The sequence below is a fragment of the Pseudomonas sp. rhizo25 genome, from assembly GCF_031931935.1.
Lineage (GTDB): Bacteria > Pseudomonadota > Gammaproteobacteria > Pseudomonadales > Pseudomonadaceae > Aquipseudomonas > Aquipseudomonas synxantha.
In genome coordinates this window covers 1-57,671 of the sequence record NZ_JAUJXA010000010.1, presented here as the reverse complement: position 1 = coordinate 57,671, position 57,671 = coordinate 1, and the positions used below count along the sequence as shown (strand labels likewise).

The window sequence follows — 57,671 nt, the reverse complement described above, 5'->3', positions numbered from 1 at the left end:
TTCGGCACCATCTCGCCCTGGTCGAGCAAGGCCAGCGACATCGCCCGCAACTGCGGCCTGGATAAAATCCAGCGCCTGGAGCGTGGGATCGCCTTTTACGTCGCTGGCCAGTTCAGCGATGCCGAAGCCGAGCTGATCGCCAGCAGCCTGCACGACCGCATGACCCAGATCATCGTCAGCCAGTTGGAACAGGCTGCCGGGCTGTTCAGCCACGCTGAGCCCAAGCCGCTGACCGCGATTGACGTGCTCGGCGGTGGCCGCGCCGCCCTCGAGAAGGCCAACACCGAATTGGGCCTGGCCCTGGCCGAAGACGAGATCGACTACCTGGTCAACGCCTTCACCGGCTTGAAGCGCAACCCCCACGACATCGAACTGATGATGTTTGCCCAGGCCAACTCCGAGCACTGCCGTCACAAGATCTTCAACGCCAGTTGGGACATCGACGGCGAGAGCCAGGAAAAAAGCCTGTTCGGCATGATCAAGAACACCTACGTGATGCACAGCGAAGGCGTTCTGTCGGCTTATAAAGACAACGCCTCGGTCATCGTCGGCTCCGTCGCCGGCCGCTTCTTCCCGGACCCGGAAACCCGCCAGTACGGCGCGGTGCAGGAGCCGGTGCACATCCTGATGAAGGTTGAAACCCACAACCACCCGACCGCGATTGCCCCGTTCCCGGGCGCAGCCACCGGGTCTGGCGGCGAAATCCGTGACGAAGGCGCCACCGGCCGTGGCGCCAAGCCCAAGGCGGGCCTCACCGGTTTTACCGTGTCCAACCTGCAGATTCCGGGCTTCGAACAGCCGTGGGAAGTGCCGTACGGCAAGCCTGAGCGCATCGTCACCGCGCTGGACATCATGATCGAAGGCCCCCTGGGCGGCGCCGCGTTCAACAACGAATTCGGGCGTCCGGCGCTCACCGGTTACTTCCGTACCTTCGAACAGTCCATCACCACCCCCCGTGGTGATGAAGTGCGCGGCTATCACAAGCCGATCATGTTGGCCGGCGGGATGGGCAACATCCGCGAAGAACACGTCAAGAAAGGCGAGATTCTGGTTGGTTCCAAGCTGATCGTACTCGGCGGTCCAGCGATGTTGATCGGCCTGGGCGGCGGCGCAGCTTCCTCCATGGCCACCGGCACCAGCTCGGCCGACCTGGACTTCGCTTCCGTACAGCGCGAAAACCCTGAGATGGAACGCCGCTGCCAGGAAGTCATCGACCGTTGCTGGCAATTGGGCGACAAGAACCCGATCAGCTTCATCCACGACGTCGGCGCCGGCGGTTTGTCCAACGCCTTCCCGGAACTGGTCAACGATGGCGACCGCGGTGGCCGCTTCGAACTGCGCAACATTCCAAATGACGAGCCGGGCATGGCCCCGCACGAAATCTGGAGTAACGAATCCCAGGAACGCTACGTGCTGGCCGTCGGCCCCGAAGACTTCGCACGCTTCCAGGCCATCTGCGAACGCGAGCGTTGCCCGTTTGCCGTGGTCGGCGAAGCCACTGCCGAGCCGCAGCTGACGGTTACCGATAGCCACTTCGGCAACAGCCCGGTAGACATGCCGCTGGAAGTGCTGCTGGGCAAGGCACCGCGCATGCACCGTTCGGCCGTGCGCGAAACCGAGCTGGGCGATGATTTCGACCCAAGCACGCTGGAGCTGGCCGACAGCATTGAGCGCGTGCTGCACCACCCGGCCGTGGCGAGCAAAAGCTTTTTGATAACCATCGGCGACCGCACCATCACCGGCCTGGTGGCCCGTGACCAAATGGTTGGCCCATGGCAGGTGCCGGTGGCCGACGTTGCCGTCACCGCCACCAGCTTCGACGTTTACACCGGTGAAGCCATGGCCATGGGCGAGCGCACGCCGCTGGCCCTGCTGGACGCTCCGGCGTCGGGCCGCATGGCCATTGGCGAAACCCTGACCAACATCGCTGCCTCGCGTATTGGCAAGCTGTCCGACATCAAGCTGTCGGCCAACTGGATGTCCGCTGCCGGCCACCCCGGTGAAGATGCGCGCCTGTACGATACGGTCAAAGCCGTCGGCATGGAGCTGTGCCCGGAACTGGGTATCACCATTCCGGTGGGCAAGGACTCCATGTCCATGGCCACCCGTTGGAACGAAGATGGCACCGACAAGAGCGTGACCTCGCCGCTGTCGCTGATCGTTACCGGCTTTGCGCCGGTCACCGACATCCGCCAGACCCTGACCCCGCAACTGCGCATGGACAAGGGCACCACCGACCTGATCCTGATCGACCTGGGCCGTGGCCAGAACCGCATGGGCGCTTCGATCCTGGCGCAGACCCATGGCAAGTTGGGCAAACAGGCACCGGACGTCGATGACGCCGAAGACCTGAAAGCCTTCTTCGCCGTGATCCAGGGCCTCAACGCCGACGGTCACCTGCTGGCTTACCACGACCGCTCCGACGGTGGTTTGCTGACCAGCGTTGTCGAGATGGCCTTCGCTGGCCACTGCGGCCTGAACATCGTGCTCGACAGCGTTGCCGAGGATGCCGCCGAGATCAATGGCATCCTGTTCAACGAAGAGTTGGGCGCCGTGATCCAGGTTCGCCAGGACGCGACTCCGGACGTACTCGCACAATTCAGCGCCGCCGGCCTGGACGACTGCGTGGCCGTCATCGGCCAGCCGATCAACAACGGTGAAGTCAACATCTCCTTCAATGGCGATACGGTGTTTGCCGGCCAGCGCCGCCTGCTGCAACGCCAGTGGGCCGAAACCAGCTACCAGATCCAGCGCCTGCGCGACAACGTCGAGTGCGCCGAGCAGGAGTTTGACGCGATCCTGGAAGAAGACAACCCGGGCCTGAGCACCATGCTCAGCTTCGACGTCAACCAGGACATCGCCGCGCCGTACATCAAGAAGGGCATCCGCCCACAGGTCGCCGTGCTGCGTGAGCAGGGCGTCAACGGTCAGGTGGAAATGGCCGCGGCGTTCGATCGCGCCGGTTTCAATGCGATTGACGTGCACATGAGCGACATCCTCGCCGGTCGCGTTGATCTCAACGAGTTCAAAGGCCTGGTGGCCTGCGGTGGTTTCTCCTACGGCGACGTGCTGGGTGCCGGTGAAGGCTGGGCCAAGTCGGCGCTGTTCAACAGCCGCGCTCGCGACGCGTTCCAGGGCTTCTTCGAACGCAACGACAGCTTCACCCTGGGTGTGTGCAACGGTTGCCAGATGATGTCCAACCTCAGCGAACTGATCCCGGGCAGCGAGTTCTGGCCGCACTTTGTGCGCAACCGTTCCGAGCAGTTCGAAGCCCGCGTCGCCATGGTGCAGGTGCAGGAGTCCAACTCGATCTTCCTGCAAGGCATGGCCGGTTCGCGTATGCCAATCGCCATCGCCCACGGTGAAGGCCATGCCGAATTCGCCAGCGAAGAAGCGCTGCTTGAAGCCGATCTGTCCGGCACCGTGGCCCTGCGTTTTGTCGACAACCACGGCAAGGTCACCGAAACCTACCCAGCCAACCCGAACGGCTCGCCACGCGGCATTACCGGCCTCACCAGCCGCGACGGTCGCGTCACCATCATGATGCCGCACCCGGAGCGTGTATTCCGCGCCGTGCAGAACTCGTGGCGCCCGGAAGAGTGGAACGAAGACGGCGCCTGGATGCGCATGTTCCGCAACGCTCGCGTGTGGGTGAACTAAGGCCGTGTACAAGCTCGCCTTCTTCGTGCCCGACAGCCATGTAGAGACGGTGAAAACCGCCGTCTTCGCAGCCGGCGGTGGGCGCATCGGCGACTACGACAGCTGCGCCTGGCAAGTGCTGGGCCAGGGCCAATTCCGCGCGTTGGACGGCAGCCAGCCGTTTATCGGGCAGGTGGGGCAGGTTGAAGTGGTTGAGGAATGGAAGGTTGAGCTGGTGGTGGCGGATGAGTTGATTGTGGCTGTTGTAGCTGCTCTCAAACTTAGCCACCCGTATGAGACTCCAGCGTATGAGGTGTGGCAGTTGGTGGATTTTTGATCGGCTGGCTGCATAAACAAGAAACCCGCTGGGCCAGTTTGGTCAGCGGGTTTTTTGTTGGCTGTAAGTGCCAATCGCAGGCAAGCCAGCTCCCACATTTGACCCCGTTGTCAGACCGTACATCAATCCCATGTGGGAGCTGGCTTGCCTGCGATGGCGTCGGTGCAAGCGCCTCAGAACTTTCCGACAAGCCTTTCAGGTTGTCCGTCGGAACTCGCACAACTAACCTTCTCGAGTCGCTGCCAATTCAGTGACCGGGACTGCAAGCCTGAAAAATCACTAGGAGCCTATTCCATATGGAGTTTAATGATGATCAGCGACAACTTGCTAACTGGTTCAATCTCATCTCAAGCCGAGTCCCGCCAAGCTGGTGATTTACCGTCCGACCAGATCTTCACCGTAATACCCAGTCTGAACAGCGAAACCCTGCTCGCCAATGCTTCCCAAGACCTGGCATCCGTACAGGCACTGGCGGGTAATCTGGCTTTTGATGTCGATGGCCCCCAGCGTGATGTCGTGCTGGGCATTCATCGGATGGTAGAGGGCATTCAGTTGATGGTGGATCGGGTGCTGGATTTAGTTGAGGTGCCTGAGCAGAAGTAATCAGGCGCCTGTAAGGGCCAATCGGGAGCAAGCCCCCTCCCACATTTTGAATGGCGAATACATTTCAAATGTGGGAGGGGGCTTGCTCCCGATGAGGCCAGAACAGTCACTACCTCTCTAAACCCTGGCGCCGACCTCACGGCCACTGACCAACCGCTCCAACGCCTCACCCAAGCCAGAGGCCTTGTCACCAACCAACAAGTGCCAAACACCGCTCTCAAGCTGACTCACACCCTGGCAACCGAGCACAGTGAGCTGAGCTTCAGACAATCCCGAATCATCCCCCAACTCCACCCGCAACCGGGTCATCGCCACCGCTTCCAGCTGGCGCACATTCCCTCGGCCCCCCAGCGCATTCAGCCATTTTTCTGCCTCGTGTACATTCACAGCCGCCGGCTTATCCACAGGCGCAACCGCTACAGACGCTGCTGCAACAAACCCCGGCATCGCCAAGCGAATTTCATCGGCAATGCTATCGGCCATCGGCCCAACCACCACCTGCAAACTGCCACCGTTGCCCGGTCGAACGACAGCCATGGCGCCCAGCGCTTTCAACTCTGCATCCACCGCCTTGTTGCGATCCACCATGTCCAAGCGCAGACGCGTGGTGCAAGCACCAACACTGAGCAGATTCTGCGCACCACCCAGCGCCTGGATATATGCCGTGGCGCGCTGGTTGTCGCTCATGGCCTCGGCCTGCACCACCTGGATATCTTCCCGGCCCGGTGTCTTGAGGTTGAAGCGGCGGATGCAGTAGCTGAATACCGTGTAGTAGATCACCGAGTAGGCAAGGCCCACCGGTACCACCAGCCAGCCATTGGTGGACTTGCCCCAACCCAGCACCATGTCGATAAACCCACCGGAGAAGGTAAACCCGAGGTGGATATTCAACATATTGGTGACTGCCATCGACAGGCCCGTCAGCACGGCGTGGATCAGGTACAGGAACGGTGCCAGGAACATGAAGGCAAATTCAATCGGTTCAGTCACCCCGGTCAAAAACGAAGTCAGCGCCATGGACAGGAAAATCCCGCCCATCACTTTACGGCGCTCCGGCAACGCATTGCGATACATCGCCAGGCATGCAGCGGGCAGGCCGAAGAGCATCACCGGGAACATGCCGGTCATGAACTGGCCGCCTTTCGGGTCGCCGGCAAAGTAGCGGGTCAGGTCGCCGGTCACCACCGCGCCGGTTGCCGGGTCGGTAAACGTGCCGAACACGAACCACGCCATATTGTTGAGGATGTGATGCAAACCGGTGACGATCAGCAGGCGGTTGAATACGCCGAATACGAACGCACCCAGACTGCCGCTTTCCATCAGCAACACGCCAAAGCTGTTGATGCCGTGCTGGATCGGCGGCCAGATCAGGCCGAAGATCACGCCCAGGCCCACCGCCGAAAAACCGGTGACAATCGGCACAAAGCGTCGCCCGCCAAAGAACGCCAGGTACTCCGGCAGCTTGATGTCCTTGAAGCGGTTATACAGCCCGCCCGCCATCAGACCACTGGCGATACCGGCGAGCATGCCCATGTTGATGGTGGTATCCATCACCTTGAGGGTCGAGATCATCACCAGGTAGCCAATCGCCCCGGCCAGGCCGGCCGTGCCGTTGTTGTCACGGGCAAAGCCCACGGCGATGCCGATGGCGAAGATCAGCGCCAGGTTGGCGAAGATCGCCTGCCCGGCATCGTGCATCACCGCGATGTTGAGCAAGTCGGTGTCGCCCAGGCGCAGCAAGAGCCCGGCGATTGGCAGGATCGCAATCGGCAGCATCAGTGCGCGGCCCAGGCGTTGCAGGCCTTCGATAAAGTGTTGGTACATGGCGTGTCTCCCTATTCTTGTTGTTTTCAGCTCAGCGGCCAGTGGTGTTGACAGGCTTGGCGAACGGCCTTGGCACTGCTCAGGTCGAGCAGCTCAAGGCTCAGTTGCCGGCATTGCGCCGCGTCCAGGTGGCGGACGCGGTCCTTGATTTCGCCGATCTGCGGCGGGCTTACCGACAGCTCACTGACCCCCAGGCCGACCAGTACTGGCGTGGCCAGTGGGTCAGACGCCAAGGCACCGCACACGCCGACCCAACGCCCGTGTTTCGCCGCACCGGTGCAGGTTTGGGCGATCAGCCGCAGCAGCGCCGGGTGCAGGGCATCGACCCGGGCGGCGAGGCCTGCGTGGTCGCGGTCCATGGCCAAGGTGTATTGGGACAGGTCATTGGTGCCGATGGATAAAAAGTCCGCGTGTTCGGCCAACTGCTCGGCCATCAGCGCGGCGGCGGGTACTTCGATCATCACGCCCAGCTCGGGGCGCTGCGTCAGCTCCAGCTCCACGCACAGTTCATCCAGGCGCTGGCGAATCTGCAGCAATTCATCCACCTCACTGACCATCGGCAGCAGGATGCGGCAACGCGCCAGCGGCGAAACTTGCAGCAGGGCGCGCAGTTGCTGGTCGAGCAGTTCCGGGCGCACCTGAGCCATGCGAATACCGCGCAGGCCCAGTACCGGGTTGGCCTCGACAGGCAGCGGCAGGTAGTCGAGCTGCTTGTCGCCACCCACATCGATGGTGCGGATGATCACCGACTTGTCGCCCATGGCATCCAGCACGGCTTGATAGGCCTGGCGTTGCTCCTGTTCATCCGGCGCAGTGCGGCGGTCGACGAAGAGGAATTCAGTGCGCAGCAGGCCGACGCCGTCGGCGCCGTTGTCAAACGCCATTTGGGCTTCGGCGCTGGAGGCGACATTCGCCGCGACTTCAACCGTCACGCCGTCGGTGGTGAGTGCCGGTTGCCGGGCTTGGGTCTGTTGCTGTTGGCGCCGCTGTTTCTGCGTTTCGCGAGTCTGGTGAACTTCGGCATGACGCGCTTCGCTGGGGGCCAGTTCCAGGCGGCCGTTGGAGGCATCGAGTACCACCCGTTGGCCTTGAGGCACATCGAGCACTTCACTGCCCAGGGCGACGAGACACGGCAGGCCTTTGCCCCGGGCCAAAATCGCCACATGGGAGGTCGCACCGCCTTCGGCCATGCAGATGCCTGCCGCCTGTTGCGCGCTCAGTTGCAGTAAGTCCGAGGGCGTCAGCTCATGGGCGCTGACGATCGCCCCCGCCGGCAATTCGAAATGCCAGGCTTCACCCAGCAACGCCCGCAGCACCCGTTGTTGCAGGTCACGCAGGTCATTGGCGCGCTCGGCAAACAGTGGTTTGCCCAACGCCAGCAGCACGGCGCATTGGGCCTGGATCGCATCACGCCAGGCATGGGTGGCGGCGCTGCCTTGTTCGATGGCAGCGGTGGCTGCGTCGAGTAATGCCGGGTCTTCCAGCAGGGCGAGGTGGGCGGCAAAGATCTCTTCTTCTTCGACGTTCTTGCGTTGGCGCGCCTGGTCCAGCGTATTGCGGATTTCGCCGCGCACTTGCTCAAGGGCGGCATCCAGGCGTTGCAGTTGTTCGTCGACGCTATGATTGCCGCTGTCTTGCGGCAGTTCGATGCCCGTCAGGCGGTACAATGGCCCACATACCAGGCCCGGTGCCGCGCATACGCCTTGCAGCACATTGGCTTCGGTATTCGCCCGGCGTGGTGTGGCAATGACCGGCGCGTGATGCTCCTCTTGGATCGTCACGGACAGCGCGGCGACCAATGCCTGTAACGCCGCCTCGCAATCCTTGCCACGACAGGTCACCCGTACCTCGTCACCTTCGCCAATACCCAGCCCCATCAGGCCGATCAGGCTGTCGCAAGCCGCGGTCTTATCACCGAAGTGCAGCTGCGATTGACTGCTGAAGCCCTGGGCAGTCTTGCGGATCAGCGCGGCAGGGCGCGCATGCAAGCCGCCACGATGGATGATGCGTACCGTGGCGCTCACTTGCGCGACCGAGTTATCCACAGCGGTTTGAACCGGTGCGGATGTGCGCAGGGCAATCCGCATCAGTGATTCACCGAGCTTCACGGTCTTGCTCGCGATGGGTTGCAGCTCGAAGCGGTCACTGTTGGTCAGGATGATCAGGCTCACCAGGCTTTTGCACTGGCGCGCTATGCGGTCCAGGTCAAACTGCACCAACGGCTGGCCCTCGCTCACCCGTGCGCCATCCTTCACCAGCAAGGCAAAGCCTTCGCCATTGAGCTCCACGGTGTCGATGCCCACGTGCATCAGCACTTCGGCACCGTTGTCGGCGCGGATGGTCAATGCATGACCGGTGCGGGCGACATGGATGATTACGCCGTCACAGGGCGCATGCAGGCAATCGTTCAACGGGTCGATGGCAATCCCGTCGCCCATGGCGCCGCTGGCGAACACTTCGTCGGGGACGCTGTTCAGGGCCAGCAACGGCCCACTCAAGGGGGCGCTTAAGGTCAATGGATTATTGTTGTTGGGCATGGGCACGGTACTCATCAGGAAAACGCCGCTTTAGTGCGTGCGGGTGACTTTGCTCAGGTGACGCGGCTGGTCCGGGTCCATGCCCCGGGCGACCGCCAGGCCGGCGGCCATCACGTAGAAACTCTGGATCGCCAGGATCGGGTCCAGGCTCGGGTGTTCGGCGCGGCTCAGGGTCAGGTCACGTTCGGCGATATCGTCCGGCGCGGCCAGCAACACGCGGGCGCCGCGTTGGCGCATATCGGCGGCCAGGCTCAACAGGCCGGGCTGCTCGGCGCCGCGTGGGGCGAACACCAGTAGCGGGTAGTTTTCGTCGATCAAGGCCATCGGCCCGTGGCGTACCTCGGCGCTGCTGAAGGCTTCGGCCTGGATCGCCGAGGTTTCCTTGAGCTTGAGCGCAGCTTCCTGGGCGATTGCAAACCCGGCGCCGCGGCCGATTACCATCAATTGCTGGCAGTCGCGCAGGGCCTCGATGGCTTGGGTCCAATCCTGCTTGGCGGCTTCACGCAAACCTTCGGGCAGCGCCTGGCAGGCTTGGAGCAACTCGGTTTCCTGGTTCCAGTGGCCGATCAATTGCGCGCTGGCGCTGAGGGTGGCGATAAAGCTCTTGGTCGCGGCCACGCTTTGTTCCGGGCCGGCGCACAGTGGCACGTGGAATTCACAGGCGGCTTCCAGCGGCGAGTCTTCGGCGTTCACCAGCGAGATGCTCAGGGCGCCCCGCTTGCGCAACAGGCGCAGGCTGTTGACCAGGTCCGGGCTCTGCCCCGACTGGGAGAAACCAAACGCCACCTGGCCGCTGACTTTCATCGGCGCCTGCAGCAGGGTCACCACCGACATCGGCAACGACGCCACCGGGATGCCCACATGCTGCATGGCCAGGTAGGCGAAGTAGCTGGCGGCGTGGTCGGAGCTGCCGCGGGCAATGGTCATCGCCACTTGCGGCGGCTGGCGACGCAGGCGACCGGCCACTTCTTCCAGCAGCGGGTTCAGGCGTTGCAGTTGTGCCGTGACGGCGTCGCAGGAGGCCAGGGCCTCTTCAAGCATTTTTGAAGTCAATGGTGTCTCCTTCGACCATTACGTCGGTGAGTGTCAGGGAACGGTCCAGGCGCACGCAGTCGGCAAAGCTACCGGGTTGCAGGCGGCCGCGTTCTTCCAGGCCCAGGTAGTCCGCAGGAAATTGCGACAGGCGCTGTGAGGCTTCACTGATGGGCAGGCCGATTTTCACCAGGTTGCGCAGCGCCTGGTCCATGGTCAGGGTGCTGCCGGCCAGGGTGCCGTCGGCCAGGCGTACGCCACCCAGGCATTTGGTCACGGTGTGGCTGCCCAGCTTGTATTCGCCGTCGGGCATACCGGCGGCGGCGGTGGAGTCAGTGACGCAGTACAGGCACGGGATCGAACGCAAGGCCACGCGCATGGCGCCGGGGTGTACGTGGAGCAGGTCCGGGATCAGCTCGGCGTATTGGGCGTGGGCCAGCGCGGCGCCGACGATGCCCGGCTCGCGGTGGTGCAGCGGGCTCATGGCGTTGTACAAATGGGTGAAGCTGGTGGCGCCGGCGGCGAGGGCGGCGACGCCTTCTTCATAGCTGCCCAGGGTGTGGCCGATCTGCATGCGCACGCCGCGTTGGCTGAGGGCGCGGATCAGGCCGTCATGGCCGGCAATTTCCGGGGCGATGGTGATTACCCGGATCGGCGCCAGGCGCAAATAGGCTTCGACTTCGGCCATCAACGCGGTGTGGGCGAAGTTGGGTTGGGCGCCGAGTTTGCCCGGGTTGATATAGGGGCCTTCCAGGTGCACACCGAGCACCCGCGCACTGCCGGCAGGACGTTGTTCGCAGAAGTTGCCGAGTTCACTGAGGACCTGGGAGATTTCATCCACCGGAGCAGTCATGGTGGTGGCCAGCAGCGAGGTGGTACCAAAGCGCACGTGGGTGCGGGTAATGGTCTCAAAGGCTTGCGCACCTTCCATGATGTCGGCGCCGCCACCGCCGTGCACGTGCAGGTCGATAAAGCCTGGCAGCAGGTAAGGCAGGTCGTTGTCAGCCGGGTCGCAAGGCGTGCCTTCGATGGCAACCACCTTGCCGTGCTCGTGCACCAGGCGGCCGCGAATCCAGCCACTGGGCGTGAGGATATTGTCTTCTGGCATGGGCAGTTCTCTAAGTTCGCAATTCAGCGGAATAGTCATGGCGACGCAGCTCTGCGACAAAGTCGTAGTAGTCGTTGCGGCAGTAGGTGTCGGTGATTTCAATCGGCGTGTTGTCGGCGGTGTAGCCCACTCGGGTCATCAGCAGCATGGCGGTGCCGGGGGCGATGCCCACCAGCTTGGCGAATTCGTCCGAGGCGTTGATCGCCTGGATATGTTGCAGGGCGCGCACGATGGGCTTGCCGATGCCTTCCAGGTATTCGTACAGCGAATTGCCGATGGCTTGCGGGTGCGGCAACACCGAGGCGGGCATGGCGGTCATTTCAATCGCCATCACCGTGTCATCGGCTTTACGCAAACGCTTGAGGCGCGCCACTTTGTCGGTGGGCGACAGGCACAGGCGGATCAGCTCTTCGTGGGTCGGCGGGGTGATGTCGCGCTCCAGCCACTGCGACGTGGGAACAAAGCCCTTGAGCCGCAGCATTTCGCTGAACCCCGACAAGCGCGATAAAGGTTGTTCCAGGCGCGGTGTGATGAAGGTGCCAGAGCCTTGGCTGCGTCGGATCAAACCCTGGGCAAACAGCACTTCCAAGGCTTTGCGGGCGGTGACCCGCGAGATGCTCAACTGCTCGCTGAGGGCGCGTTCCGACGGCAGAGCCTGCTCGGATTTCCACTGGCCGGCATGGATCGCCGCTTCAAGGTTGCGGGCCAGTTGCAGGTACAGCGGCGTGGATTGCTTGTCGTCGGGGCGCAGCGTCAGGATGGGGTTCATCTGTGAAGTTTCCGATGCGGTTATTGGAGTGTTGTCGCCCGGTAATGGCCGGAAATTAATACCACTTAAATACCATGTCAATGCTACCAAAACGGTGCAAGCCCCGGTTTCAGGGCTCTTTAATGGGGCTTGGTATCAAGTGGTATTAGAGAGGTCTTTGTGTCGCGCACAAGTGCACTGTCCCGCGCGGTGAACTGGTATTCACCGGCAGGCGCTGCTGGAGGCAGGAATTATTTTCGAATTAATTTACGAACGGTACGAGATTACGGCCGGATCTCGATCAGGGTGCCGTCCTTGACCAGGTTCCAGACTTCACGCATATCCACATTACGCATGCCGATGCAGCCGTCGGTCCAGTCCAGGGTGTGGAACCACTGCTCCGGGTAGTCTTCTGTGTCGGGGGTGCCGTGAATCATGATCATGCTGCCCGGTTTCACCCCTTCGCGGCGGGCGCGGGCGGCGTCGCTGATGTTCGGGTAGGAGATGTGCATGGCCAGGTTGAAGCGATCGCTGGTCTTGCGCCAGTCGATCCAGTAGAGACCTTCGGGCGTGCGGCGGTCGCCTTCGATCAGCTTGTGGCCCTTGGGGTTCTTGCCCAGGGAGATGCGATAGGTCTTGAGGGGCTTGCCGTCGTTGATCAGTTGCAACTGGTGGGCGGACTTGAGCACCAGGACTTTCTCGACGGTTTTACCGCCGAGGGTCTCCACCGTGGAAGCGGGGGACAGCGTGGCGAACGACAGGCAGATAAGAACAAACAACCAACGCATTGAAACGGTATCCCTGATAAAGATGCTGCCTGGAAGGTTATTTGGCTGGGCGTGCCATCGGTGGCACCGACTCGCTGCGCACCGGGAACAGCTGCTGCCGGCGGTCAGCGAAAAAGCATTCTAAGGTACGCCCGACCGTGCGGAAAGCCAGCTCGGACCACGGGATATCGGCTTCATCGAACAGCTTCACCTCAAGGCTTTCGGGGCCTGCGGCAAAGTCCAGGTCGATCAGCTCGGCGCGGTAGAAAATGTGCACCTGGCTGATGTGCGGCACATCGATCAGGGTATAGATGCTCAGGTTACGCACCCGGGCACAGGCTTCTTCCAGGGTTTCACGCATGGCCGCCTGTTCCACGGTCTCGCCGTTTTCCATAAAGCCTGCGGGCAGGGTCCAGTAACCCAGGCGCGGCTCGATGGCACGGCGGCACAGCAGCACTTGATCGCCCCACACGGGCACGGTGCCGGCGACGATATTGGGGTTCTGATAGTGAATGGTCGAGCAGTGATCACACACAAAACGCAGGCGTGCGTCGCCTTCGGGAATACGTTGGGTAACCGGTTTACCGCACTGGCTGCAGAAATTCATGCTGGGGTTCCTGGAGAATGGGCACATCTTGGCTTGGTGCCGGGCGTTCCTGCAAGTTGTCGTTTCGCGACATGCACCGGGTTTTGGGCTTGGGCGCCCGCACGCTTTGGTGCATGATGCAAGGTAGCCAACAGACCGAGATGACTCATGCTGGACGAGCTACTTCGCCGGGTAAGCAATCACACCCCTCACACCTTGGAAACTGACGGGCGTTTCCCCGAGGCCGCGGTACTGGTGCCGATTACCCGCAGTGACGAACCTGAGCTGATCCTGACCCTGCGCGCCAGCGGCCTGTCGACCCATGGTGGCGAAGTGGCCTTTCCTGGCGGGCGCCGCGACCCTGACGACCCGGACCTGATCTTCACCGCCTTGCGCGAGGCCGAAGAAGAAATCGGCCTGCCACCCGGGTTGGTGGAGGTGATCGGGCCATTGAGCCCATTGATTTCCCTGCATGGCATTCGCGTAACGCCCTACGTGGGCGTCATTCCCGATTACGTCGAATACCTGGCCAATGACGCCGAAATCGCCGCCGTCTTCAGCGTACCCCTGGAGTTTTTCCGACAGGACCCACGCGAACATACCCACCGCATCGATTACCAGGGCCGCAGTTGGTATGTGCCCAGCTACCGGTTCGGCGAATACAAGATCTGGGGCCTGACGGCGATCATGATTGTCGAGCTGATCAACCTGCTCTATGACGACGCCAAGATCAGCCTGCACCAGCCGCCCAAGAGCTTCATCAATATCTAAGCCATCGCTTGAATGGCAAGCCGTGAGGAAAAACCATGAAATACCGCCTGGGCGACGCCCGTGTCGAGACCCATCCCAACAGTTGGGTAGCACCGAATGCCACGCTGGTAGGCAAGGTCAAGCTGGAGGAGGGCGCCAACGTCTGGTTCAACGCGGTGTTGCGCGGTGATAACGAGCTGATCCTGATCGGCAAGAACAGCAACGTGCAGGATGGCAGCGTGATGCACACCGACATGGGCTACCCGCTGACCCTCGGCACTGGCGTGACCATCGGTCATAACGCCATGCTGCACGGCTGCAGCGTCGACGACTACAGCTTGATCGGCATCAACGCGGTGATCCTCAACGGCGCCAAGATCGGCAAACATTGCATCATCGGCGCCAATTCGCTGATCGGCGAAGGTAAGGAAATTCCCGACGGTTCGCTGGTGATGGGCTCGCCGGGCAAGGTGGTACGTGAGCTGACCGAGGCGCAGAAACGCATGCTCGAAGCCAGTGCCGCGCACTATGTGCATAACTCGCAGCGCTATGCCCGAGACTTGGTTGAGCAGGAAGAATGAGTGCGGTTGAACGGCCTGTAGCTTCGCCATGCGTGAGTATCTGCGCGTTGGATGAGGACGATATCTGTACCGGTTGCCAGCGTAGCGTGGACGAGATTACGCGTTGGAGCCGCATGGATAATGCCGAGCGGCGGGTGGTGTTGGGGTTGTGTCATGAGCGGGCGGTGGCCAGTGGGATGGTGTGGATGACGCCCAAAAGCTCGGGTGCCTGATCGATTGCTATCGGGAGCAAGCCCCCTCCCACACTTGAATGTGTTCACAGATCAAAATGTGGGAGGGGCGGTGCGACGGTTCGACTTGCCCCCGATGAGGCCCTCCCAGACGACATATGTCTAATTGTGAAGTACCCTGTGTCCCTTGTTCACAGGTCATTCATCCATGTTTTTCCTGATCGCCTACATCAGCAGCGTCGTGCTGATCAACTTCGCCTTCTCCACCGCCCCGCACCTGGATGTCATCTGGTCCGCCTGGGGGGGCCTGGTATTTATCCTGCGCGACATGGTGCAAACCCGCTTCGGCCACGGCGCGATCATCGCCATGCTGGCGGCGCTGGTGCTGTCGTATATCACTTCCGACCCGTCCATCGCCCTGGCCAGCGCTACGGCGTTCGCGGTGTCCGAGTGCATCGACTGGTTGGTGTTCAGCATCACCAAACGTCCGCTGCATGATCGCCTGTGGATAAGTTCGGCACTGAGCATCCCCCTCGATACCTTTATCTTTTTCGGCCTGATCGGTGCGCTGACGCCGGCGGTGGCGGGCACGGCGCTGGTGTCGAAGTTCGCCGGGGTCACGGTGGTGTGGTTGATCATGGCTTGGCGCCTGCGCAAGCGTGCCGTCGCCACCTGAGGCCAATTCTTGCAGTTCATGTAAAATGCCGGCCTTTCTCCCCATGATCCGCTCCCCTGAGGACCTGAGATGACCCGAATCGGAACTCCATTGTCGCCAACCGCGACCCGCGTTTTGTTGTGTGGCTGCGGTGAGCTGGGCAAGGAAGTGGTAATCGAACTGCAACGCCTGGGCGTTGAAGTGATTGCCGTGGATCGCTACGCCAACGCGCCGGCCATGCAGGTGGCGCACCGTAGCCACGTGATCAACATGCTCGACGGTGCGGCGCTGCGTGCGGTGATCGAGGCGGAGAAGCCGCACTTCATCGTGCCGGAAATCGAAGCCATTGCCACCGCCACTCTGGTGGAATTGGAGGCTGAAGGCTTCACGGTTATCCCGACCGCCCGCGCCACGTCGTTGACCATGAACCGTGAGGGCATCCGTCGCCTGGCCGCCGAAGAACTGGACCTGCCGACCTCACCGTACCACTTCGCCGACACCTTCGAAGACTACAGCAAGGCCGTCCGGGACCTGGGCTTCCCCTGCGTGGTCAAGCCGGTGATGAGTTCGTCGGGCAAGGGTCAGAGCCTGCTGCGCAGCACCGATGATGTGCAGAAAGCCTGGGATTACGCCCAGGAAGGCGGGCGTGCCGGTAAAGGCCGGGTAATCATCGAGGGCTTTATCGATTTCGACTACGAAATCACCCTGCTGACCGTGCGCCACATTGGCGGCACCACCTTCTGCGCGCCGGTTGGCCACCGTCAGGAGAAGGGCGACTATCAGGAATCCTGGCAGCCTCAGGCCATGAGCCCGATTGCCTTGGCCGAATCCGAGCGCGTTGCCAAGGCAGTGACCGAAGCCCTGGGTGGCCGTGGCCTGTTTGGTGTGGAGTTGTTCATCAAGGGCGATCAGGTGTGGTTCAGCGAAGTGTCGCCGCGCCCACATGACACCGGTTTGGTCACACTGATTTCTCAGGACCTGTCGCAGTTCGCGCTGCACGCTCGCGCCATCCTGGGCTTGCCGATCCCGTTGATCCGTCAGTTCGGGCCTTCGGCATCGGCGGTGATCTTGGTAGAGGGGCAGTCGACCCAGACGGCGTTTGCCAACCTCGGCGCTGCATTGAGCGAGCCGGACACGGCGTTGCGTCTGTTTGGCAAGCCAGAGGTCAACGGCCAGCGCCGCATGGGTGTGGCACTGGCGCGGGATGAGTCGATTGAAGCGGCTCGTGCCAAGGCGACCCGGGCTTCCCAGGCAGTGGTGGTAGAGCTCTAAAACGGCCCCTGTAGGAGCGAGCTTGCTCGCGAAGGTATTTCAGGCACATTGCGGTGTCGGATGTACCTTTTTCGCGAGCAAGCTCGCTCCTACAGTTTTTGGCTTTCAGGCGACCTTGTTCAAATCATTATCCCGCGTCTCTTTCAGGCACAGCACCGCAATCAAACTCAGCAACGCTGCCGCCGACACATACCCACCGACATAACTGAGCCCACCCATCGCCACCAGCTTGGTCGCGAAGAACGGTGCTGCTGACGCCCCGACAATCCCACCCAGGTTATACGCCGCCGAAGCACCGGTATAACGCACACGCGTCGGGAACAACTCCGGCAGCAGGGCACCCATCGGTGCGAAGGTCACACCCATCAGAAACAGCTCCAAAGCCAGGAACAGCGCCACGGCCCAGGTCGAGCCGTGGGTCAGCAGTGGCTCCATGGTAAAGCCCGAGAGAATCGCCAGGATCGCGCCAACGATCAGTACCGGCTTGCGCCCATAACGATCACTGGCCAGCGCTGCCAGCGGCGTCGCCAAGCCCATGAACAGCACGGCAAAGCACAGTAAGCCGAGGAACGTCTCGCGGCTGTAGCCCAGTGTGGAAACGCCATAGCTCAGGGAAAACGCCGTGGTGATGTAGAACAGCGCGTAGCACACCACCATCGACGCAGCGCCCAGCAGCACCGGCAGCCAATGTTGGCTGAACAGTTCCACCAGTGGCACCTTCACCGGTGCTTCTTTAGCGACGGCGTTGGCGAATACTGGGGTTTCATGCAGCTTCAGGCGTGCATACAGGCCCACCATCACCAGTGCAGCGCTGAGGATGAACGGAATGCGCCAACCCCAGCTGCGGAACTGCTCGTCATCCAGGCTCATGGCCAAGATCAGGAACAAGCCGTTGGCCGCCAGAAAGCCAATCGATGGGCCCAGTTGCGGGAACATGCCGAACCAGGCGCGCTTGCCCTTGGGCGCGTTCTCGGTCGCCAGCAATGCCGCGCCGCCCCATTCCCCGCCAAGGCCCAGGCCCTGGCCGAAGCGCAATACGCACAAGAGGATCGGTGCCCAGGCGCCGATGCTGTCATAGCCGGGCAGCAAGCCGATCAAGGTGGTGCACACGCCCATCAGCAGCAGCGAGGCCACCAGTGTGGATTTACGCCCGATACGGTCGCCGAAGTGGCCGAACAACGCCGAGCCCAGCGGGCGGGCGATAAAAGCGATGCCGAAGGTCAGGAACGAGGCCAGCATCTGCGCCGTACCGGAGCTCTGGGGAAAGAACACCGGGCCGATCACCAGTGCGGCAGCCGTGGCGTAGATATAGAAATCGTAGAACTCGATGGCGGTGCCGACGATGCTCGCCGTGGCGACACGGGCGGTCGAATTGGTAGGGGCGGCGGTCGCGGCCTCTTGGTAGGTGGTGCTCATGGCAGTATCCCTGAAGGTCATTGCGCGTTTGGACGCGGATTATTATTGGTCGAACACCCATGGATCAGGGTTGTGCGCGGGGCGGCTCGGGATGGGAGCAAACACCGGTCGGACATGATGAAGCGGTGCCTGGACACGCTGAGTGCGGGTAGCACGCGGTCGGGCGGGGCTTGGGTAAGCCGGATGGATTATAGGAAGGGGGTTGGAATTACAACAAGTGGTTGGAGTACCACAAATCAAAATGTGGGAGGGGGCTTGTCAGGGATTATGCGGCTACAGGCACATGGCTGGTATGCCAGATCAGCACCTTGCTCACCCGGTTGTCCTCGGTTTCGAGGATTTCCAGGCGATAGCGGCCGATTTTCAGGCACACCGCGCAATCCGGAATGGTTTCCAGGGCTTCGGTCACCAGGCCGTTGAGGGTCTTGGGGCCATCGCTGGGCAGGTGCCAGCCCAGGCTCTTGTTCAGTTCGCGGATCGAGGCGGCGCCGTCGATGATGTAGCGGCCATCGGGCTGGGCTTCGATATGTGGGTTATCCACAGCCTGGTCGCTTTCGAATTCGCCGACGATCTCTTCAAGAATGTCTTCCAGGGTAACGATGCCCAGCACTTCGCCGTATTCGTCCACCACCATGCCCAGGCGCCGCTGCTGCTTGTGGAAGTTCAGCAGTTGCAGTTGCAATGGCGTGCTTTCCGGGACGAAGTAAGGTTCGTGGCAGGCAGCGAGCAGCGCCTCTTTGGTCAGGCTGGCATCGGGCAGCAGGTGCTGGACCTGGCGTGTGTTGAGCACCGCTTCGACCTGGTTGATATCGCTGTGGAACACTGGCAGGCGAGTGCGTTGGGAGCTGCGCAGTTGCTCGATGATTTCCTCGATCGAGTCATCCAGGTTGATACCGTCCACTTCGCTGCGCGGTACCAGGATGTCGTTGACGGTGATGTTATCCAGGGCGTGGATACCAGGCATGCCGGGCATGCGGTCTTCGTCGGCTTCGGGCTGCGGTTCGTTGTCGTGGTGGGGCTGCGGCTCGTCGCTGTGTTTCACCACGCCGGCCTTGCGGGCAAACGGGCGCAGCAGCAACAGGCTGATGCCATTGAGCAGCCAGGCCAGGGGGTAAAGGATTTTCAGCGGTACACCCAGCAGGGTGTTACCAAAACCCAGCACCGCTTGCGGATGGCGGGTGGCCAGGGCGCGGGGCAGGTAGTCGGCGAGTATCAGCAGCAGGGCGCAGGATATCAGCCAACCCAGCCATGGGCCGTTCTGCGCCCAGGCATAGATTGCCAGCAGCGTGCAAAGGATCACCACCGCGGCACGGCACAGGCTGTTGCACAGAATCAGGCTATGGCGCGGGAAGCTCAGGCGTGCGGCAGCCTTGTCGCCCTGACGGGTGCCGGGGCGCAGGGCCAACAGATGCTGTTGTGCTGCTTCGATGGCGGTAAACAGCGCCGCCCATAAAACCAGCAGGGCAATTACGGCGAGCATCGGCCCTAAGGGCAAGTTGTCCATGATCGCCGCTCGTCAGATATGCAGGATGTATTCGCGAACCAGCTTGCTGCCGAAATAGGCCAGCATCAGCAGGCAGAACCCGGCCAGGGTCCAGCGGATTGCCTTGTGGCCGCGCCAGCCGAGGCGGTTGCGGCCCCACAGCAATACGCTGAACACCACCCAGGCCAGGCACGCCAGCAAGGTCTTGTGCACCAGGTGCTGGGCGAACAGGTTCTCGACGAACAGCCAGCCGGAGATCAGCGACAGCGACAGCAGGGTCCAGCCGGCCCACAGGAACCCGAACAGCAGGCTTTCCATGGTTTGCAGCGGCGGGAAGTTCTTGATCAGCCCGGACGGGTGCTTGTGCTTGAGCTGGTGGTCCTGCAGCAGCAGGAGCAGGGCCTGGAATACCGCGATGGTGAACATGCCGTAGGCGAGGATCGACAACAGGATATGGGCAAGGATGCCCGGTTCCTCGTCAATCACCTGCACGGTGCCAGTGGGCGCGAATTGCGCCAGCAGCACTGTCAGCATGCCCAAGGGGAATAGCAGCACCAGCAGGTTCTCGACTGGAATGCGGTAGCAGGCCAGCAGCGTCAGCGCGATCACGGCCGCGGCGATCAGGCTGGCGGCGCTGAAAAAGTCCAGGCCCAGGCCCACCGGGGTCATCAGGTGGGTGAACAGGCTGGCGGCATGGGCCAGCAGGGCCAGCACGCCAAGGCCGACGAGCAGACGTTTGTCCGCTTTGGTGCCTTGGGCCAGACGAGTGCCCTGATAGAGGGTCGCAGCGGCATACAAGATGGCGGCGGCGAGGCTGGGTAGCAAACTGGGTGACAAGGGGAGCATAAATCCTGGTAGGCAAGCCCGAAAGGCGTTGAGTTTGGCACACACCTGCGCTGCAAGAAAGACTCCCGGGCCAGACAGCGGGTGTGCATGGGCGCAGTCTTCGCTATAATCCGCGACCTGCCCACGCCGCAGGCTCGGTGAGCGCTGTTTTTAATAGCGATTGACCACAGCCTGGGCCGCCATTACCTCGGTCTACCTGCATTTCGATGAGTAGGGCCTGAAAGGATCGCGCATGTTTGAAAACTTGACTGACCGTCTCTCGCAGACGCTGCGCCACGTTACCGGCAAGGCCAAGCTGACCGAGGACAATATTAAAGACACCCTGCGTGAAGTGCGCATGGCGTTGCTGGAAGCCGACGTGGCCTTGCCGGTGGTGAAGGACTTCGTCAACTCGGTCAAAGAGCGCGCGGTCGGCACCGAAGTGTCCCGCAGCCTGACCCCGGGCCAGGCCTTCGTGAAGGTCGTCCAGGCCGAACTCGAAAGCCTGATGGGCGCGGCCAACGAAGATTTGAACCTCAGTGCCGTGCCACCGGCCGTCGTGCTGATGGCGGGTTTGCAGGGCGCAGGTAAAACCACCACCGCCGGCAAACTGGCGCGCTTCCTTAAAGAGCGCAAGAAGAAATCCGTGATGGTGGTGTCGGCCGACGTGTACCGTCCGGCGGCCATCAAGCAGTTGGAAATGCTCGCAGGTGAAGTGGGCGTGACCTTCTTCCCGTCCGACCTGAGCCAGAAGCCGGTCGACATCGCCAACGCGGCGATTAAAGAAGCCAAGCTCAAGTTCATCGACGTGGTCATCGTCGATACCGCCGGTCGCCTGCACATCGACGAAGAGATGATGGGCGAGATCAAGGCGCTGCATGCCGCGATCAACCCGGTCGAGACGCTGTTCGTGGTCGATGCCATGACCGGCCAGGATGCGGCCAACACCGCCAAGGCCTTTGGTGACGCACTGCCGCTGACCGGCGTGATCCTCACCAAGGTCGACGGCGACGCCCGTGGCGGTGCTGCGCTCTCGGTGCGTGCCATCACCGGCAAACCGATCAAGTTCATCGGTATGGGCGAGAAGAGCGACGCGCTCGAGCCGTTCCACCCCGAGCGTATCGCCTCGCGCATCCTCGGCATGGGTGACGTGCTCAGCCTGATCGAGCAGGCCGAAGCCACGCTGGACAAGGACAAGGCCGACAAGCTGGCCAAGAAGCTGAAGAAGGGCAAGGGCTTCGATCTCGAAGACTTCCGTGACCAGCTGCAACAGATGAAGAATATGGGCGGCCTCGGCGGCCTGATGGACAAGCTGCCGAACATCGGTGGTGTAAACCTGGCGCAGATGGGCAATGCCCAAGGCGCGGCAGAGAAGCAGTTCAAGCAGATGGAAGCCATCATCAACTCCATGACCCCGGCCGAGCGCCGCGACCCTGAGCTGATCAGTGGTTCGCGCAAGCGTCGGATCGCCATGGGCTCCGGCACCCAGGTGCAGGACATCGGTCGCTTGATCAAGCAGCACAAGCAGATGCAGAAGATGATGAAGAAATTCTCCGCCAAAGGCGGTATGGCCAAGATGATGCGCGGCATGGGCGGTATGTTGCCCGGCGGCGGCATGCCGAAAATGTAAAAGTTTCGAGCGGGAGTTCACTCCTGCTCCGACCCACAGGGATGTGGGATCTCCAGCAAACCCGCCGTTGGCGGGGGCTGACTCGCCGTTTTAACCGACGGCTCTATAGCAGATCTGAGTGGCACGCTGACTAGGCGCCAGAAAAAGACATTTGCAAAAGTCCGGATATTCCTTAGAATATGCGGCCTTTCGGGCACCTATGCCCGCTGTGCATTTAGATTTGCAGCACCGACTACAGGAACGATGTTCACATGCTAACAATCCGTCTTGCCCTTGGCGGCTCCAAAAAGCGCCCGTTTTACCACTTGACCGTAACCGACAGCCGCAACCCGCGCGACGGTTCGCACAAGGAACAGGTTGGTTTCTTCAACCCTGTTGCTCGTGGTCAAGAAGTTCGTCTGTCCGTGAACCAAGAGCGCGTAGCCTACTGGCTGAGCGTTGGTGCACAGCCATCCGAGCGCGTTGCAAAACTGTTGAAGGACTCGGCTAAGGCCGCAGCCTGAGCAATATGAACGCGACGCCAGCTGTTGCTGATGATTTGATCGTTATCGGCAAGATTTACTCTGTTCATGGCGTTCGCGGCGAAGTGAAGGTGTATTCCTTTACTGATCCGACTGAAAACCTGTTGCAGTACAAGACTTGGACGCTCAAGCGCGAGGGTAGTGTGAAGCAGGTTGAGCTGGTCAGTGGACGCGGGAGCGATAAGTTCCTGGTCGCGAAGCTCAAGGGTCTTGATGATCGTGAAGAAGCTCGTCTTCTGGCCGGTTATGAGATCTGCGTGCCGCGCAACCTGTTCCCTGAATTGACCGACGGCGAGTACTACTGGTACCAGCTCGAAGGTCTGAAGGTTATCGATCAACTCGGGCAATTGCTGGGGAAAATCGACCATCTTCTGGAAACCGGCGCCAATGATGTAATGGTGGTCAAGCCTTGCGCTGGCAGCCTGGATGATCGCGAACGCCTGTTGCCCTATACCGAGCAATGCGTGTTGGCCGTCGACCTGGCAGCGGGCGAGATGAAGGTGGAATGGGACGCGGACTTCTAAGCGTGGCTAATTTGCGCATTGAAGTGATCAGTTTGTTTCCCGAGATGTTTTCCGCCATCAGCGAGTACGGCATCACCAGTCGGGCGGTGAAACAGGGGCTGTTGCAGCTTACCTGTTGGAACCCGCGAGACTACACGACGGATCGACATCACACTGTGGATGACCGCCCATTTGGCGGTGGCCCGGGCATGGTGATGAAGATCAAGCCCCTGGAAGATGCGTTGGTTCAGGCCAAGGCAGCCGCCGGGGAGAAGGCGAAGGTGATTTACCTGTCCCCTCAAGGCCGTCAGCTGAAACAGGCGGCGGTACGCGAACTGGCGAATGAGGAAAGTTTGATCCTGATTGCCGGTCGCTATGAAGGCATTGACGAGCGTTTTATTGAAGCTCATGTCGATGAAGAGTGGTCGATTGGGGACTATGTATTGTCTGGCGGCGAGCTGCCGGCAATGGTCCTGATAGATGCGGTTACACGACTGCTGCCTGGAGCTTTAGGGCATGTGGACTCTGCGGAGGAAGATTCCTTCACGGATGGTTTGCTGGATTGCCCGCACTACACCCGACCGGAGGTGTATGCGGATCAGCGTGTTCCCGACGTATTGCTAAGTGGCAATCACGCACACATCCGGCGTTGGCGTTTACAGCAGTCCCTTGGTCGGACCTATGAACGACGCGCCGATCTTCTGGAAAGCCGCTCGCTTTCTGGAGAAGAGAAGAAGCTGCTCGAGGAATACATCCTCGCGCGGGACGATAGTTAACAACGTATCGATGGTAGGTCCATTGACTTACCTTAGGAGCACAGCATGACTAACAAAATCATCCTTGCACTCGAAGCAGAGCAGATGACCAAAGAGATCCCTACCTTTGCCCCGGGCGACACCATTGTCGTTCAGGTGAAAGTGAAGGAAGGCGACCGTTCGCGTCTGCAAGCGTTCGAAGGCGTGGTAATCGCCAAGCGTAACCGTGGTGTGAACAGTGCTTTCACTGTTCGTAAAATCTCCAACGGTGTTGGCGTAGAGCGTACTTTCCAGACCTACAGCCCGCAAATCGACAGCATGGCCGTTAAGCGTCGCGGTGACGTACGTAAAGCCAAGCTGTACTACCTGCGTGACCTGTCCGGTAAAGCAGCTCGCATCAAGGAAAAACTGGCTTAAGTCCAGCTTCCCGATGCAGAAAAAAGCAGCCTACGGGCTGCTTTTTTGTGCCTGAAATTTGTCTATCTGCCGGTATTTGTCCATGACCACCCGCCTCGAAGAAATCCAGCGCCGCACCGACCTGTCCGTTACCCACGTGACCAAGGCCGTGTTCCCGCCGACTACCAACCACCACAACACCCTGTTCGGCGGCACCGCCTTGGCATGGATGGACGAAGTGTCGTTCATCGCCGCCACGCGCTTCTGTCGCTTGCCGTTGGTGACGGTCTCCACCGACCGTATCGACTTCAATCACGCAATCCCGGCCGGCTCCATTGTTGAGCTGATCGGCCGAGTGATCAAAGTCGGCAACACCAGCCTCAAGGTTGAAGTGGAAGTGTTTGTCGAGAGCATGAGCGCTGATGGCCGTGAAAAGGCGATCCAGGGCGTGTTCAGCTTTGTCGCGATTGACGCGGACAAACGCCCTGTACCGGTACTGCCTGGGTTTGCCGACTGATTACGCAGTGGTGCTGTTTTGCGGTTGAATCACCGCCAGCAGCGTCCAGCCGGCCACGGGCTTCAGGCTGCTCTCGGGCGTGACCACATGTACCCAGCCGCTGGTGTCCCGGGCAAACAGCAAGGTGGCGCGCTCCCCGTGCAACGCCTGGTACTGCTCCCAGCCAAAGCCATCGGTGAGGTTGGTGCTATATAGCTCGGCACCCTGGCCCAGCAGGCTTGCCAATTTGGTATAGCTCAGGGGTTGGCTGCCCAACAGGTGGCCGCGGTGTTCGTGGCTGGCCTTGTGTTTGTCGGTGCGACGGTTCTCCTGGCTGCTGGCCAGGGCGAACAATCGCTGGCCGAAATCATGTCGAAAACGCATGGTCGCCAAGGCGTTCAACTCGCCGGACGGGGAGAGCGCAAGCAAATGCCCCAGGCCGACCAGGTCCAGATGCGACTCGGCATGTTGGGAGGCAGGGTTACCGAAGTAAGTCGGCAGGCCCTCCATGCGACTGGCGCGGATGTTTTCCCAGCTTGAATCTGTCAGCAACACCCGGCTGCCCAATTGCTGCAATGCCTTGCCGAGTGCCCGCGCCGGGCCGTTTGCGCCGACGATCAGGAAACCGCTGGGCGCTGGCTCGGCGACTTTGAGCAAGCGCGCCAAGGGGCGCGCCGTGGCACTTTGCAGCACCACGGTGCCGATAATCACCGCGAAGGTAAGCGGCACCAGCAATAACGCGCCTTCATGACCCGCCTCATCCAGGCGGATCGCAAAGATCGCCGACACCGCCGCCGCCACAATGCCCCGTGGCGCGATCCAGGCCAGCAGTGCACGCTCGCGCCAGTTCAGTCCGGAGCCGAAGGTCGAGAGCGCCACGTTCAGCGGGCGGGCAATAAACTGGATGATCACCAGCAGAATCAGCACGAATGGACCCAGGGCGATCAAGGCATTCAGGTCCAGGCGCGCCGCCAACAGGATGAACAGCCCGGAAATCAGCAGCACACTGAGGTTTTCTTTGAAGTGCAGGATGTGTCTTACATCCACACCCTTCATGTTCGCCATCCACATGCCCATCAGCGTGACCGCCAGCAGGCCGGACTCATGCATCACCTGGTTGGCGGCAATGAAGATGCCCAGCACACCCGCCAGCGTCGCCAAGTTATGCAGGTATTCCGGCAACCACTGGCGGCGCATGATCTGCCCCAGTACCCAGCCGCCGGCGATCCCGAACAGGCTACCGCAGAGGATGACGCCGCCAAAGGTCAGCAGGCTATGGCTCAAGCCGTCGCCCGAAGCCCGGGCAATGATGAAGCTGTAGACCACTACCGCCAGCAGCGCGCCGATCGGGTCGATGACGATGCCTTCCCAGCGCAGGATATTGGCGATGGAGGCTTTGGGGCGTACCACGCGCAGCATCGGCACGATCACGGTCGGCCCGGTCACCAGGGTCAGCGTGCCGAACAGCAGCGCGAGCATCCAGTCAAAGCCCAACAGCCAGTGAGTGGCCAGGGTGATCACCGCCCAAGTCGACAGGGCACCGACCGTGACCAGGCGATGCACCACGCTGCCGATTTCCTTCCATTCCGACAGGTGCAGGGTCAGGCTGCCTTCGAACAGGATCAACGCCACGGCCAGGGACACCAACGGCATTAACAGAGGGCCGAACATCTCCTGCGGGTCGAGCCAGCCCAGTACCGGCCCCGCCAAAATACCCGTCAATAACAGAAACAGGATCGCCGGCAACTTGAGCCGCCACGCCAGCCATTGGCAACCCAATGCCGCCACTCCAATGCCGCCAAAGGCCAGCAAAATCTGTTGTTCATTCATTGAAGCTTCCTGTTCCTTGAAGTAGCGGGCTATGAAAGACTAGCGACCCTTGCCACAGTTCACTAAATAATTTGCGCAAAGCCCCGTGCTGCGTAGCTTGAGTACCCATGCCCGCCATCGACCACCCTTTGATCGACCGCTTCCTCGACGCCCTCTGGCTGGAAAAAGGCCTGTCGGACAACACGCGCCAGGCGTATCGCAGCGACCTGGCCCTGTTCAATGGCTGGTTGCAGGACAAAAACCTTGAGTTGATCAACGCCGGGCGTGAGCTGATCCTCGATCATCTGGCGTGGCGCCTTGAGCAGAACTACAAACCACGCTCCACCGCACGATTCCTGTCCGGCGTGCGCGGCTTTTACCGCTACCTGCTGCGGGAAAAGCTCATTGCGACCGATCCCACTCTACAAATCGATATGCCGCAATTAGGTAGGCCTCTTCCTAAATCTTTGTCGGAAGCTGACGTGGATGCTCTGTTGGCTGCGCCGGATCTCAGTGAAGCCATCGGCCAACGCGACCGCGCCATGCTGGAAGTGTTGTACGCCTGCGGCCTGCGTGTGACCGAGCTGATCAGCCTGACCCTGGAGCAAGTCAACCTGCGCCAGGGCGTGCTGCGGGTGATGGGTAAGGGCAGCAAGGAGCGGCTGGTGCCCATGGGTGAGGAAGCGATCGTGTGGGTCGAACGCTACATGCGCGATGCGCGCCACGAATTGCTCGGTGGGCGCCCCAGTGATGTGCTGTTCCCCAGCCTGCGCGGCGAGCAGATGACCCGCCAGACCTTCTGGCACCGCATCAAGCACCAGGCCAAAGTGGCTGGAATCGGCAAGGCCCTGTCGCCCCACACCTTGCGCCATGCATTCGCTACCCATTTGCTCAATCACGGCGCCGATTTGCGTGTGGTTCAAATGCTGCTCGGCCACAGCGACTTATCCACCACTCAGATTTACACCCATGTGGCCCGCGCACGTTTGCAGGACATGCACGCCAAGCATCACCCAAGGGGATAAAACTGTCAGAAACGGCCCAATTTACCTGCTGCAGTCTGCCCCCCGGCCCAACTGTGGTAGGCTTTGCCGGTTCGCAAAGGGGACGACCCGAGTTGGGTTCCAGATCGATATTCTGCTCCCGTCCCTGCCTCTGCCTTCAGGAGTTCCCATGCGCTTGACCCAGATTATTGCCGCCGCAGCCATTGCGTTGGTTTCCACCTTTGCTGTCGCCGATGATGCGGCCGAGCAGACCATTCGCAAGAGCCTGGCCAACCTGGCGCTCGACACCCCGATCGAAAGCATCAGCGCCAGCCCCATGGCCGGCCTGTATGAAGTCAAGCTCAAGGGCAGCCGTGTGCTGTACGCCAGTGCCGATGGCCAGTACATCGTGCAGGGCTACCTGTTCCAGCTCAAGGATGGCAAGCCGGTCAACCTGACCGAGAAGGCCGAGCGCCTGGGCGTGTCCAAGCTGATCAACGGTATCCCGGTGGCTGAAACCGTGGTGTACCCGGCCATCGGCGAGACCAAGACCCACATCACCGTGTTCACCGACACCACCTGCCCGTACTGCCACAAGCTGCACGCCGAGATACCGGCACTGAACAAGCTGGGTGTGGAAGTGCGCTATGTAGCGTTCCCGCGCCAGGGCCTGGGTTCGCCGGGTGACGAGCAGTTGCAAGCCGTATGGTGCTCGGCCGACAAGAAAGCGGCCATGGACAAGATGGTCGATGGCAAGGAAATCAAGGCGGCCAAATGCGCCAACCCGGTTTCCAAGCAGTTCGCCCTCGGCCAGTCCATTGGTGTGAACGGTACACCGGCCATCGTTTTGGCCGACGGCCAGGTGATTCCGGGCTACCAGCCGGCGCCGCAAGTTGCCAAACTGGCACTGGGTGCCAAGTAAGCATTAATCGTCGAGCCTTTGACGATCATGACCCGCCGAACTGTCGACGGGTCATTAATTGAGAGCCGCAGTTGTGCGGCTGTTTTCACGGCCGACCTTGAGTCGGCCGTTTCATGGGGAGTTCTTCAGTGAAACCGGTCAAAGTAGGCATCTGTGGGTTAGGGACCGTCGGTGGCGGTACCTTCAACGTACTTCAGCGTAACGCTGAAGAAATTTCCCGCCGTGCAGGGCGTGGGATTGAAGTGGCGCAAATTGCCACGCGTTCGCCAAAGCCTCAGTACGAAACGACCGGTATTGCGATTACCAACGATGTCTTCGCCGTAGCCACCAACCCTGAAATCGATATCGTCATCGAACTGGTGGGCGGCTATACCGTGGCCCGCGAGCTGGTGCTCAAGGCCATCGAGAACGGCAAGCACGTGGTCACCGCCAACAAGGCGCTGATCGCCGTGCATGGCAACGAGATCTTCGCCAAGGCCCGCGAAAAAGGCGTGATTGTCGCGTTCGAAGCCGCGGTGGCCGGTGGTATCCCGGTGATCAAGGCGATCCGTGAAGGCCTGTCTGCCAACCGTATCAACTGGGTGGCCGGCATCATCAACGGCACCGGCAACTTCATCCTCACCGAAATGCGCGAGAAGGGCCGTACCTTCGAAGACGTACTGGCCGAAGCCCAGGCCCTGGGTTACGCCGAGGCCGACCCGACCTTTGACGTGGAAGGCATCGACGCAGCGCACAAGCTCACCATCCTGGCCTCCATTGCCTTTGGTATCCCGCTGCAGTTCGACAAGGCCTACACCGAAGGCATCACCAAGCTGACCACTGCCGACGTGAACTACGCCGAAGCCCTGGGCTACCGCATCAAGCACCTGGGCGTGGCGCGCAGCACCCCGGCAGGCATCGAGTTGCGTGTGCACCCGACGCTGATCCCGGCCGACCGCCTGATCGCCAACGTCAATGGCGTGATGAATGCGGTGATGGTCAACGGCGACGCCGCCGGCTCCACCCTGTTCTACGGCGCCGGCGCCGGCATGGAGCCGACCGCCTCGTCGGTGATCGCCGACCTGGTGGACGTGGTCCGCGCTATGACCAGCGACCCGGAAAACCGCGTACCGCACCTGGCCTTCCAGCCGGACTCGCTGTCGGCCCATCCGATTTTGCCGATCGAAGCCTGCGAAAGCGCCTACTACCTGCGCATCCAGGCCCAGGATCATCCCGGCGTGCTGGCCCAGGTGGCGAGCATCCTGTCGGAGCGCGGCATCAATATCGAGTCGATCATGCAGAAGGAAGTCGAGGAGCAAAACGGCCAGGTGCCGATGATCCTGCTGACCCACCGCGTGCTCGAGCAGCATATCAACGATGCCATCCACGCCCTGGAAGCTCTGCAAGGTGTGGTTGGCCCGGTGGTGCGTATTCGCGTCGAACACCTGAACTAACCGATTGTTCCAGGGGCCCCGACTGTTTGGCGGCCTCTGTTCGAGAATGTTTTAGAGGAGCCAGTCATGCGTTACATCAGCACCCGCGGCCAGGCACCGGCCCTGAATTTCGAAGACGTCCTGCTGGCAGGCCTTGCCACCGACGGCGGCCTGTACGTGCCGGAAAACCTGCCGCGCTTCACCCAGGAAGAAATCGCTTCCTGGGCCGGCCTGCCGTACCACGAGCTGGCGTTCCGGGTGATGCGCCCGTTCGTTACCGGCAGCATTCCGGATGCGGATTTCAAGAAGATCCTGGAAGAGACGTACGGCGTGTTTTCCCACAACGCCATCGCACCCTTGCGCCAACTGAACGGCAACGAGTGGGTCCTTGAACTGTTCCACGGCCCGACCCTGGCGTTCAAGGACTTCGCCCTGCAATTGCTGGGGCGTTTGCTCGATTATGTACTGGAGAAGCGCGGCGAACGCGTGGTGATCATCGGCGCCACTTCCGGTGATACCGGCTCGGCGGCCATCGAAGGGTGCAAGCACTGCGAAAACGTCGACATCTTCATCCTGCACCCGCACAAGCGCGTGTCGGAGGTGCAGCGCCGGCAGATGACCACCATCTTCGGTGAGAACATCCACAACATCGCCATCGAAGGCAACTTCGACGACTGCCAGGAAATGGTCAAGAACAGCTTCGCTGACCAGAGTTTCCTCAAGGGCACCCGCCTGGTGGCAGTGAACTCGATCAACTGGGCGCGGATCATGGCCCAGATCGTCTACTACTTCCACGCCTCCCTGCAACTGGGCGGCCCAGCGCGTTCGGTGTCGTTCTCGGTACCCACCGGCAACTTCGGCGACATCTTCGCCGGTTACCTGGCGCGCAACATGGGCCTGCCGATCAACCAGCTGATCGTCGCCACCAACCGCAACGACATCCTGCACCGCTTCATGAGCGGCAACCAGTACGTCAAGGAAACCCTGCACGCCACGCTGTCGCCGTCCATGGACATCATGGTGTCGTCGAACTTCGAACGCCTGCTGTTCGACATGCACGGTCGCAACGGCGCGGCCCTGGCCGAACTGATGAGCAGCTTCAAGCAAGGTGGCGGTTTCAGCGTTGATGAGGAACGCTGGACCGAAACCCGCAAGCTGTTCGACTCCCTGGCCGTGGACGATGCGCAGACTTGCGAAACCATTGCTGAGGTCTATGCCCAGACCGGCGAAGTGCTCGACCCGCACACGGCAATCGGTGTGAAGGCCGCCCGCGAATGCCGCCGCAGCCTGGACATCCCGATGGTGATCCTCGGCACTGCGCACCCGGTCAAGTTCCCCGAGGCGGTGGAGAAGGCCGGTGTTGGCAAGGCCTTGGAATTGCCGGAGCACTTGGTCGACCTGTTCGAGCGTGAAGAGCGCTGCACCGTGCTGGCTAACGACCTGAAGGCTGTGCAGGCGTTTGTCAGCCAGCACGGTAATCGCGGCAAGCCGCTCTGATCGATAGTTCGGCCTGAATATTGAGAGGCATCTATCTGCTGTTCCTCTCACATTTGATCCGAATTCATCCGGCAAATATCGCTTTTGCAGTCGGCCAAGCCCGTCCTCGTGACGGGCTTTTTTATTTTGGCGAGCCATACTTGCTCACTTGCCCAATCAAGGAAATCCAATCGGTGCAGGTTTTGATCCAATGGACATGGCGGCTGATGTGCATGCTGTGGCTTACCCAAATACCGGCAGGCCTGGCGGCCGTCAGCCTGCCCTTCAAACTGGTGCCGGCATTTATCCCCCTTGAGCCGTTGCCCCTGGCGCCCGCCGAGCAGCAGTGGCTGGCGACGCACCGACCATTGAAGGTGGGCATTTCCATTGATGACTACCAGCCGATTGATATCACCCGCGACCGCAATCGCTATCAGGGCATCAGTGCCGATTACCTGAGCCTGGTCGGTGCTCGGTTGCAGGTGCCCATGCAGGTACTGGGCTTTGCCGAGCGGGCCCAGGCGGTTGAGGCGCTGCGCAGTGGGGCCATCGATATCCTGACCAGCGCCAATGGCTATGAACGCGATGTCCCCGGGTTGCACTTCACCCAGGACTACATGCCCGATCAATCCGTAGTGGTGTTGCGTCGTGACGAGTTTCAAGACGACGATCTGGCGGGCAAGAAAGTGGTGTTGCTCGACGGCTACGCCAATGTGCATAACGTGCAGGCGGCTTACCCTGATAGCCACATCATGCTTGCTCCCAACCTTTACAGCGGCCTGGAAGCACTCAAGCAAGGCGATGCCGATGCGTTTATCGGCAATGAAGTGATTGTTCGGGCCTATAAGTCGCTGCGGCCTTATCTGGGCTTGCAGATCAAGGAGCAGAGCCGGCTGGCCCCCATCGGTTTTGCCTTCGCCACCCGTGCGGCCGAGCCGTTGCTGGGAGCGATGATGAACCGTGCCCTGGCGAGTATCGACGAGTCGGTGCAGCGCGAAATCCTCGCACGCTGGACCACCGGGCTCGGCGTCGGTTTCAGCGGCGAGCGTGTTGAGCTGTCGGCCTCGGAACGCACTTGGTTATTGCAGCATCCCCATGTCGTGGTAGTGGCCCAACAGATGTCGCCCTACATATTCAAGGACAAGGACGGTCACTGGGTGGGCTTGAACGTCGACCTGTTGCATCGCATTTCGCGCATGACCGGTTTGCAGTTTGTCATCGAAGAAGTGCATTCCACCGCGCAAACCCTGGAGTGGCTGGAAACGGGCAGGGCGCAGATGAACACCACCCTGGCGGCGAATCAGGAACGCAGGGCGTTGCTCGACTTCAGCCACGGTTTTGGCGGCTCCGGCTGGGTGTTTGTCGAACGCGCCGATACGGCGCCGCTGACCGGTTTGAAGCAGTTGGAGGGCAAGGTCCTGGCGCTGCCGGCGCGCCATGTGCTGGAGAATGATATCCGCCAGATGTACCCCCGGATCGAGCTGCGGCTGGTGGACAATTACGCCCAGGCCCGTGAGTTGGTGCAACGGGGTGAAGCGGCCGCCACCGTGCAGACCGAAGTGGAGGTGCAGAGTTATACCGAGGACGGTTTGCGAATCGGCCGCAGTGTCGATGGCAAGTGGTCGTCAAACTGCCTGTCGGTGCGCAAGGATCAGCCTGAGCTGTTGAGCATCCTGAACAAAGCCCTGGAGGCCTTGCCGGTGGCCGAGTTGAGCGCGTTGCGCCTGCGTTGGATCGGCGCCGTGGCGATTCCGTTGCCGGCCTGGCAGCGGGTGCCGCCATGGGCTTATTCGACGGTGGCCACGGCGCTGTTGTTTGTGCTGGTGTCGCTGGTGTGGAACAGCCGGCTCAAGCGCCAGATCCGCCAGCGGCTGGAAGCCGAGCAGCGCCTCAATGACCAATTGGCGTTCAAGCGCGCCTTGCTCGATGGCATGCCCAATCCGTTGTTCGTCCGCGACCTGGCCGGGCGGCTGATGACCTGCAACAAGAGTTATGAACAGCAACTGGCGACCCGGCTGGAGCTGATCCAGGGCCTCACGCTGATGGAGAGCAGGGTCATGCCCGAAGCCACGGCGGCGCGCCTGCACGCAGGACACATGGAACAACTGGCCACGCAACAGCCGTTGTTTGTTGATCGGCAGCTGGAGTTCAACGGCGGCAGCTTGCACGTCTACCAGTGGACCGTACCCTTCTTCGACGCCCAGGGCCGCTTGCAGGGGCTGCTGGGCGGTTGGATCGACATCAGCGAACGCAAAGACCTGGAGCACCAACTGATGGATGCCCGCCAAGCCGCCGACGAAGCGAACTACGCCAAAAGTGCGTTTCTCTCCTCCTTGAGCCACGAGATTCGTACACCCATGACCGCTATCATTGGTTTGCTCGAGCTGGAACAAGAGCGCTGCCTGGCAGGCGGCCAGGCGGTGTCTGAAGCGCTGCAGGTGGCCCATCGTTCGGCACGGGAGCTGATCGCCTTGATGGGTGACAGCCTGGACCTGGCCAAGATCGAGGCCGGTCACCTGCAACTGGTTCCGCAGACCGTCGAGTTGAAGGGCTTTTTTGAAGGCATCCAGCGCCTGTTCGAAGCTACGGCACAAAAAAAGGGTCTGCATTTGACCCTGGCATTTGATCCGGCCGCCCAGGGCTATTACTGGTTCGACCCGCTGCGCTTGCGCCAGGTCATGCACAACCTGTTGGGCAACGCGTTGAAGTTTACCGAGCGGGGGGGGGTCGCCTCAGTGTCAGTTGCCAGCGCGATGAGAACGACGCCGAGTATCTGCACCTTTGCGTCGAGGACAGCGGCCCGGGGATCAGCGCCGAGCAGCAGCCGCGTGTGTTCAAGCCGTTTACCCAGGTGAGCGCATTGACCACGGCGGAACATGGCGGTACCGGGTTGGGCCTGAGTATCTGCAAGCAATTGGTGGAGTTGATGGGCGGGCGCATTCACCTCGACAGCGTGGTGGGCGAGGGCACGGTGGTGTGCATTGACCTGCGCCTGGATCGGGTCAGCACCGATGATGTGCCGGCGACGCCGACCGCAACGTTGCCACCCCTGGGGCGCAGCCTCTCGGTGCTGGTGGTCGATGACCTGGCGGCCAATCGCCTGGTGCTGGCCCAGCAGTTGCAGTTCCTCGGGCATCAGGTGATTGCATTGGATTCAGCCGACGCCGCGTTGCAACGTTGGCGTGAGCAACATTTCGACGTGGTGGTGACCGATTGCCAGATGCCGGGCATGTCCGGGTATGCCTTGAGCGAGGCGATCCGGCGCATCGAAGCCGGGCAACAACGGTCCCGTTGCGCCGTAATCGGTTGTACCGCGAACGCCATGAACGATGAGCTACAACGCTGCGAGGAGGCTGGCATGGATGAGCTGCTGGTCAAGCCTGTGACCCTGGAGCACTGGACCCGTGTGCTGGCCCGCGTGGCGTCGCAGCGCTCGTTCGACATCCAGGCCTTGCGCACCATGACCCAGGCCGACGGGCCGGTGCTGCACAGCATGTTGCAGGAACTGGCAAAGAGCCTGGATCACGAACATGAGGTATTGGCGAGCGCCCTGGCCGAGCGTGACGTTGCGCGCCTGAATGCGGCGCTGCACCGGCTCAAGGGTATTTGCTCGCTGGTGGATGCCCTGCCACTGGCCAAGGCGTGCATGGCCCTGGAAAAATGTGCACGAGAGCAGCGCGGCGCTGAGCTGGAGGAGCCTTGGTTGAAGTTGTCCGAGGCGTTGAAAGTGTTTCGTCGCGACCTGCAGCCCTATCTGGATTGACTGCCGACGCGATGCAATGTGGGAGGGGGTTTGCCCCCAATGGCGGCGGCTCAGTCACAGATGTGCTTGCTGACACTCCCTCATCGAGGCATAGGGATCTACACAACTTTGGTGCGCTGCTGCTCCCTGGCAGCTTATAGCTATATGACTGATGCACCGCGATCCAAGTGTGGGAGGGGGCTTGCTCCCGATGGCGGTCTGAGAGCCGACCAGGATGTTGGATCAGACCGAGTACATATCCGTTATTTAGGTAACGGCGTTTATGGGTTCCGCCCTTACGGCCAGCGTGGTTTAACGGGGCGCCTAAGATCAAAAGCAAGATCAAGGGCGGCTCGCTGCGCATCGTAGTTACCGTCGGCGGCTACACAGTTGTGTAGATACCCATGCTCAGCGGGGGCAGGCCCTCTCCCACATTTGATCATCCCTGAGACCGCATTTAGGACATGTCCTATGGGGCTGTGCGGGACATCTGAGTAGTGTGTCAGCCTCTGCCCCGATGCCGACTCAATGACCCATGCGCTCTCTCAACGTCCTGATCCTCGAAGACAACCCGTTTCAACTGATGGCACTGCACCAGATGCTCAATGCCAATGGCGTGTTCAACGTACTGACCGCCGAGAATGTCGAAACGGCCCGCCAATCCCTGGACAGCAAAGGCCCGGTGGATATCGCCATTTGCGATCTATACCTGGAGCAGGGCGATGGCCTGGAGCTGATCCGCGAATTGGCCGAGCGCCGTCTGGCCCAAGTGCTGGTCCTGCTCAGTAATGCCGAGCCTGATGTGTTGGAAGGCGTTGCGAATATGGCACGGCAGATGGGACTCAAGGTATTGGCGTGCCTGCCCAAGCCGGCCTCGGCAACGTTGATCGGGCAAGTCTTGGCCGACTGCCAGGCGCACTTGCGTCCTGGGCCACTGGTGCTGTCCTGGGAGCGCGTGCGCCAGTTGCTGGGCTTGAGCGACAGCGAGCAGTTGCCGCCGTCGGCCGATATCAGCCAGGTCGCCATCGCGGCGTGTGGCAGGGTCTGGTATCAGCCCATCGTCAGCCAGGCCGGTGTGCTTCAGGGTGTAGAGGCGCTGGCGCGTTGGCAGTTATCGGAAGGCGAGCTGCTGCTGCCTGATGAATTCCTGCCGGTGCTCGAGTTTGCCGGCATGGAGGAGGCCTTTACCTGGCACGTGCTGGAACAGGCGCTCGGCCTCGCGAACCTGGTCATGGGCGAGACCGGCCAAGTGTTGCCGGTAGCGGTGAACATTCCTGGGCGCATGCTCGAGCGAGCGCACTTTCCCCAGGTGCTGCAAGGCTTGCTGCAACTTCACGGCGTGCCCGCCCACAGCCTGACCCTGGAGCTGGTGGAAGCCTCGACGTTGAAAACCGACAGCGCGCATGTCACCGGCCTTCTGCGCCTGCGCATGTTGGGTTGCCAGTTATCTATCGGTGATTTCGGCATGGGCGGCACCAGCTTGCAACATTTGCTGGAATTGCCGTTCACCGAACTGAAGATCCCCCCGGCCTTTGCCTGCGGGATGGCCAATGACGACCGCAAGGCCGCGGTGGTGGCGGGTGCCATGAGTATGGCCAAGCGGCTGAACATCGCCGTGGTGGTCACTGGCGTGGAAACTGTCGCCGACTATCACGCTGTGGGTGAGCTGGGAGCCGCGTGGCTGCAAGGCTGCTTCATTGCCCGACCGATGGATGCCGAGGCGATCAAGCAATGGATCGCATTTCAGGCTAGGCCAGCCCGTGTTCCTGTACATAAATAAACAACGCGGCATCGTTGCCCAGCCCCAGCTTGCGCATGGCGCTGACTTTTTGTGCGCTGACGGTCTGCTTGCTGCGATGCAGGTGTGCGGCGATCGCGCCTACGGTCATGCCACTGGCCAACAGGCGAATCACCTCCAGCTCCCGGGGTGACAGCTGTTCCCGGGAGTGCAGGCGATCAGCGCCGACTTCTCCGGCCAGGCTCAGCGCCTGGCGAATGGTCTGGGCCACATAGGTGCGTTGCTGGCGCACTTGGCGGATTGCCTGCGGCAGTTCATCGGCCAGGCTGGCCTTGCTCAGCAGGCCCATGACGCCCAACGCCAGGATGGAATGAAACAGCCCGGCGTTATTGAGCATGGTCACCACCACAACGGGCAGGTTCGGATGGTGCCGGCGCAGTTGCTCGATCAGGCGCAACCCGTCGGCCTCCGGTTCGGCGGGCATCATGAAGTCGGTCACCAGCACATCGCAGGCACAGTGTTGCAGCAACGCACTGAGAGCCTGGGGTGAGTTCGCCTCGCCGACGATGCTGAGGTGCGGGTCACGCTCGAGCACGGCGCGCAGGCCAATCAGGAAAATCGGATGATCGTCGGCAATGACGACGCGCAAAGGTGTTTCAGACGCGGCTCTCAAGGCAGGCTCCCAGGCTAATTCAGGGATTCTAGCCTGTGAGCGGGTGTTTTTTCTCTGTCATGTTTTCCGTGCATGCTCGTTTCCCTCAAGCAGCGGATTACACAAAAGGTAGAACTTTCTGCTTTGAGCACGGGTCACTTGAATGTCAGCATCTTCGTGACATTTTTGTTTTTCGAACCTTTTTCGAATGATTGAGTGGTGATCGAGATGGAAAGTATCAACCTATTGCTCAGTGAGGCACTGAGCCCTTATCAGGTTACGCTGACCACTTCTGGTGTGCGGGACGACTGCCTGGTAACCGTGAAGAATCCCGGTGGCGCCATTGTGGTTGAACGTGAAGTCGACCGTGGGCAGTTGATCGATAAACGTGCGTTGGTAGATGTGGTGGATTGCCTGCTTCGCGACCTGAAGATCGCCGAAGGGCGTCTGGAACCCTCGGTCATTGCAGCCTTGCGCAACGCCGCCCAGACCCGTGGCGGCGCACTGGCGTGAAACATTATTTTTCTTCGGAACCTTCCTACGGGGCGGTCAGTCAGAGTTGGTATCAGCAAGAGCAATCATTGTGCTCCGGTGTTTGTTGCTTGCTGTGCGGGCCTTTTTTGTAGGCCACGTTTAACCCCGAGTTGTCTCCCCACTGCTCGGGGTTTCTTTTTGCCCGCGATTTTTAGATCGCACCATTCTCACGCAGGCGGGTAATAGCCGCCGCGTCGTAGCCCAGGGCATTGAGCACCACGCTGTTGTGTTCACCCAATTGCGGCCCGACCCATTCGCAGCTGCCCGGTGTATCCGAGAGCTTGGGCACTATGCCCGGCATCTTGAAGTCCTTGCCGCCTGGAAGTTGCGCCTTGAGGAACATTTCCCGGGCCAGGAATTGCGGGTCGCCCAGCATGTCTTCGGCGCTGTAGATGCGGCTGGCGGGCACCTCGGCCTTGTTCAGTTGCTCAACCACCTGGTCCAGCGGCAGCGAATTGACCCAGCGGTCGATCACGCCGTACAGCTCGTCGCGGCGCAGGTCTCGCCCGTCATTGCTGGCCAACTGTGGGTCATTCGCCAAGTCGTCACGCCCGATGGTGGCCATGAAGCGTTTGAAAATCGCATCGCCGTTGGCGCCGATCTGCACATGCTTGCCGTCCGCACTGGTGTGGATCGAGGAGGGGGTGATGCCGGGCATGATGTTGCCGGTGCGTTCGCGAATAAACCCGAATACGTCGAACTCGGGGATCATGCTTTCCATCATGGCGAAGATGGCTTCATACAACGCCACATCCACCACCTGGCCCAGGCCGCCGTTGACTTCGCGATGACGCAGCGCCATCAACGCACCGATCACCGCCCACAGCGCGGCAATCGAGTCGCCGATGGAGATCCCGGTGCGCACGGGCGGGCGGTCCTCGAAGCCGGTGATATAGCGCAAGCCCCCCATGGACTCGCCCACCGCGCCAAACCCCGGCTGATCCTTCATCGGCCCGGTCTGGCCGAAGCCCGAGAGCCGCACCATCACCAGCTTGGGGTTCAATGCGTGCAGGGTTTCCCAGCTCAGGCCGAGTTTTTCCAGCACGCCGGGGCGGAAGTTTTCGATCAGGATGTCGGCGTCGGCCAGCAGTTGCTTGAGGATCGCCAGGCCATCGGGGTGCTTGAGGTTGAGGGTCAGCGACTGCTTGTTACGCGCCTGCACGAACCACCACAACGAGGTACCCTCATACAGCTTGCGCCACTTGCGCAGCGGGTCACCGCCGTCCGGCGATTCGACCTTGATCACCTCGGCACCGAATTCAGCGCAGATCCGCGACGCGAATGGGCCGGCAATCAATGTGCCAAGTTCGATGACTTTCAGACCGGCAAGGGGTTTGGCATTAAGCGACATGGGGATCCTTACAAGCACGGGACGGAGGTGTCTTGCTTTTTAACATAGGTGAGCAGATGCAGCGCAGATTCGTTGAATGACCCCGCCATCGGTTAGACTGGCCACCTTTCCCTGTCTCTAGAAGCCCGTTCATGGCCCAGCCGTCCACGACCTACAAATTCGAACTCAACCTCACCGACCTCGACCGCTCGGTGTATGAGAGCGTCAAACAGACCATCGCCCGCCACCCTTCGGAAACCGAAGAGCGCATGACCGTGCGTCTGCTGGCCTACGCCCTTTGGTACAACGAGCAGTTGGCGTTCGGGCGTGGCCTGTCAGATGTAGACGAGCCGGCCCTGTGGGAAAAAAGCCTGGATGATCGGGTTTTGCACTGGATCGAAGTCGGCCAGCCGGATGCCGACCGCCTGACCTGGTGTTCGCGCCGCACCGAACGCACCAGCCTGCTGGCCTATGGCAGCCTGCGTGTGTGGGAAGGCAAGGTAGTGCCGGTGGCCAACAACCTGAAGAACGTGCACATCGCTGCCGTGCCCCAGGAAGTGTTGGAGACCCTGGCCAAGGACATGCCGCGGGTGATCAAGTGGGATGTGATGATCAGCGAAGGTACGATCTTCGTGACCGACGACCGTGGCCAGCATGAAGTGCAACTGCAATGGCTGGTTGGCGAGCGCGGTTGAATCGTGGCTGAGCACGGCTCCCTGTAGGAGCGAGCTTGCTCGCGAAAAACCTCCGGGCACCGCGATCACCCAGACATCCCGCGTCATCGTTAACCACCTTCGCGAGCAAGCTCGCTCCTACAATTATTAAAGAGAAGTTATCACCACCGTATGCGTATCGATCCCCGCCCATTGCCCGCCGTCCTGCCATTCCTCGGTGAATTGCCGCCGCTGTTGACCCGTCTCTACGCCGCACGCGGGGTGCAATCGGAAGCCGAGCTGGACAAGAGCCTGGCGCGATTGATTCCCTACCAGCAGCTCAAGGGCATCGATGCGGCGGTGGACTTGCTGGTGACCGCCCTGGAGCAGCGCCAGCGCATCCTGATCGTCGGTGACTTCGACGCTGATGGCGCCACGGCGAGCACCGTGGGCACCCTGGGCCTGCGCTTGCTCGGGGCGGCCCATGTCGACTACCTGGTGCCCAACCGCTTCGAATACGGCTACGGCCTGACCCCGGAGATTGTCGCGGTGGCGCTGCAACGCGAACCGCAGTTGCTGATCACCGTGGACAACGGTATCTCCAGCGTCGAAGGCGTGGCGGCGGCAAAGGCGGCGGGATTAAAAGTGCTGGTGACCGACCATCACCTGCCGGGCGATGAACTGCCGGCGGCGGACGCCATCGTCAATCCGAACCAGCCGGGCTGCGGGTTTCCCAGCAAGGCCCTGGCCGGGGTCGGGGTGATTTTCTACGTGCTGATGGCCTTGCGTGCGCGTTTGCGCAGCTTGGGCTGGTATGACAACAGCCCACAGCCGAACATCGGTGAACTGCTCGACCTGGTGGCCCTGGGCAGTGTCGCCGACGTGGTGCCGCTGGACGCCAACAACCGCATCCTCGTCCATCAGGGCCTGGAGCGTATCCGTGCGGGTCGGGCGCGACCCGGGATCAAGGCGATCCTCGAAGTAGCCAAGCGCGATCATGCCCGTATCACCTCCACCGACCTGGGTTTTATCCTCGGCCCGCGTCTGAATGCGGCCGGGCGCCTGGATGATATGAGCCTGGGCATCGAATGCCTGCTCACTACCGACGTTGCCGCCGCACGGGAAATGGCCGCGCAACTGGACGGCATGAATCAAGACCGCAAATCCATCGAACAAGGCATGCAGCGCGAGGCCCTGGCCCAGCTCAAGGACTTGCCGGTGGAGTCGATGCCGTACGGCTTGTGCCTGTTCGACCCGGAGTGGCACCAAGGGGTAATCGGCATCCTCGCGTCGCGCATGAAGGAGCGCTATTTCCGCCCGACCATCGCTTTCGCCGATGCAGGCGATGGCCTGCTCAAGGGCTCTGGCCGCTCGGTGCAAGGCTTTCATATTCGCGATGCACTGGCGGTCGTTGCCAGCCAACATCCCAACCTGATCACCAAATACGGCGGTCACGCCATGGCGGCGGGGCTGACCTTGCCCGAAGCGAACTTCCCACTGTTTGCCGAAGCCTTCGATGCCGAAGTGCGTCGGCAGCTGCGTGAAGAGGACCTCACCGGCCGCCTGCTCTCCGACGGCACCTTGGCCGTGGAAGAGTTCCACCTGGAGCTGGCCCGCGCCCTGCGCCATGCCGGCCCATGGGGGCAGCACTTTCCCGAGCCGTTGTTTCATGGTGTGTTTCAGTTGGTGGAGCAGCGGGTAGTGGGGGAGCGGCACCTGAAGGTGGTGCTCAAGAGCGAATGCGGGTCAGTGAAGCTCGATGGTATCGCCTTTGGCGTGGACCGCGAGGTGTGGCCGAACCCGACCGTGCGGTGGGTAGAGTTGGCTTATAAGCTGGATGTGAACGAGTTTCGCGGCAATGAGACTGTACAGCTGATGATTGCCCACATCGAACCGCGCTAGATATTACTGACAATACAAAACAAATGTGGGAGGGGGCTTGCTCCCGATAGCGGTGGATCAGTCATACATCATTGACTGACACCCTGCTATCGGGAGCAAGCCCCCTCCCACATTTGGTTTTGTGTACAGCCCTGGAGCTACTCGGTTTTGCCCTGGTGCTTGACGATAATGTCCACCAAGCGCTTGGCCAGCGCCGGGTAGTTTTCATCGAAGTGGTGCCCGCCCGGCAGCTTCATGGCTTCGCCCACCGCAGTCTTGTCGGTGCAGCCACTCTCATCGACTTCTTCCGCGCCGTAGATGCATACGACCTTCTCTGGCGGTAGCTTGGCCATTTCCGGGCCGGTCGCGGCTTCTTTGCCGGCGTTACCCAGCCAACCCTCCACTTCGATTTCAAAGCTGCCGGTGCGGGCGAAGGCCAGCAGGATGATTGCGTCGACCCGTTGCTGTTCGTTTTCCGGCATACGGTTGTAAATGGCCGGCAGTACATCGGCGCCAAACGAATAACCGGTCAGCACGAAGCGTTTGGTGCCCCATTTCTGCCGGTAGTGCTGCATCAGCTCAGTGAGGTCCTTGGCGCTTTGTTCCGGAGTCTTGTGCTGCCAGTAGTAGCGCAGGGTGTCGATGCCGACCACCGGGTAACCGATCTTGGCCATCTCGCCGGCCACGTCGCGATCCAGGTCGCGCCAGCCGCCGTCACCGGAGAGGAACAGGGTTACGGTGTCCTTGGCTTGGCCAGCGGGTACTTCCACCACTGGAATGGCCAGGCCGCCGTTGTCCGAACCTACCAGTTGCTTGCGCAACTCGTTGTTCAGGATTTGCGGGTAATGAATGTCGTAATCGCTGATGCTGGTGGTGGCACGCGGAGTGTCGCGTACGAAGCTGGCGCTTTCATCGTCAGGATTATCGTTCCACGCTACCAGCCAGTTGCCATGGGCGGCGGTTTTCGGCAGCGGGTCCTTGCAGCCTTCCTGGGTCAATGCGAAGCCCACCGAGATGGCGTTGGCCTTGTCATCGTTCTGGGTGGCCAGCCAGCGCCAGGCGAGTGCGGCGCCAGGGCCGATGCCGCTGACCAGGGTCGCCGGGCCCTTAAGCTGGGCCAGGGCGCCTTGCAGGGCTTGTTCCTGCACTGTGCAGTCAGCCTTGGGCAGCACCACCTGGATGATCTGTGCCGCGCCACCCTGGCTCAGGGCAATCAGCTGGCTGTCGGTCAGGGCTTCATCAGCCATCACCGCCACGGCTACACGAGCTTTCGCGGTGCTGGCCGGGGTCACGCGGGTCATCACCGAGCCGTCGGCCTGGGGCAATTGCTCCAGGGTCGGTTGCGGAGCAGGGCGGTTCCAGTACCAATAGCCGCCACCCAGGATCAGGGCGAGCAGCACTACAAAGGCCAATACATACCGCCAGGAGCGTCGAATCATCAGCGTTTCACCAATCCAGTCAAGCCGCCCGCGATCAGGGCGGCGGTATCGGCCAGTGCCACCAGCGGATCAAGTCCTGCGGGCACGGCCATGTAACGGGGTTCCCAGTCAGGCTGGAACTTGTCTTTGAAGCGGCGCAGACCTTGAAAGTTATACAGTTGCTCGCCACGACGGAACACCATCGAGCCCAGGCGCTGGGTCAACGGTGCGCCACGCCGCGGTTGCAGGCCCGACAGCGGCACCATGCCGAGGCTGAAGCGGGCGTAGCCGTGGTTCTTATAATGTTGAATCAGGCCCACCATCATGAACTCCATGGTCAGCTTGGGCGCGTCCGGGTGGGCACGCATCAGGTCAAGGCTGGCCAGGTCATGGTTGTAGGTTTCGAGCAGGTTGGCAAAGGCCACCGGGCGCCCTTCGAAGCGAATGATCGCGATACGGAAGTGCTTGAGGTAGTCGTCGCTGAAACGGCCCAGGGAGAAGCCCTTTTCCCGCACATTCTTACCTGTCAGCCAGGCATCGGAGATAACTTTTAATTCATCCATCGGCGCCTGGCCGGGTTCGAAGATTTCCAGGGACAGGCCGTCCCGGGTGCCACGGTTCCAGGTGTAGCGCAAATCCTTCATCTCTTTGCCCTTGGCTTCCAGGTCAAAGCGTTTCAGGTCGACGCGGGCTTCTTCGCCCAACTTGATCGCGGTGAGGCCGATGTCCATGTAGTACGGCAGGTTCTCGGCACGGACCTGATAGAACACCGGGCGGGCATGATGGATGTCGCACAGGTCACGGAACTGCCAGATCATCTCGGCACGCGGTTGGGTCGGGCCGATCGGGTCGTACAGGGCCACCAGGCTGCGTCCGCGACGGGCGTACATCAGGAAGGCTTCGTCGTTGGGGTGGAACAGCAGCGCCTTGTCGCCAGTCAGCGCCAGGCCGCCGTCGGGCTGGGAGGAGGCCATCAGGATCTTGGTGGCGCGCTCCAGTTCTTCCGACGTCGGCAAGTGGATGACCGGGCGTGCAGTGCGCAGCAGCCAGGTCAGCGACACGATTACCAGCAGTACCGCGGCACCCAGCAATGAGCGCAAGCCACGTGGGGCGTTGGCGTCGAGGGTGAACTGCCACCACAGTTGATGGCTGTAGGGCACGTCCTGATAGGCGAACAGCAGCAGCCAGATCGAAGCGCCGAGTACACAGACACTGGCCACCAGGTACAGCGGCGAAAAAGGCAATTCGGTCAGGCGGCTGGCGCGGTAGAACGAGCGACGGAAGATCGCCAGCAGCACCGCTGTCATGGTCATCAGGCTGGCTTCTTCCCAGTCGAAACCTTTAAGCAGCGAGAGCAGGGCCCCCACCAGCAGCAACACCATGGTCAGCATCCAGGCTGCCGACAAACGTCGACGCAGGCCCTGGGCGAGCAGCAGGCACAACACGCCGATCAGGCTGGCACCAAAGTGCGAAGCGTCAATCAGGCGGTGGGGAATCAGGAAGCCGATGTTTTCCAGGCGTGAGTCGATTTCTGGCGTGGCGCCGGAAAACAGCAGGACCACGCCGGACAAAAAAACCAGTACGGCCAGTACTGGCGCCGCCAGCCCCGAGGCCACCCGCAGGCTTTGCTGGGTCTGGAATAGACGCTGGGCCTCGTTGACCAGCAGGAACACACAGGCGATCAACAGCGGCAGGACCACATAGATCATCCGGTACAGCAGCAAGGCTGCAGCCAGGGGCGCGGCACCGAGTTTGTCGGCGAAGGCCGCCAGCAGGATCGCTTCGAATACACCCACGCCTCCCGGCACATGGCTGAGCACGCCGGCGGCCAGGGCCAGCAGGTACACCAGCAGGAACGGACCGAAGGGCGGTGCTTCCGGCAACAACATATAAAGGACGGTAGCGGCAGCGGCGACGTCCAGTGCGGTGATGATCAGTTGCAGGAAGGTCAGGCGACGGCCAGGCAGGCGCAGCGTACGGCGTCCGGCCTTGACCAGCAGGTTGTCGGGATAGGGCTGTTCCGGCAGGCGGCGGCGATAGATACCGATGCACAACGCGGCTGACAGCAGCAGCACGGCACCGGCGATGCCGCCGAGCAGGCCTTGCGGTAAATGCAGGTAAGTCGAGGCCGCCGGCAGGTTGCTCAAGGTGGCCAATGCGGCCAGTGGCGGCAGGGCACAGCCCAGGGCCAGGCTGGCGAACACGGTCATGTGCGCTACTTCCGACGCGCCGATGCCATGCCGTGCATATAGACGGTAGCGCACCGAGCCGCCCGAGAGCATCGACAAACCAATGGCGTTGCCGATGGCAAAGGCGGTGAAGCCACCCAGGGCCAGGGTCTTGGCGGGCAACTTCACCCCGGCATAACGGGCACCGGAGAATTCATAGCCGAGCAGGATGACGAAGCCGGCGACCGCCGCTGCAAACGCGCCGAGCAGGGATGGCTTGGGCACCTCCAGGATCGAGTCATGCAGGGCATAGAGATCCAGTTCCAGCAGCAGGTGTCGGCAAGCGATCAGGGCGATAGCAAACAACAGCAGCGTAACCGCCAGGCCGATAGGCTGCCGGTACTTGCTCAACAGATCCAGCCAGCGCAAGCGGGTGGGCGTGATCGGTTGTTCTGCTGTGACAGTGTCTTGTGGTTCAGACGAGTTGGCGCGCATCAATCACCTCGTGGATTGTGCGCGACAGGATGGGGGTATCCAGCCAAGTTACCAATCCCTATGGACAAAATAATTACAAATATTAACGCGGATCACCGGGTGGGGCGACTGCGGCCATTGGTCGTAGAGGGAAGCGCTTGAGCATTGAGCCTAGCGTGCAATGAGATGGACTCTACAAACCCTGTACGGTTTCATGAAAGATGCCATGTCATTGTTTCAGGAGAACTTTTTCACCGGATACAAAAAAGGCCACTCTTTCGAGTAGCCTTTTTTGATGTTTGGTTGCGGGAGCCGGATTTGAACCGACGACCTTCGGGTTATGAGCCCGACGAGCTACCAGACTGCTCCATCCCGCGTCTGTGGGCGGCATTCTACAGCCCAGCGGCAGGGTGTCAACCGTTAATGCACCGATGGGGCCAATTAGTGCGAATTATTCTGAAATCAAGGTGTTGGCGCGTTTTTGGTAAGAGGGGGATGAAAAACAGACGCGCACAAAAAAGGCCACTCTTTCGAGTAGCCTTTCTTGATGTTTGGTTGCGGGAGCCGGATTTGAACCGACGACCTTCGGGTTATGAGCCCGACGAGCTACCAGACTGCTCCATCCCGCGTCTGTGTGTCGGCATTCTACAGAGGAACGCGAGTGTGTCAACCCGTTAATCGAAGAAAAGCGCTTGTGCTTCAATCGGTTAGCTCTCAAAAGTGCGGCCTTGAACCGCTCGGGGCCAGTCAGGCCGAGGCTTTCAGCTCTATCGGAAGGCTGAATTCGATTGAGAAAATAAATTCATCTGAGAAATTTCCTACCACTTGGAAGGAAGAATCAAACTACTGGTGCTATATACAGGTGTGAATGCGATACTGCCCACCCGTTGGTTCACACCCCGTTTATATGACGCAGCGCAAAATCATCCACGTCGATTGTGATTGCTTCTACGCCGCCATTGAGATGCGCGATGACCCGAGCCTGGCGCAAAAGCCCTTGGCCGTGGGTGGCTCGGCGGACCGTCGGGGCGTGATCGCTACTTGCAACTACGAAGCACGGGCTTACGGGGTTCGTTCTGCCATGTCGTCGCGCCATGCCTTGAAGCTGTGCCCGGACCTGACCATCGTCAAGCCGCGCATGGATGCCTATAAAGAAGCATCGAAGGAAATCCAGACGATCTTTCGCGACTACACCGACTTGATCGAGCCGTTGTCGCTGGATGAAGCCTACCTTGATGTCTCCGACAGTTCGCATTTTGGCGGCAGTGCCACGCGCATTGCCCAGGATATCCGCCGCCGTGTTTCCAACCAGCTGCATATCACCGTGTCTGCCGGTGTGGCGCCGAACAAGTTCTTGGCCAAGATCGCCAGCGACTGGAAGAAACCCAACGGCCTGTTCGTGATCACCCCGGACCAGGTCGAAGACTTTGTTTCGCAGTTGCGCGTCAGCAAGTTGCACGGCGTCGGCAAGGTCACGGCGGATAAGCTCGCACGCCTGGGTATCGAAGACTGCCTGCAGTTGCGCGAGTGGAACAAACTGGCGCTGGTGCGCGAATTTGGCAGTTTTGGCGAGCGCCTGTGGAGCCTGGCCCGTGGGATTGATGACCGCGTGGTGCAGAACGACAGCCGTCGACAATCCATCAGTGTGGAAAATACCTACGACGTGGACTTGCCGGATCTCTCAAGCTGCCTGGCGAAACTGCCCGAGCTGATGGAAACCCTGGCCGGGCGGATGGCGCGCATAGACAGCAGCTACCGGGCAGGCAAGCCGTTTGTAAAAGTGAAGTTTCATGACTTTACCCAGACGACACTGGAACAGGCCGGGGCAGGGCGGGATCTGGAGAGTTATCAACAGTTGCTGACCCAGGCGTTTAACCGTGGGGGGAAACCGGTGCGATTGCTGGGGATTGGGGTGCGGTTGCTGGACCTGAGCGGCGGTAACGAACAGCTCGAATTTTCCTGGTAAAAACCGGGTGCTCTCTGTAGGAGCGAGCTTGCTCGCGAAAAACTCATAGGCACCGCGTTCTTCCAGGAAACACGCGTTATCGTTGACGTTTTTCGCGAGCAAGCTCGCTCCTACAAAAAAAGCCTGGGATCAGCGTGCGCCAGGGTCTGCCACCAAGCGCCCCGCATCCTTGGTCAGTGCCTGCACAAACTCCTGCTGCAATTCCGGATCATTGCGGGTCAGCTCGATCAGGCTTTGCTCCAGTTCGCTGGCTTCTTCTTCCAGGCCCAGTTCCGACAGGCGCTTGACCCGGTGTACCCACTGGTTCACCTCGTCATCTTCCAGGTCGTCGTAGATCAGCCCATGGGCTTCCAGCAATTTGCCGCGCAGGCTGTTGCTGACCGCCAGGGTCGAGTCCGTATGCACGTCATCCTGGCCGTCTTCGACGCTGATCTTCAAGGTGGTGACGCGGTTCAGGTCTTGCTCGGCAAATGGGCTGTCCAACAGGTTCAGGCGCAGTATGCCGTTGCGGTCGGTGGTCAGCTCATGGGTCTGCTTGCCGGCGGTGACCTGTACCGGGCGTTCGCTCCAGGGCAGGCTCGAGTACTCCAGGCGCTTGTCACGCTGGACTTCATCGATGGCTGCCAGGTTCTGTTGCGCACGGCCGTGGGATTGCACGTTCATGAACGGGTTGATGCCGTCCACGCCGTAGCTCAACCAGTCACGGGTCACGCTCGTGGGCAAGTTGCCGAGGGCGAAGATATTCGCCACGTTGGCGCCCACGCCGGCCACCAACGCCACGGCGCCCAGCGGCATCTCATAGAGTTTGCGCCAGGGCTGGTAGGGCGTGTAGCGGTCGTAACGACGGGTGACTTCGAATTCGGTGACCTCGAAGGTCTTCTGCTCATGGATGCGAACCCGGCGTTGCGGCAGCTCCAGCACTTTGGGTTCGCCGACATCGATCTGCAGGCTGTGGTCGAGCAACTTGCGCTCGATCCGCTCTTCGTGCTCGCTGCGTTGCGACATCTGATTGGCGCAGCCGCTGACCAGCAGGGCGCCGCACAAGGCGGCGCCCCCCAGGGCTCTGGTGTGTGGCTTGAACATGACGTCTCTTGGTCTGGTTTTCAGCGACGAATGCGCGCCTGGAGGAAAGACAGCACGTCAGCCACCGGCAACGGTTGGGCTTCGGCTTCGGTCCGGCTCTTGTATTCCAGGTTGCCATCGGCCAGGCCGCGGTCACTGACCACGATCCGGTGCGGGATGCCAATCAGTTCCATGTCGGCAAACTTGATACCCGGGCTGGTCTTCTTGTCCCGGTCATCCAGCAGCACTTCAAAACCGGCGGCCGTCAGTTCGGCATACAGTTTGTCGGTGGCTTCGCGTACCTGCTCGGTTTCGTAGCGCAGTGGCACCAGGGCCACCTGGAACGGTGCGAGGGCGTCACTCCAGATAATGCCTTTTTCGTCGTTATTCTGTTCGATGGCAGCGGCTACCACACGAGAAACGCCGATGCCGTAGCAACCCATTTCCAGGGTGATCGGCTTGCCGTTCTCGCCCAGCACTTCGCACTTCATCGCCTTGCTGTACTTGTTGCCCAGCTGGAAGATATGCCCGACTTCGATGCCGCGCTTGATTTCCAGGGTGCCCTTGCCATCCGGGCTTGGGTCGCCGGCGACAACGTTACGCAGGTCGGCCACGGTCGGCACCGGCAGGTCGCGCTCCCAGTTCACGCCGAAGTAGTGCTTGTCGTCGATGTTCGCGCCGATGCCGAAGTCGCTCATCAGCTCTACCGAACGGTCGATGATGATCGGCAGCGGCAGGTTCAGCGGGCCCAGGGAACCGGCACCGGCGCCGATGGCGTCACGCAGTTCGGCGTCGGAGGCCATGACCAGCGGGCTGGCGACGCCAGGCTGGTTGGCCGCCTTGATTTCGTTGAGCTCGTGGTCGCCACGTATGACCAGGGCGATCAGCTTGCCTTCTTCTTCGGCGTGCACGATCAAGGTCTTGATGGTCTTTTCAATCGGCAGATTGAATTTTTCCACCAGGGCCGCGATGGTCTTGGTGTCAGGGGTATCGACCAGGCGCAGTTCCTCGGTCGGTGCGGGGCGGGAAGTTTCCCGTGGCACGGCTTCGGCTTTCTCGATGTTGGCCGCGTAGTCGGAGCCGTTGCTGAACACGATATCGTCTTCGCCGGATTCGGCCAGCACGTGGAATTCGTGGGAGCCGGCACCGCCGATGGAGCCGTTGTCCGCTTCAACCGGGCGGAATTTCAGGCCCAGGCGCGTAAACACGTTGCAATAGGCCTGGTGCATGCGGTCGTAGGTGACCTGCAGCGACGCGAGGTCGGCGTGGAAGGAATAAGCATCCTTCATGATGAACTCGCGGCCACGCATCAGGCCGAAGCGTGGGCGGATTTCATCACGGAACTTGGTCTGGATCTGATACAGGTTCAGTGGCAACTGCTTATAGCTGCTCAACTCGTTGCGCATCAGGTCGGTGATGACTTCTTCATGGGTCGGGCCGGCGCAGAAATCGCGGCCATGACGGTCCTTGAAGCGCAGCAACTCAGGGCCGTACTCTTCCCAGCGCCCGGATTCCTGCCACAACTCAGCCGGTTGGGTGCTCGGCATCAACACTTCCAGAGAGCCGGCGGCGTTCATTTCTTCACGAACGATGGCTTCGACCTTGCGCATCACCTTCAAGCCCATGGGCAACCAGGTGTACAGGCCGGAGGCCAGTTTGCGGATCATGCCGGCGCGCAGCATCAGCTGGTGGCTGATCACTACCGCGTCGGAAGGCGTTTCTTTCTGTGTGGCGAGCAAATATTGACTGGTACGCATGGTAGGCCGTTGTCGGTTGCTTGGACTTGAAATGACTTGGGATTGTACGGGCGCTTGCTGCTCGCGTACAGGCATGAGCTATGTAGGAGCGAGCTTGCTCGCGAAGATCGTCAACGATGACGTGGGAAACCGGGGAGAACGCGGTGTCTGTGAGTTCTTCGCGAGCAAGCTCGCTCCTACAAGGGATCCGTTTCTTCAGAGGGGTTCAACCGTGCACGCCTATTTTCCTGGAACCAGTGCAACGCAATCAGGAACAGCGTCGGCAGGCCCAGCAGGCAGGTGATCATGAAGAAGTTGTGGTAACCGAACTTCTCCACCATCACCCCCGAATACCCGCCGATCAGGCGTGGCAGCAACAGCATGATCGAGCTGAGCAACGCGTACTGGGTGGCGGAGAACTTGAGGTTGGTCAGGCTCGACAGGTAGGCGACAAACGCCGACGTGGCCAGGCCCGAGCTGAAGTTATCCAGGGAAATGGTGACGATCAGCATCTGCAGGTCGGGGCCCATGTCGGCGAGCATCACGAACAACAGGTTGGTGCCGGCCGAGGCCACGCCGCCGATGAACAGGATCGGCAGGATACCGAACCGCACAATCAATAGGCCGCCCATGCCGGCGCCGACCAGGGTCATGATCAGGCCGAAGATTTTGCTCACCCCGGCGATCTGGTCCTTGGTAAAGCCCTGGTCGATGTAGAACACGTTGGCCATCACGCCCATCACCGTGTCGGACATGCGATAGGTGGCAATCAGCCCGAGCAGCAACAGTGCCTGCCAGCGATAACGCAGGATGAAGTCGTTGACCGGCGTCAGCACCGGCGCCAGGCCCCGGCGCCCCATGGCCGACAGGCACAGCGAAGTGAGCGTGATATAGAGGATGGCGCGCAGGAATGCGCGGTCTTCCATCAGCAATTCCCATAGGCTCACACCCTGGAACAGCACGCTGGCGAAGTCAGTGTTGTACAGCTGGGTGAACATCGCCGGCACCGACACCAGCAGCACGATCAACACGAACACCGACACCAGTTGGTGCACGAAGCTGTAGCGCCCGGCCTGCAACTGGGTGCGCAGGGGCACATCGGGCTCACGCATCAACAGGGTGGTCAGCAGGGCCGGAACCATCAACACGCCGAACAGCACATAGGTGCCGGTCCAGGCCGAGTGTTTATAGTTGAAGCCGGTGGAGCCGAAGCCTTCGGCAAAGAACAGTGCGCCGGCCGTGGCCAGCAGTGCGGCAATGCGATAACCGGACATATAGCTTGCGGCCAGGGCGGCCTGGCGGCTGTCGTCGGCAATTTCCAGGCGATAGGCATCCACGGCAATGTCTTGGGTGGCCGACGCGAACGCGACCACCACCGCAATGGCGATCAACCAGGACAAGTGTTTTTGCGGATCGCAGAAGCCCATGCCGATCAATCCGAGGATCACCAGCGACTGGGCCAGCACCAGCCAGGAACGACGACGCCCCAATTTACCGAGTAACGGCAGGCGCCATTGGTCGAGCAGCGGCGACCAGACCCATTTGAAGGCGTAGGCCAGACCGATCAGGCTCGCATAACCGATGGTCTCGCGGGCCACACCGGCTTCACGCAGCCACACGGAAAGCGTCGAGAACACCAACATGTAAGGCATGCCGGCGGCGAAACCGAGCAACAACAGCACTAACGTCGAGGGGCTGGCATAGGCGGCGAGCGCGGCGCGCCAGGTTTTACGGGGCATGGGCTGGAGTCTGCCTCAGATTTGCGGAAACAAAGCGCGCACTCTAACCGCTGTGCTCTACCGGGCGCCAGCCATGACGCTGAATATCAACGCGATTGTTCAAGATAGTGACGCCTTCGCTACGCAAACGCGCACGTTGTTCGTCACCCGAAGCACTGCCCACCGGCAGGCTTATCCGACCGCCGGCACCCAGCACCCGATGCCAGGGCAATCGCGTGTCCTCGGGCAACTGGCTCAGGGTGCGCCCGACCCAGCGGGCGGCGCGGCCCAGGCCGGCCAGTCGGGCCAGCTCGCCGTAGCTCACCACGCAGCCTTCCGGCACTTGCGCCAGCGTCAGGTACAAGGCGGTACGACGCATGTCGGCGGGGCTTTGCGGCGTATCGGCAGGTAGATTCACTGTGTGGGGATATCCGTTGAGATCGTCGTTGTTTTGTCAGAAACGTCTGTAAACATGGCGATGAGAATTGAACTCAATATAAATCCTTGAGTCAGTTCTAGCCATGTAACACTATAACGCCCCTTATTTTCGCCACCCCTGAGCCCCGTATCTGCTTATGTTGTCCAGAACCCTGTTGTGCCTTGCTGTTTTAAGTGCTTCCACGCCCTTGCTCGCCGATACCGTGTGGTTGAAAAACGGTGATCGCCTGACCGGCAAGATCAAAGTCTTCGATGGCGGCAAATTGCTGATCCAGACCACCTACGCTGGCTCCATCCCGGTGGACTGGAAGCAGGTCAAGACCCTGGAAAGCGACCAGGAACTGCTGGTCAAGCAGGACGCCTACAGCGGCGAAAAGGCCAAGTCCTTGCACGCCTCGGATGACGGCAAGGTGGTGCTGGCCAACGGCGAGGCACCCAAGACCGTGGAGCTGGCAAGTATCCAGCAGATCATGAAGCCCAAGCCAGTGATCGAAGACCTGGTGTGGAAGGGCAACGTCGACCTGGCGCTGGACTACAAGCGTGCCGACAAAGACACCAACGACTACGACGTCGACTTCAAGACGTCGGCCCGTCACGGCCAGTGGCGTCATACGGGCAAGGGTGAATACAACCGCGAGTTCCAGGATGACGTCACCACCACCGACAACTGGGCGCTGGAATACAGCCTGGACCGCTTCATCACCGAGCACTGGTTCTGGCAGGGCCGCTTGACCTACAAGCGCGACAAGGTCGAAGACCTGGCTCGCCAGCGCGTTGTCGGTACCGGCCCGGGCTATCAGTTCTGGGACGATGAGCTGGGCGCCTTCTCCCTGGGTTCGCTGGTCAACCGCACCGATTATGAATATGCCGACGGCGGCAAGGACAACTTCTATTCCCTGGCCATGAAGTGGAACTACAACCGCTACCTGGTGGGCAAGACCGTCGAGTTCTTCACCAACGGTGAATTGGGCAAGCCCCTGGCCGGGCCGGCCGAGTATTCCCTGGATGCCGAGATGGGCCTGCGCTACAAGGTCACCGAATGGGCCTCGCTCAACTTGAAGGCCGAGCGCAACGAGGTCAGCGGCAACTCCGACAGCAGCTTGAGCAAGACCCGCTACACCGCAGGCTTTGGTGTGGCCTGGTAAAACCTGCGTCGGCCACCCTGGCAACCTGCGCGGATATTGATTACCTTGTGTTGAGATCCATTCCCATATGCCATGGACGGCGGAACACCGAGGAGTCATACGTTGAGCGTGCACGTTGCCAAGAACGCCCGAGAGCTGTTGCTCAAGGAATACCGTGGGGCTCTCTCCACACTGTCCAAGGCCATGCCCGGGTTTCCCTTTGGCTCGGTCGTGCCCTATTGCCTTGACGAGCAGGGCCGCCCGCTGATCCTGATCAGCCGCATCGCCCAGCACACCCACAACCTGCAAAAAGATCCCAAGTGCTCGCTGCTGGTAGGTGAGCGCGGGGCCGATGATGTGCAGGCCGTGGGGCGCCTGACCTACCTGGCCGAAGCCGAAAAGCTTGAAGACCAGGCAGTGATTGAAGCCGCTGCCGAGCGCTATTACCGCTATTTCCCCGATTCGGCCAACTACCACAAGGCCCACGATTTCGATTTCTGGGTGCTCAAGCCGGTGCGCCACCGGTATATCGGCGGGTTTGGCGCGATTCACTGGGTCGATCAGTTGACCTTGGCCAACCCGTTTGCCGGCAAGGCCGAACGCAGCATGATCGAGCACATGAACAGCGATCACACCAAGGCCATCGCCCATTACGTCGGGCTCAGCGGGTTGCCCACGTCCGAGCCTGCGCAATTGGCTGGCATCGACAGCGAAGGCATGCACCTGCGTATCGGCCAGTCCCTGCATTGGTTGCCCTTCGCAACGCCTTGCAACACGCCGACACAAGTGCGCGAAGCCTTGGTTTCATTGGCTCACGCCGAGGCCTGGCCGAAAATAACCGCCGCCAATGCTTGAATTCACGAAATGGCGACGTCATCTAAGGTGGACTGGCAAGGCATTCTTGCGTTGAGGAACCATTTGATGCGCCCTTTTTTATTGCTCTTTCTGCTGTTCCCGGTGTTGGAGCTGTTCGTATTCGTTCAAGTCAGCGGTGCGATCGGGTTTTTCCCGGCATTGCTGTTGATCATCGCCGGCTCGATGCTCGGCGTCCTCGTGCTGCGCGTCGCCGGCCTGGCCACGGCGCTGCGTGCCCGTGAAAGCCTGAACCGCGGCGAGTTACCCGCCCAGACCATGCTGGAGGGCTTGATGATGGCGCTGGCAGGTGGCTTGTTGATCCTGCCGGGCTTTGTCAGCGATGTGGTCGGCCTGGTCCTGCTGCTGCCGTTCACGCGCAAGCTGCTGGCGGGCAAAATGCGCCAGCGCGCCGAAGAAGCCGCGATTCGCCAACGCGCCTTCGCCGACGACCTGCAACCCCGCGGCGGTCCGGCTCCGCGCCAGCCCCTGGGACGCGAAGGCGATGTGATCGAAGGCGAATTCGAACATCGCGACAGCAAATAAGCGCTTCACTGGCACGGCACCCTCGGGTGCCGTGTTGCATTCACCCCGCCGCCGACACAAAAAATTTCATCCTTGCCCCCTTGTAATAACCACAGCCGCCCTTATGTAACGGTCACCGCAAGGTTTCTGGTGGTGACACTAGACAGACTTCCGCGATTCGCCCAGCGAGTCGCGACCGGCACCGCCGGAATTTAACCCGCCGGAATTGATACCGGCCGATGAAAAACACAATTAGGAGAGATCGACAATGAAGCTTCGTCCTCTGCACGACCGCGTCGTAATCCGTCGCAGCGAAGAAGAAAAGAAAACCGCTGGCGGGATCGTTCTGCCAGGTTCGGCTGCTGAAAAAGCCAACCACGGTGTGATCGTCGCTGCAGGCCCAGGCAAGACCCTGGAGAACGGTGATGTACGCGCACTGGCCGTGAAGGTGGGTGACAAGGTTGTTTTCGGCCCTTACTCCGGCAGCAACACTGTGAAAGTAGACGGCGAAGACCTGCTGGTAATGGCTGAGAACGAAATTCTCGCCGTTCTGGAAGACTGATTTCCTCGCTCATTTTCCCGTTACTACAAAGTATTTAAGGAATATCGATCATGGCTGCTAAAGAAGTTAAATTCGGCGATTCCGCCCGCAAAAAAATGCTCACCGGTGTCAACGTCCTGGCTGATGCAGTAAAAGCGACCCTCGGCCCGAAAGGTCGTAACGTGATCATCGAGAAGAGCTTCGGCGCTCCGACCATCACCAAGGACGGCGTTTCCGTAGCCAAAGAGATCGAACTGGAAGACCGTTTCGAAAACATGGGTGCGCAGCTGGTCAAAGACGTTGCCTCCCGTGCCAACGATGACGCAGGCGACGGCACCACCACCGCTACCGTCCTGGCCCAGGCGATCGTCAACGAAGGCTACAAGGCCGTCGCTGCCGGCATGAACCCGATGGACCTCAAGCGCGGCATCGACAAGGCGACCATCGCCATCGTGGCTGAGCTGAAGAACCTGTCCAAGCCATGCGCCGACACCAAGGCCATCGCTCAGGTAGGTACCATCTCTGCCAACTCCGACAGCTCCATCGGCGACATCATTGCCCAGGCGATGGAAAAAGTCGGTAAAGAAGGCGTGATCACCGTTGAAGAAGGCTCGGGCCTGGAAAACGAACTGTCGGTTGTAGAAGGCATGCAGTTCGACCGCGGCTACCTGTCCCCGTACTTCGTCAACAAGCCTGAGACCATGGTTGCCGAACTGGACAACCCGCTGATCCTGCTGGTTGACAAGAAGATCTCCAACATCCGCGAAATGCTGCCAGTGCTGGAAGCCGTTGCCAAAGCCGGTCGCCCACTGCTGATCGTTTCCGAAGACGTTGAAGGCGAAGCCCTGGCGACCCTGGTCGTGAACAACATGCGTGGCATCGTTAAAGTCGCGGCCGTCAAGGCTCCAGGCTTCGGCGATCGTCGCAAGGCCATGCTGCAGGACATCGCTGTATTGACCGGCGGTACCGTTATCTCCGAAGAGATCGGCCTGAGCCTGGAAAGCGCCACCCTGGAAAACCTGGGTAGCGCCAAGCGCGTGACCATCTCCAAGGAAAACACCATCATCGTTGACGGTGCTGGCGTTGAAGGCGACATCGAGTCCCGTATCGCTCAGATCCGTGCACAGGTTGCTGAAACCTCCTCGGACTACGACCGTGAAAAACTGCAAGAGCGCCTGGCCAAGCTGTCCGGCGGCGTTGCAGTGATCAAGGTTGGCGCTGGCTCCGAAGTCGAAATGAAAGAGAAGAAAGCCCGCGTTGAAGACGCCCTGCACGCAACCCGTGCAGCCGTTGAAGAAGGCGTGGTACCTGGCGGTGGCGTTGCGCTGATCCGTGCCCTGGAAGCCCTGACTAACCTGACTGGCGACAACGCTGACCAGAACGTCGGTATCGCGGTACTGCGTCGTGCCGTTGAAGCACCGCTGCGCCAGATCGCTGCCAACTCCGGTGACGAGCCAAGCGTTGTGGTCAACGAAGTCAAGAACGGCAAGGGTAACTACGGTTACAACGCTGCGACTGGCGTCTATGGCGACATGATCGAAATGGGCATCCTGGACCCTACCAAGGTGACCCGTTCCGCGCTGCAAGCGGCAGCCTCCATCGGTGGCCTGATCCTGACCACCGAAGCTGCTATCGCTGAAAAGCCGAAGGCTGAAGGCGCAGCTGGCGGCGGTATGCCAGATATGGGTGGCATGGGTGGCATGGGCGGTATGATGTAAGCCAGCCTTACCCGGCGCTATAAAAAGCCCCGCCTGCAGTGATGCAGGCGGGGCTTTTTTGTGAGCTGTGTCCCGTCCTGAATAAGGTTTACGCCTTCTGACCTATCTTCAGGAGGAGTCAATGGATTCGGGCAAAAGGCGGAGCCAGCGTGACTACACGCTAGC

47 protein-coding genes, 2 tRNA genes and 1 pseudogene (1 of these 50 running past the window's edge) are annotated in these 57,671 nt (G+C 60.9%); 29 read left to right on the top strand and 21 right to left on the bottom strand.

Going from position 1 to position 57,671, the window contains the following annotated elements; translation table 11 throughout:
- From purL to QZR30_RS20270, 3 genes are all read left to right on the top strand, one after another.
- Positions 1-3,660 carry the 3' portion of a phosphoribosylformylglycinamidine synthase gene (gene purL / locus QZR30_RS20280; protein WP_274355912.1) on the top strand. Its footprint begins 237 nt before the window's first position, so 3,660 of the gene's 3,897 nt are visible here — the last part of the coding sequence; its start codon lies off the left edge, out of view; it ends in the stop codon at positions 3,658-3,660.
- Positions 3,661-3,664: 4 nt separating this feature from the next.
- On the top strand, positions 3,665-3,976 hold the full coding sequence (locus tag QZR30_RS20275) for an NGG1p interacting factor 3 protein, NIF3 (protein ID WP_046069418.1): 312 nt from the start codon (positions 3,665-3,667) through the stop codon (positions 3,974-3,976).
- Between the two features lie 309 nt (positions 3,977-4,285).
- Complete coding sequence (locus QZR30_RS20270; protein ID WP_236708737.1) at positions 4,286-4,579, top strand: DUF6124 family protein; 294 nt, start codon at positions 4,286-4,288, stop codon at positions 4,577-4,579.
- Positions 4,580-4,696: 117 nt separating this feature from the next.
- On the opposite strand, the gene nagE is transcribed toward QZR30_RS20270, so the two are convergent.
- The 7 genes from nagE to QZR30_RS20235 all read right to left on the bottom strand — a co-directional run bounded on the left by nagE (position 4,697) and on the right by QZR30_RS20235 (position 13,202).
- On the bottom strand, positions 4,697-6,403 hold the full coding sequence (gene nagE / locus QZR30_RS20265; protein WP_311904037.1) for an N-acetylglucosamine-specific PTS transporter subunit IIBC: 1,707 nt from the start codon (positions 6,401-6,403) through the stop codon (positions 4,697-4,699).
- 26 nt (positions 6,404-6,429) lie between these two features.
- On the bottom strand, positions 6,430-8,940 hold the full coding sequence (gene ptsP, locus QZR30_RS20260) for a phosphoenolpyruvate--protein phosphotransferase (RefSeq protein ID WP_311904071.1): 2,511 nt from the start codon (positions 8,938-8,940) through the stop codon (positions 6,430-6,432).
- Between the two features lie 30 nt (positions 8,941-8,970).
- Positions 8,971-9,981, bottom strand: a complete 1,011-nt coding sequence (locus tag QZR30_RS20255; RefSeq protein ID WP_442967578.1) for an SIS domain-containing protein — start codon at positions 9,979-9,981, stop codon at positions 8,971-8,973.
- The gene (nagA, locus tag QZR30_RS20250) at positions 9,974-11,080 is read right to left on the bottom strand and encodes an N-acetylglucosamine-6-phosphate deacetylase (RefSeq protein ID WP_056847577.1); all 1,107 of its coding nucleotides are present in this window, start codon (positions 11,078-11,080) and stop codon (positions 9,974-9,976) included. Before nagA ends, QZR30_RS20255 begins: the two co-directional genes overlap by 8 nt.
- A 10-nt stretch (positions 11,081-11,090) precedes the next feature.
- Positions 11,091-11,849, bottom strand: a complete 759-nt coding sequence (locus QZR30_RS20245) for a GntR family transcriptional regulator (RefSeq protein ID WP_274355909.1) — start codon at positions 11,847-11,849, stop codon at positions 11,091-11,093.
- Between the two features lie 263 nt (positions 11,850-12,112).
- Positions 12,113-12,616 carry a L,D-transpeptidase family protein gene (locus QZR30_RS20240; RefSeq protein ID WP_274355908.1) on the bottom strand — a complete coding sequence of 168 codons (504 nt, stop codon included), beginning with the start codon at positions 12,614-12,616 and terminating at the stop codon, positions 12,113-12,115.
- 37 nt (positions 12,617-12,653) lie between these two features.
- Positions 12,654-13,202, bottom strand: coding sequence for an NUDIX hydrolase (locus QZR30_RS20235; protein WP_046069411.1), 549 nt, complete (start codon positions 13,200-13,202; stop codon positions 12,654-12,656).
- 147 nt (positions 13,203-13,349) lie between these two features.
- On the opposite strand from QZR30_RS20235, the gene QZR30_RS20230 reads away from it, so the two are divergent.
- The 5 genes from QZR30_RS20230 to purT all read left to right on the top strand — a co-directional run bounded on the left by QZR30_RS20230 (position 13,350) and on the right by purT (position 16,609).
- Entirely contained in the window at positions 13,350-13,952 is a 603-nt protein-coding gene (locus tag QZR30_RS20230) for a CoA pyrophosphatase (protein WP_046069410.1), read from the top strand.
- 35 nt (positions 13,953-13,987) lie between these two features.
- Positions 13,988-14,512 carry a gamma carbonic anhydrase family protein gene (locus QZR30_RS20225; RefSeq protein ID WP_005791135.1) on the top strand — a complete coding sequence of 175 codons (525 nt, stop codon included), beginning with the start codon at positions 13,988-13,990 and terminating at the stop codon, positions 14,510-14,512.
- Complete coding sequence (locus QZR30_RS20220) at positions 14,509-14,724, top strand: DUF1289 domain-containing protein (protein WP_056847579.1); 216 nt, start codon at positions 14,509-14,511, stop codon at positions 14,722-14,724. The genes QZR30_RS20225 and QZR30_RS20220 overlap by 4 nt, the downstream gene beginning before the upstream one ends.
- 166 nt (positions 14,725-14,890) lie before the next feature.
- Positions 14,891-15,358 carry a preQ0 transporter gene (locus tag QZR30_RS20215; protein WP_046069409.1) on the top strand — a complete coding sequence of 156 codons (468 nt, stop codon included), beginning with the start codon at positions 14,891-14,893 and terminating at the stop codon, positions 15,356-15,358.
- 69 nt (positions 15,359-15,427) lie between these two features.
- Positions 15,428-16,609: a formate-dependent phosphoribosylglycinamide formyltransferase gene (purT, locus tag QZR30_RS20210; RefSeq protein WP_311904034.1), complete on the top strand. Its 1,182-nt coding sequence runs from the start codon at positions 15,428-15,430 to the stop codon at positions 16,607-16,609.
- Positions 16,610-16,714: 105 nt separating this feature from the next.
- Here purT and QZR30_RS20205 read toward each other — a convergent pair whose 3' ends face one another.
- The 3 genes from QZR30_RS20205 to QZR30_RS20195 form a co-directional block, all read right to left on the bottom strand.
- Positions 16,715-18,025 carry an MFS transporter gene (locus tag QZR30_RS20205; RefSeq protein WP_056847581.1) on the bottom strand — a complete coding sequence of 437 codons (1,311 nt, stop codon included), beginning with the start codon at positions 18,023-18,025 and terminating at the stop codon, positions 16,715-16,717.
- Between the two features lie 265 nt (positions 18,026-18,290).
- Entirely contained in the window at positions 18,291-19,529 is a 1,239-nt protein-coding gene (locus tag QZR30_RS20200) for a transporter associated domain-containing protein (RefSeq protein ID WP_046069407.1), read from the bottom strand.
- Positions 19,530-19,541: 12 nt separating this feature from the next.
- Positions 19,542-20,354 carry a cytochrome C assembly family protein gene (locus QZR30_RS20195; RefSeq protein ID WP_057013212.1) on the bottom strand — a complete coding sequence of 271 codons (813 nt, stop codon included), beginning with the start codon at positions 20,352-20,354 and terminating at the stop codon, positions 19,542-19,544.
- 232 nt (positions 20,355-20,586) lie between these two features.
- Here QZR30_RS20195 and ffh point away from each other — a divergent pair, with 232 nt between their 5' ends.
- The 6 genes from ffh (at position 20,587) to QZR30_RS20165 (ending at position 24,655) form a co-directional block, all read left to right on the top strand.
- On the top strand, positions 20,587-21,963 hold the full coding sequence (ffh, locus tag QZR30_RS20190) for a signal recognition particle protein (protein ID WP_017139724.1): 1,377 nt from the start codon (positions 20,587-20,589) through the stop codon (positions 21,961-21,963).
- Positions 21,964-22,214: 251 nt separating this feature from the next.
- Positions 22,215-22,466 (top strand): 30S ribosomal protein S16, encoded by a 252-nt coding sequence (gene rpsP / locus QZR30_RS20185; RefSeq protein WP_003175899.1) that lies wholly within the window; start codon positions 22,215-22,217, stop codon positions 22,464-22,466.
- A 5-nt stretch (positions 22,467-22,471) separates the two neighbouring features.
- Positions 22,472-23,008: a ribosome maturation factor RimM gene (gene rimM / locus QZR30_RS20180; RefSeq protein WP_003175898.1), complete on the top strand. Its 537-nt coding sequence runs from the start codon at positions 22,472-22,474 to the stop codon at positions 23,006-23,008.
- Positions 22,990-23,763: a tRNA (guanosine(37)-N1)-methyltransferase TrmD gene (gene trmD / locus QZR30_RS20175; protein ID WP_173664496.1), complete on the top strand. Its 774-nt coding sequence runs from the start codon at positions 22,990-22,992 to the stop codon at positions 23,761-23,763. Before rimM ends, trmD begins: the two co-directional genes overlap by 19 nt.
- A gap of 45 nt (positions 23,764-23,808) precedes the next feature.
- Positions 23,809-24,159 (top strand): 50S ribosomal protein L19, encoded by a 351-nt coding sequence (gene rplS, locus QZR30_RS20170; protein ID WP_003175895.1) that lies wholly within the window; start codon positions 23,809-23,811, stop codon positions 24,157-24,159.
- An 82-nt stretch (positions 24,160-24,241) separates the two neighbouring features.
- A complete protein-coding gene (locus QZR30_RS20165; RefSeq protein WP_046069405.1) occupies positions 24,242-24,655 on the top strand; it encodes an acyl-CoA thioesterase in 414 nt (137 codons plus the stop codon).
- Here the strand turns inward: QZR30_RS20165 and QZR30_RS20160 are convergent, their stop codons facing one another.
- Entirely contained in the window at positions 24,656-26,464 is a 1,809-nt protein-coding gene (locus QZR30_RS20160) for a cation:proton antiporter (RefSeq protein WP_046069404.1), read from the bottom strand. It lies immediately after the preceding gene.
- Between the two features lie 107 nt (positions 26,465-26,571).
- On the opposite strand from QZR30_RS20160, the gene xerD reads away from it, so the two are divergent.
- From xerD to QZR30_RS20130, 6 genes and pseudogenes are all read left to right on the top strand, one after another.
- Entirely contained in the window at positions 26,572-27,468 is an 897-nt protein-coding gene (xerD, locus tag QZR30_RS20155) for a site-specific tyrosine recombinase XerD (RefSeq protein ID WP_046069403.1), read from the top strand.
- A gap of 148 nt (positions 27,469-27,616) precedes the next feature.
- On the top strand, positions 27,617-28,348 hold the full coding sequence (locus tag QZR30_RS20150; protein ID WP_046069402.1) for a thioredoxin fold domain-containing protein: 732 nt from the start codon (positions 27,617-27,619) through the stop codon (positions 28,346-28,348).
- A gap of 128 nt (positions 28,349-28,476) precedes the next feature.
- Positions 28,477-29,781 carry a homoserine dehydrogenase gene (locus QZR30_RS20145; RefSeq protein ID WP_043046862.1) on the top strand — a complete coding sequence of 435 codons (1,305 nt, stop codon included), beginning with the start codon at positions 28,477-28,479 and terminating at the stop codon, positions 29,779-29,781.
- A 66-nt stretch (positions 29,782-29,847) separates the two neighbouring features.
- Positions 29,848-31,257 carry a threonine synthase gene (thrC, locus tag QZR30_RS20140; protein ID WP_043046863.1) on the top strand — a complete coding sequence of 470 codons (1,410 nt, stop codon included), beginning with the start codon at positions 29,848-29,850 and terminating at the stop codon, positions 31,255-31,257.
- Positions 31,258-31,430: 173 nt separating this feature from the next.
- Positions 31,431-34,999, top strand: a pseudogene (locus QZR30_RS20135) (ATP-binding protein).
- A gap of 514 nt (positions 35,000-35,513) precedes the next feature.
- Positions 35,514-36,758: an EAL domain-containing response regulator gene (locus QZR30_RS20130; protein WP_056847585.1), complete on the top strand. Its 1,245-nt coding sequence runs from the start codon at positions 35,514-35,516 to the stop codon at positions 36,756-36,758.
- On the opposite strand, the gene QZR30_RS20125 is transcribed toward QZR30_RS20130, so the two are convergent.
- Positions 36,727-37,389 carry a response regulator transcription factor gene (locus tag QZR30_RS20125; RefSeq protein ID WP_056847586.1) on the bottom strand — a complete coding sequence of 221 codons (663 nt, stop codon included), beginning with the start codon at positions 37,387-37,389 and terminating at the stop codon, positions 36,727-36,729. The two genes, QZR30_RS20130 and QZR30_RS20125, sit on opposite strands and share 32 nt — an antisense overlap.
- Before the next feature lie 207 nt (positions 37,390-37,596).
- Here QZR30_RS20125 and QZR30_RS20120 point away from each other — a divergent pair, with 207 nt between their 5' ends.
- A complete protein-coding gene (locus QZR30_RS20120; RefSeq protein WP_046069398.1) occupies positions 37,597-37,881 on the top strand; it encodes a DUF3509 domain-containing protein in 285 nt (94 codons plus the stop codon).
- Between the two features lie 172 nt (positions 37,882-38,053).
- Here QZR30_RS20120 and QZR30_RS20115 read toward each other — a convergent pair whose 3' ends face one another.
- Positions 38,054-39,253, bottom strand: coding sequence for a CaiB/BaiF CoA transferase family protein (locus QZR30_RS20115; protein ID WP_043046867.1), 1,200 nt, complete (start codon positions 39,251-39,253; stop codon positions 38,054-38,056).
- 131 nt (positions 39,254-39,384) lie between these two features.
- Here QZR30_RS20115 and QZR30_RS20110 point away from each other — a divergent pair, with 131 nt between their 5' ends.
- Positions 39,385-39,927: a YaeQ family protein gene (locus QZR30_RS20110; protein WP_003193952.1), complete on the top strand. Its 543-nt coding sequence runs from the start codon at positions 39,385-39,387 to the stop codon at positions 39,925-39,927.
- Between the two features lie 150 nt (positions 39,928-40,077).
- Positions 40,078-41,787 (top strand): single-stranded-DNA-specific exonuclease RecJ, encoded by a 1,710-nt coding sequence (gene recJ, locus QZR30_RS20105; RefSeq protein ID WP_046069396.1) that lies wholly within the window; start codon positions 40,078-40,080, stop codon positions 41,785-41,787.
- A 137-nt stretch (positions 41,788-41,924) separates the two neighbouring features.
- On the opposite strand, the gene QZR30_RS20100 is transcribed toward recJ, so the two are convergent.
- The 4 genes from QZR30_RS20100 to QZR30_RS20085 form a co-directional block, all read right to left on the bottom strand.
- Positions 41,925-43,205 carry a virulence factor family protein gene (locus tag QZR30_RS20100; protein ID WP_046069395.1) on the bottom strand — a complete coding sequence of 427 codons (1,281 nt, stop codon included), beginning with the start codon at positions 43,203-43,205 and terminating at the stop codon, positions 41,925-41,927.
- On the bottom strand, positions 43,205-45,847 hold the full coding sequence (mprF, locus tag QZR30_RS20095) for a bifunctional lysylphosphatidylglycerol flippase/synthetase MprF (RefSeq protein ID WP_046069394.1): 2,643 nt from the start codon (positions 45,845-45,847) through the stop codon (positions 43,205-43,207). The genes QZR30_RS20100 and mprF overlap by 1 nt, the downstream gene beginning before the upstream one ends.
- Before the next feature lie 279 nt (positions 45,848-46,126).
- Positions 46,127-46,203 (bottom strand) — tRNA-Met (locus tag QZR30_RS20090).
- A gap of 175 nt (positions 46,204-46,378) precedes the next feature.
- Positions 46,379-46,455: transfer RNA gene (locus QZR30_RS20085), tRNA-Met, on the bottom strand.
- Positions 46,456-46,733: 278 nt separating this feature from the next.
- Here QZR30_RS20085 and dinB point away from each other — a divergent pair.
- Positions 46,734-47,792, top strand: a complete 1,059-nt coding sequence (gene dinB, locus QZR30_RS20080) for a DNA polymerase IV (RefSeq protein WP_046069393.1) — start codon at positions 46,734-46,736, stop codon at positions 47,790-47,792.
- A 129-nt stretch (positions 47,793-47,921) separates the two neighbouring features.
- Here dinB and QZR30_RS20075 read toward each other — a convergent pair whose 3' ends face one another.
- From QZR30_RS20075 to QZR30_RS20060, 4 genes are all read right to left on the bottom strand, one after another.
- Positions 47,922-48,875 carry a lipoprotein gene (locus tag QZR30_RS20075; RefSeq protein WP_046069392.1) on the bottom strand — a complete coding sequence of 318 codons (954 nt, stop codon included), beginning with the start codon at positions 48,873-48,875 and terminating at the stop codon, positions 47,922-47,924.
- Positions 48,876-48,895: 20 nt separating this feature from the next.
- Positions 48,896-50,611 carry a proline--tRNA ligase gene (locus tag QZR30_RS20070; RefSeq protein ID WP_056847588.1) on the bottom strand — a complete coding sequence of 572 codons (1,716 nt, stop codon included), beginning with the start codon at positions 50,609-50,611 and terminating at the stop codon, positions 48,896-48,898.
- 176 nt (positions 50,612-50,787) lie between these two features.
- The gene (locus tag QZR30_RS20065) at positions 50,788-52,329 is read right to left on the bottom strand and encodes an AmpG family muropeptide MFS transporter (RefSeq protein ID WP_043051603.1); all 1,542 of its coding nucleotides are present in this window, start codon (positions 52,327-52,329) and stop codon (positions 50,788-50,790) included.
- Between the two features lie 43 nt (positions 52,330-52,372).
- Positions 52,373-52,687 (bottom strand): MGMT family protein, encoded by a 315-nt coding sequence (locus tag QZR30_RS20060; protein ID WP_043051602.1) that lies wholly within the window; start codon positions 52,685-52,687, stop codon positions 52,373-52,375.
- Positions 52,688-52,883: 196 nt separating this feature from the next.
- Between QZR30_RS20060 and QZR30_RS20055 the strand changes: the two genes are divergently transcribed.
- From QZR30_RS20055 to groL, 5 genes are all read left to right on the top strand, one after another.
- Entirely contained in the window at positions 52,884-53,891 is a 1,008-nt protein-coding gene (locus QZR30_RS20055) for a DUF481 domain-containing protein (RefSeq protein WP_046069388.1), read from the top strand.
- Between the two features lie 102 nt (positions 53,892-53,993).
- Positions 53,994-54,725 carry a HugZ family pyridoxamine 5'-phosphate oxidase gene (locus tag QZR30_RS20050; protein WP_059396557.1) on the top strand — a complete coding sequence of 244 codons (732 nt, stop codon included), beginning with the start codon at positions 53,994-53,996 and terminating at the stop codon, positions 54,723-54,725.
- A 66-nt stretch (positions 54,726-54,791) separates the two neighbouring features.
- Positions 54,792-55,268: an FxsA family protein gene (locus QZR30_RS20045; protein ID WP_043051599.1), complete on the top strand. Its 477-nt coding sequence runs from the start codon at positions 54,792-54,794 to the stop codon at positions 55,266-55,268.
- Between the two features lie 247 nt (positions 55,269-55,515).
- Positions 55,516-55,809, top strand: coding sequence for a co-chaperone GroES (locus tag QZR30_RS20040; protein WP_003193940.1), 294 nt, complete (start codon positions 55,516-55,518; stop codon positions 55,807-55,809).
- 50 nt (positions 55,810-55,859) lie between these two features.
- A complete protein-coding gene (gene groL, locus QZR30_RS20035) occupies positions 55,860-57,506 on the top strand; it encodes a chaperonin GroEL (RefSeq protein WP_311904031.1) in 1,647 nt (548 codons plus the stop codon).
- Positions 57,507-57,671: the final 165 nt, after the last annotated feature.

Coding starts and splice junctions, on each gene's coding strand:
- QZR30_RS20270 (WP_236708737.1), top strand. CDS start 4,286: ATGATCAGCGACAACTTGCTAACTGGTTCAATCTCATCTCAAGCCGAG.
- nagE (WP_311904037.1), bottom strand. CDS start 6,403: ATGTACCAACACTTTATCGAAGGCCTGCAACGCCTGGGCCGCGCACTG.
- ptsP (WP_311904071.1), bottom strand. CDS start 8,940: ATGCCCAACAACAATAATCCATTGACCTTAAGCGCCCCCTTGAGTGGG.
- QZR30_RS20255 (WP_442967578.1), bottom strand. CDS start 9,981: ATGCTTGAAGAGGCCCTGGCCTCCTGCGACGCCGTCACGGCACAACTG.
- nagA (WP_056847577.1), bottom strand. CDS start 11,080: ATGCCAGAAGACAATATCCTCACGCCCAGTGGCTGGATTCGCGGCCGC.
- QZR30_RS20245 (WP_274355909.1), bottom strand. CDS start 11,849: ATGAACCCCATCCTGACGCTGCGCCCCGACGACAAGCAATCCACGCCG.
- QZR30_RS20240 (WP_274355908.1), bottom strand. CDS start 12,616: ATGCGTTGGTTGTTTGTTCTTATCTGCCTGTCGTTCGCCACGCTGTCC.
- QZR30_RS20235 (WP_046069411.1), bottom strand. CDS start 13,202: ATGAATTTCTGCAGCCAGTGCGGTAAACCGGTTACCCAACGTATTCCC.
- QZR30_RS20230 (WP_046069410.1), top strand. CDS start 13,350: ATGCTGGACGAGCTACTTCGCCGGGTAAGCAATCACACCCCTCACACC.
- QZR30_RS20225 (WP_005791135.1), top strand. CDS start 13,988: ATGAAATACCGCCTGGGCGACGCCCGTGTCGAGACCCATCCCAACAGT.
- QZR30_RS20220 (WP_056847579.1), top strand. CDS start 14,509: ATGAGTGCGGTTGAACGGCCTGTAGCTTCGCCATGCGTGAGTATCTGC.
- QZR30_RS20215 (WP_046069409.1), top strand. CDS start 14,891: ATGTTTTTCCTGATCGCCTACATCAGCAGCGTCGTGCTGATCAACTTC.
- purT (WP_311904034.1), top strand. CDS start 15,428: ATGACCCGAATCGGAACTCCATTGTCGCCAACCGCGACCCGCGTTTTG.
- QZR30_RS20205 (WP_056847581.1), bottom strand. CDS start 18,025: ATGAGCACCACCTACCAAGAGGCCGCGACCGCCGCCCCTACCAATTCG.
- QZR30_RS20200 (WP_046069407.1), bottom strand. CDS start 19,529: ATGGACAACTTGCCCTTAGGGCCGATGCTCGCCGTAATTGCCCTGCTG.
- QZR30_RS20195 (WP_057013212.1), bottom strand. CDS start 20,354: ATGCTCCCCTTGTCACCCAGTTTGCTACCCAGCCTCGCCGCCGCCATC.
- ffh (WP_017139724.1), top strand. CDS start 20,587: ATGTTTGAAAACTTGACTGACCGTCTCTCGCAGACGCTGCGCCACGTT.
- rpsP (WP_003175899.1), top strand. CDS start 22,215: ATGCTAACAATCCGTCTTGCCCTTGGCGGCTCCAAAAAGCGCCCGTTT.
- rimM (WP_003175898.1), top strand. CDS start 22,472: ATGAACGCGACGCCAGCTGTTGCTGATGATTTGATCGTTATCGGCAAG.
- trmD (WP_173664496.1), top strand. CDS start 22,990: ATGGGACGCGGACTTCTAAGCGTGGCTAATTTGCGCATTGAAGTGATC.
- rplS (WP_003175895.1), top strand. CDS start 23,809: ATGACTAACAAAATCATCCTTGCACTCGAAGCAGAGCAGATGACCAAA.
- QZR30_RS20165 (WP_046069405.1), top strand. CDS start 24,242: ATGACCACCCGCCTCGAAGAAATCCAGCGCCGCACCGACCTGTCCGTT.
- QZR30_RS20160 (WP_046069404.1), bottom strand. CDS start 26,464: ATGAATGAACAACAGATTTTGCTGGCCTTTGGCGGCATTGGAGTGGCG.
- xerD (WP_046069403.1), top strand. CDS start 26,572: ATGCCCGCCATCGACCACCCTTTGATCGACCGCTTCCTCGACGCCCTC.
- QZR30_RS20150 (WP_046069402.1), top strand. CDS start 27,617: ATGCGCTTGACCCAGATTATTGCCGCCGCAGCCATTGCGTTGGTTTCC.
- thrC (WP_043046863.1), top strand. CDS start 29,848: ATGCGTTACATCAGCACCCGCGGCCAGGCACCGGCCCTGAATTTCGAA.
- QZR30_RS20130 (WP_056847585.1), top strand. CDS start 35,514: ATGCGCTCTCTCAACGTCCTGATCCTCGAAGACAACCCGTTTCAACTG.
- QZR30_RS20120 (WP_046069398.1), top strand. CDS start 37,597: ATGGAAAGTATCAACCTATTGCTCAGTGAGGCACTGAGCCCTTATCAG.
- QZR30_RS20115 (WP_043046867.1), bottom strand. CDS start 39,253: ATGTCGCTTAATGCCAAACCCCTTGCCGGTCTGAAAGTCATCGAACTT.
- QZR30_RS20110 (WP_003193952.1), top strand. CDS start 39,385: ATGGCCCAGCCGTCCACGACCTACAAATTCGAACTCAACCTCACCGAC.
- recJ (WP_046069396.1), top strand. CDS start 40,078: ATGCGTATCGATCCCCGCCCATTGCCCGCCGTCCTGCCATTCCTCGGT.
- QZR30_RS20100 (WP_046069395.1), bottom strand. CDS start 43,205: ATGATTCGACGCTCCTGGCGGTATGTATTGGCCTTTGTAGTGCTGCTC.
- mprF (WP_046069394.1), bottom strand. CDS start 45,847: ATGCGCGCCAACTCGTCTGAACCACAAGACACTGTCACAGCAGAACAA.
- dinB (WP_046069393.1), top strand. CDS start 46,734: ATGACGCAGCGCAAAATCATCCACGTCGATTGTGATTGCTTCTACGCC.
- QZR30_RS20075 (WP_046069392.1), bottom strand. CDS start 48,875: ATGTTCAAGCCACACACCAGAGCCCTGGGGGGCGCCGCCTTGTGCGGC.
- QZR30_RS20070 (WP_056847588.1), bottom strand. CDS start 50,611: ATGCGTACCAGTCAATATTTGCTCGCCACACAGAAAGAAACGCCTTCC.
- QZR30_RS20065 (WP_043051603.1), bottom strand. CDS start 52,329: ATGCCCCGTAAAACCTGGCGCGCCGCGCTCGCCGCCTATGCCAGCCCC.
- QZR30_RS20060 (WP_043051602.1), bottom strand. CDS start 52,687: ATGCGTCGTACCGCCTTGTACCTGACGCTGGCGCAAGTGCCGGAAGGC.
- QZR30_RS20055 (WP_046069388.1), top strand. CDS start 52,884: ATGTTGTCCAGAACCCTGTTGTGCCTTGCTGTTTTAAGTGCTTCCACG.
- QZR30_RS20045 (WP_043051599.1), top strand. CDS start 54,792: ATGCGCCCTTTTTTATTGCTCTTTCTGCTGTTCCCGGTGTTGGAGCTG.
- QZR30_RS20040 (WP_003193940.1), top strand. CDS start 55,516: ATGAAGCTTCGTCCTCTGCACGACCGCGTCGTAATCCGTCGCAGCGAA.
- groL (WP_311904031.1), top strand. CDS start 55,860: ATGGCTGCTAAAGAAGTTAAATTCGGCGATTCCGCCCGCAAAAAAATG.